50 protein-coding genes (2 of these 50 cut by a window edge) are annotated in these 57671 nt (G+C 61.3%); 21 read left to right on the forward strand and 29 right to left on the reverse strand.

Annotated features, from left to right (window positions below):
* From hhe to ABIE16_RS24910, 7 genes are all read right to left on the reverse strand, one after another.
* On the reverse strand, positions 1 to 3010 hold the 5' portion of the coding sequence (hhe, locus tag ABIE16_RS24880; protein ID WP_429522144.1) for a DUF4011 domain-containing anti-phage protein Hhe. It extends 2789 nt beyond the left edge of the window; only the first 3010 of its 5799 coding nucleotides appear in the window; it begins with the start codon at positions 3008 to 3010; its stop codon lies beyond the left edge, outside the window.
* 282 nt (positions 3011 to 3292) lie between these two features.
* Positions 3293 to 4105, reverse strand: coding sequence for a YfaP family protein (locus ABIE16_RS24885; protein ID WP_429522145.1), 813 nt, complete (start codon positions 4103 to 4105; stop codon positions 3293 to 3295).
* A gap of 3 nt (positions 4106 to 4108) precedes the next feature.
* Positions 4109 to 5728: a DUF2300 domain-containing protein gene (locus tag ABIE16_RS24890; RefSeq protein ID WP_429522146.1), complete on the reverse strand. Its 1620-nt coding sequence runs from the start codon at positions 5726 to 5728 to the stop codon at positions 4109 to 4111.
* A 1-nt stretch (position 5729) separates the two neighbouring features.
* A complete protein-coding gene (locus ABIE16_RS24895) occupies positions 5730 to 10289 on the reverse strand; it encodes an alpha-2-macroglobulin family protein (RefSeq protein WP_429522147.1) in 4560 nt (1519 codons plus the stop codon).
* Positions 10286 to 10924, reverse strand: coding sequence for a DUF1175 domain-containing protein (locus ABIE16_RS24900; protein ID WP_429522148.1), 639 nt, complete (start codon positions 10922 to 10924; stop codon positions 10286 to 10288). Before ABIE16_RS24900 ends, ABIE16_RS24895 begins: the two co-directional genes overlap by 4 nt.
* Positions 10921 to 12633 carry a DUF2138 domain-containing protein gene (locus ABIE16_RS24905; RefSeq protein ID WP_429522149.1) on the reverse strand — a complete coding sequence of 571 codons (1713 nt, stop codon included), beginning with the start codon at positions 12631 to 12633 and terminating at the stop codon, positions 10921 to 10923. Before ABIE16_RS24905 ends, ABIE16_RS24900 begins: the two co-directional genes overlap by 4 nt.
* A 39-nt stretch (positions 12634 to 12672) precedes the next feature.
* Positions 12673 to 13461, reverse strand: a complete 789-nt coding sequence (locus ABIE16_RS24910) for a YfaP family protein (RefSeq protein WP_102670752.1) — start codon at positions 13459 to 13461, stop codon at positions 12673 to 12675.
* A gap of 409 nt (positions 13462 to 13870) precedes the next feature.
* Between ABIE16_RS24910 and ABIE16_RS24915 the strand changes: the two genes are divergently transcribed.
* The 4 genes from ABIE16_RS24915 (at position 13871) to ABIE16_RS24930 (ending at position 19028) form a co-directional block, all read left to right on the forward strand.
* A complete protein-coding gene (locus ABIE16_RS24915; protein ID WP_007970180.1) occupies positions 13871 to 14113 on the forward strand; it encodes an exodeoxyribonuclease VII small subunit in 243 nt (80 codons plus the stop codon).
* A complete protein-coding gene (gene ispA / locus ABIE16_RS24920; RefSeq protein WP_057713134.1) occupies positions 14110 to 14997 on the forward strand; it encodes a (2E,6E)-farnesyl diphosphate synthase in 888 nt (295 codons plus the stop codon). The genes ABIE16_RS24915 and ispA overlap by 4 nt, the downstream gene beginning before the upstream one ends.
* A gap of 91 nt (positions 14998 to 15088) precedes the next feature.
* Positions 15089 to 16987: a 1-deoxy-D-xylulose-5-phosphate synthase gene (gene dxs, locus ABIE16_RS24925; protein ID WP_057713133.1), complete on the forward strand. Its 1899-nt coding sequence runs from the start codon at positions 15089 to 15091 to the stop codon at positions 16985 to 16987.
* Between the two features lie 157 nt (positions 16988 to 17144).
* Positions 17145 to 19028 carry a TonB-dependent receptor domain-containing protein gene (locus ABIE16_RS24930; protein WP_429522150.1) on the forward strand — a complete coding sequence of 628 codons (1884 nt, stop codon included), beginning with the start codon at positions 17145 to 17147 and terminating at the stop codon, positions 19026 to 19028.
* A 95-nt stretch (positions 19029 to 19123) separates the two neighbouring features.
* On the opposite strand, the gene ABIE16_RS24935 is transcribed toward ABIE16_RS24930, so the two are convergent.
* The 12 genes from ABIE16_RS24935 to nrdR all read right to left on the reverse strand — a co-directional run bounded on the left by ABIE16_RS24935 (position 19124) and on the right by nrdR (position 28167).
* On the reverse strand, positions 19124 to 19969 hold the full coding sequence (locus ABIE16_RS24935) for a cobalamin-binding protein (protein ID WP_429522151.1): 846 nt from the start codon (positions 19967 to 19969) through the stop codon (positions 19124 to 19126).
* Positions 19969 to 20388 (reverse strand): hypothetical protein, encoded by a 420-nt coding sequence (locus ABIE16_RS24940; protein ID WP_057713130.1) that lies wholly within the window; start codon positions 20386 to 20388, stop codon positions 19969 to 19971. The genes ABIE16_RS24935 and ABIE16_RS24940 overlap by 1 nt, the downstream gene beginning before the upstream one ends.
* Positions 20385 to 21002 (reverse strand): GTP cyclohydrolase II, encoded by a 618-nt coding sequence (gene ribA, locus ABIE16_RS24945; RefSeq protein ID WP_008053837.1) that lies wholly within the window; start codon positions 21000 to 21002, stop codon positions 20385 to 20387. Before ribA ends, ABIE16_RS24940 begins: the two co-directional genes overlap by 4 nt.
* Before the next feature lie 251 nt (positions 21003 to 21253).
* Positions 21254 to 21994 carry a substrate-binding periplasmic protein gene (locus tag ABIE16_RS24950; protein ID WP_429522152.1) on the reverse strand — a complete coding sequence of 247 codons (741 nt, stop codon included), beginning with the start codon at positions 21992 to 21994 and terminating at the stop codon, positions 21254 to 21256.
* A 53-nt stretch (positions 21995 to 22047) separates the two neighbouring features.
* Entirely contained in the window at positions 22048 to 22551 is a 504-nt protein-coding gene (locus ABIE16_RS24955; RefSeq protein ID WP_007970166.1) for a phosphatidylglycerophosphatase A family protein, read from the reverse strand.
* A complete protein-coding gene (gene thiL, locus ABIE16_RS24960) occupies positions 22548 to 23513 on the reverse strand; it encodes a thiamine-phosphate kinase (RefSeq protein ID WP_429522153.1) in 966 nt (321 codons plus the stop codon). The genes ABIE16_RS24955 and thiL overlap by 4 nt, the downstream gene beginning before the upstream one ends.
* Positions 23514 to 23689: 176 nt before the next feature.
* Positions 23690 to 24190, reverse strand: coding sequence for a transcription antitermination factor NusB (gene nusB, locus ABIE16_RS24965; RefSeq protein WP_057713127.1), 501 nt, complete (start codon positions 24188 to 24190; stop codon positions 23690 to 23692).
* Positions 24187 to 24663, reverse strand: coding sequence for a 6,7-dimethyl-8-ribityllumazine synthase (gene ribH / locus ABIE16_RS24970; RefSeq protein ID WP_003228649.1), 477 nt, complete (start codon positions 24661 to 24663; stop codon positions 24187 to 24189). Before ribH ends, nusB begins: the two co-directional genes overlap by 4 nt.
* 91 nt (positions 24664 to 24754) lie before the next feature.
* Entirely contained in the window at positions 24755 to 25846 is a 1092-nt protein-coding gene (gene ribBA, locus ABIE16_RS24975; RefSeq protein WP_090451662.1) for a bifunctional 3,4-dihydroxy-2-butanone-4-phosphate synthase/GTP cyclohydrolase II, read from the reverse strand.
* Positions 25847 to 25862: 16 nt separating this feature from the next.
* Complete coding sequence (locus ABIE16_RS24980; RefSeq protein ID WP_007906836.1) at positions 25863 to 26525, reverse strand: riboflavin synthase; 663 nt, start codon at positions 26523 to 26525, stop codon at positions 25863 to 25865.
* A 47-nt stretch (positions 26526 to 26572) separates the two neighbouring features.
* On the reverse strand, positions 26573 to 27706 hold the full coding sequence (gene ribD / locus ABIE16_RS24985; RefSeq protein WP_429522154.1) for a bifunctional diaminohydroxyphosphoribosylaminopyrimidine deaminase/5-amino-6-(5-phosphoribosylamino)uracil reductase RibD: 1134 nt from the start codon (positions 27704 to 27706) through the stop codon (positions 26573 to 26575).
* Positions 27703 to 28167 carry a transcriptional regulator NrdR gene (nrdR, locus tag ABIE16_RS24990; RefSeq protein WP_003228656.1) on the reverse strand — a complete coding sequence of 155 codons (465 nt, stop codon included), beginning with the start codon at positions 28165 to 28167 and terminating at the stop codon, positions 27703 to 27705. The genes ribD and nrdR overlap by 4 nt, the downstream gene beginning before the upstream one ends.
* Positions 28168 to 28294: 127 nt before the next feature.
* Here nrdR and ABIE16_RS24995 point away from each other — a divergent pair, with 127 nt between their 5' ends.
* The 3 genes from ABIE16_RS24995 to trxA all read left to right on the forward strand — a co-directional run bounded on the left by ABIE16_RS24995 (position 28295) and on the right by trxA (position 30465).
* On the forward strand, positions 28295 to 28759 hold the full coding sequence (locus ABIE16_RS24995; RefSeq protein ID WP_057713125.1) for a YbaY family lipoprotein: 465 nt from the start codon (positions 28295 to 28297) through the stop codon (positions 28757 to 28759).
* Positions 28756 to 29409: a class I SAM-dependent methyltransferase gene (locus tag ABIE16_RS25000; protein WP_429522155.1), complete on the forward strand. Its 654-nt coding sequence runs from the start codon at positions 28756 to 28758 to the stop codon at positions 29407 to 29409. Before ABIE16_RS24995 ends, ABIE16_RS25000 begins: the two co-directional genes overlap by 4 nt.
* Positions 29410 to 29592: 183 nt before the next feature.
* Positions 29593 to 30465 carry a thioredoxin gene (trxA, locus tag ABIE16_RS25005; protein WP_429522156.1) on the forward strand — a complete coding sequence of 291 codons (873 nt, stop codon included), beginning with the start codon at positions 29593 to 29595 and terminating at the stop codon, positions 30463 to 30465.
* 103 nt (positions 30466 to 30568) lie between these two features.
* Here trxA and ABIE16_RS25010 read toward each other — a convergent pair whose 3' ends face one another.
* Positions 30569 to 30910, reverse strand: a complete 342-nt coding sequence (locus tag ABIE16_RS25010) for a hypothetical protein (protein ID WP_218497933.1) — start codon at positions 30908 to 30910, stop codon at positions 30569 to 30571.
* A gap of 135 nt (positions 30911 to 31045) precedes the next feature.
* Between ABIE16_RS25010 and ABIE16_RS25015 the strand changes: the two genes are divergently transcribed.
* The 5 genes from ABIE16_RS25015 to ABIE16_RS25035 all read left to right on the forward strand — a co-directional run bounded on the left by ABIE16_RS25015 (position 31046) and on the right by ABIE16_RS25035 (position 35199).
* Positions 31046 to 31636, forward strand: coding sequence for a DUF2796 domain-containing protein (locus tag ABIE16_RS25015; RefSeq protein ID WP_218497932.1), 591 nt, complete (start codon positions 31046 to 31048; stop codon positions 31634 to 31636).
* A gap of 135 nt (positions 31637 to 31771) precedes the next feature.
* Positions 31772 to 32482, forward strand: a complete 711-nt coding sequence (locus ABIE16_RS25020; protein WP_057713120.1) for an ABC transporter ATP-binding protein — start codon at positions 31772 to 31774, stop codon at positions 32480 to 32482.
* Between the two features lies 1 nt (position 32483).
* The gene (locus ABIE16_RS25025) at positions 32484 to 33749 is read left to right on the forward strand and encodes an ABC transporter permease (protein ID WP_429522157.1); all 1266 of its coding nucleotides are present in this window, start codon (positions 32484 to 32486) and stop codon (positions 33747 to 33749) included.
* A gap of 11 nt (positions 33750 to 33760) precedes the next feature.
* A complete protein-coding gene (locus ABIE16_RS25030; RefSeq protein WP_429522158.1) occupies positions 33761 to 34279 on the forward strand; it encodes a DUF3299 domain-containing protein in 519 nt (172 codons plus the stop codon).
* Positions 34280 to 34500: 221 nt separating this feature from the next.
* A complete protein-coding gene (locus ABIE16_RS25035; RefSeq protein ID WP_090451676.1) occupies positions 34501 to 35199 on the forward strand; it encodes an OmpW/AlkL family protein in 699 nt (232 codons plus the stop codon).
* 184 nt (positions 35200 to 35383) lie between these two features.
* Here ABIE16_RS25035 and ABIE16_RS25040 read toward each other — a convergent pair whose 3' ends face one another.
* Together ABIE16_RS25040 and ABIE16_RS25045 are read right to left on the reverse strand one after the other, a co-directional pair.
* A complete protein-coding gene (locus tag ABIE16_RS25040; RefSeq protein WP_340314791.1) occupies positions 35384 to 36313 on the reverse strand; it encodes an NAD-dependent epimerase/dehydratase family protein in 930 nt (309 codons plus the stop codon).
* On the reverse strand, positions 36306 to 37190 hold the full coding sequence (locus tag ABIE16_RS25045; protein WP_008053852.1) for a sugar nucleotide-binding protein: 885 nt from the start codon (positions 37188 to 37190) through the stop codon (positions 36306 to 36308). Before ABIE16_RS25045 ends, ABIE16_RS25040 begins: the two co-directional genes overlap by 8 nt.
* A gap of 307 nt (positions 37191 to 37497) precedes the next feature.
* Between ABIE16_RS25045 and ABIE16_RS25050 the strand changes: the two genes are divergently transcribed.
* Positions 37498 to 41805: a DNA glycosylase AlkZ-like family protein gene (locus tag ABIE16_RS25050; RefSeq protein ID WP_429522159.1), complete on the forward strand. Its 4308-nt coding sequence runs from the start codon at positions 37498 to 37500 to the stop codon at positions 41803 to 41805.
* 152 nt (positions 41806 to 41957) lie between these two features.
* Here the strand turns inward: ABIE16_RS25050 and ABIE16_RS25055 are convergent, their stop codons facing one another.
* Positions 41958 to 44087, reverse strand: coding sequence for a mechanosensitive ion channel family protein (locus ABIE16_RS25055; RefSeq protein ID WP_429522160.1), 2130 nt, complete (start codon positions 44085 to 44087; stop codon positions 41958 to 41960).
* A gap of 231 nt (positions 44088 to 44318) precedes the next feature.
* Between ABIE16_RS25055 and ABIE16_RS25060 the strand changes: the two genes are divergently transcribed.
* The 5 genes from ABIE16_RS25060 to ABIE16_RS25080 all read left to right on the forward strand — a co-directional run bounded on the left by ABIE16_RS25060 (position 44319) and on the right by ABIE16_RS25080 (position 49392).
* Positions 44319 to 45530, forward strand: coding sequence for an MFS transporter (locus tag ABIE16_RS25060; protein ID WP_429522161.1), 1212 nt, complete (start codon positions 44319 to 44321; stop codon positions 45528 to 45530).
* A gap of 203 nt (positions 45531 to 45733) precedes the next feature.
* Positions 45734 to 46336: a DUF72 domain-containing protein gene (locus ABIE16_RS25065; protein WP_429522162.1), complete on the forward strand. Its 603-nt coding sequence runs from the start codon at positions 45734 to 45736 to the stop codon at positions 46334 to 46336.
* On the forward strand, positions 46333 to 47130 hold the full coding sequence (locus ABIE16_RS25070; RefSeq protein ID WP_057713111.1) for an endonuclease/exonuclease/phosphatase family protein: 798 nt from the start codon (positions 46333 to 46335) through the stop codon (positions 47128 to 47130). Before ABIE16_RS25065 ends, ABIE16_RS25070 begins: the two co-directional genes overlap by 4 nt.
* Positions 47127 to 48419, forward strand: coding sequence for a cardiolipin synthase ClsB (gene clsB / locus ABIE16_RS25075; RefSeq protein ID WP_407516257.1), 1293 nt, complete (start codon positions 47127 to 47129; stop codon positions 48417 to 48419). The genes ABIE16_RS25070 and clsB overlap by 4 nt, the downstream gene beginning before the upstream one ends.
* Complete coding sequence (locus ABIE16_RS25080; protein ID WP_429522163.1) at positions 48406 to 49392, forward strand: lysylphosphatidylglycerol synthase domain-containing protein; 987 nt, start codon at positions 48406 to 48408, stop codon at positions 49390 to 49392. Before clsB ends, ABIE16_RS25080 begins: the two co-directional genes overlap by 14 nt.
* A gap of 139 nt (positions 49393 to 49531) precedes the next feature.
* On the opposite strand, the gene ABIE16_RS25085 is transcribed toward ABIE16_RS25080, so the two are convergent.
* From ABIE16_RS25085 to ABIE16_RS25095, 3 genes are all read right to left on the reverse strand, one after another.
* Positions 49532 to 50290: an alpha/beta hydrolase family protein gene (locus tag ABIE16_RS25085; protein WP_429522164.1), complete on the reverse strand. Its 759-nt coding sequence runs from the start codon at positions 50288 to 50290 to the stop codon at positions 49532 to 49534.
* Entirely contained in the window at positions 50280 to 51389 is a 1110-nt protein-coding gene (locus tag ABIE16_RS25090; protein ID WP_057713107.1) for a DUF3182 family protein, read from the reverse strand. The genes ABIE16_RS25085 and ABIE16_RS25090 overlap by 11 nt, the downstream gene beginning before the upstream one ends.
* Before the next feature lie 300 nt (positions 51390 to 51689).
* Positions 51690 to 52682 carry a GlxA family transcriptional regulator gene (locus ABIE16_RS25095; RefSeq protein ID WP_057713106.1) on the reverse strand — a complete coding sequence of 331 codons (993 nt, stop codon included), beginning with the start codon at positions 52680 to 52682 and terminating at the stop codon, positions 51690 to 51692.
* A 101-nt stretch (positions 52683 to 52783) separates the two neighbouring features.
* Between ABIE16_RS25095 and ABIE16_RS25100 the strand changes: the two genes are divergently transcribed.
* Together ABIE16_RS25100 and ABIE16_RS25105 are read left to right on the forward strand one after the other, a co-directional pair.
* Positions 52784 to 53344, forward strand: a complete 561-nt coding sequence (locus ABIE16_RS25100; protein WP_429522165.1) for a cysteine hydrolase family protein — start codon at positions 52784 to 52786, stop codon at positions 53342 to 53344.
* Positions 53345 to 53565: 221 nt separating this feature from the next.
* On the forward strand, positions 53566 to 54066 hold the full coding sequence (locus tag ABIE16_RS25105; RefSeq protein WP_429522166.1) for a YkgB family protein: 501 nt from the start codon (positions 53566 to 53568) through the stop codon (positions 54064 to 54066).
* A 30-nt stretch (positions 54067 to 54096) separates the two neighbouring features.
* On the opposite strand, the gene ABIE16_RS25110 is transcribed toward ABIE16_RS25105, so the two are convergent.
* From ABIE16_RS25110 to ABIE16_RS25120, 3 genes are all read right to left on the reverse strand, one after another.
* Entirely contained in the window at positions 54097 to 54969 is an 873-nt protein-coding gene (locus ABIE16_RS25110; RefSeq protein ID WP_102672154.1) for an AraC family transcriptional regulator, read from the reverse strand.
* Positions 54970 to 55131: 162 nt separating this feature from the next.
* Complete coding sequence (locus ABIE16_RS25115) at positions 55132 to 55650, reverse strand: single-stranded DNA-binding protein (RefSeq protein WP_007984430.1); 519 nt, start codon at positions 55648 to 55650, stop codon at positions 55132 to 55134.
* Positions 55651 to 55659: 9 nt separating this feature from the next.
* Entirely contained in the window at positions 55660 to 57057 is a 1398-nt protein-coding gene (locus tag ABIE16_RS25120; RefSeq protein WP_057713102.1) for an MFS transporter, read from the reverse strand.
* 191 nt (positions 57058 to 57248) lie between these two features.
* Here ABIE16_RS25120 and uvrA point away from each other — a divergent pair, with 191 nt between their 5' ends.
* A protein-coding gene (gene uvrA, locus ABIE16_RS25125) for an excinuclease ABC subunit UvrA (RefSeq protein WP_057713101.1) crosses the window boundary here: on the forward strand, positions 57249 to 57671 show its 5' end (the start). The gene runs 2412 nt beyond the window's last position; 423 of the gene's 2835 nt are visible here — the first part of the coding sequence; its start codon is at positions 57249 to 57251; its stop codon lies beyond the right edge, outside the window.

The raw sequence follows: 57671 nt of genomic DNA on the forward strand, positions 1-57671 counted from the left end.
GCAGGAGCTTGTACCACCCCCGAATACGCTTGAGCGCATCGATGGGAGTATCAAGCCCTTTGAAGTGTTCACCCAGTTTCTCGGTGAGCACTTTGCTTTCATCTAGTTGCTTGTGCTTTTTCAGATACGCGATGACATCTGGCAAGTTCACCAGAAGCTGGTTCAGCTTGAGCCCTGGCCGCGCCATCGTCAGAACTTCAGCCTTCGCAGAGCGCCATTGCCCCTTGAACCAACGGAAAAGTGATTTGTCCGCCAGAACCCGGCTCAAATCTTCCAGTCGCGTATGACTGGGCAATCGATCGAGAGTGAAATGATTCGCTGCCTGCTCCTGCAACTGTTTGATGACCGGAATGTCGCTATCCAACTCTGCGACCAACTCGTCCAAGCTCTCATCTTCGAAGCGTTTGTGGCGAAGATGTGCCAAATCCTCGGGCATCGCCGCAAGCATTTTCAGAAAAAGCACCAGTTGCTCAATTCCGACAAAATCGCTTCGCAAACCCTGAACCGCAGACTCTTCCGATAACAGCCGAATCAGCATTTGGGCTCGTGGGGCCAACTCCAGCAACTCCTCGGCTTCTTCGATCACATCGAGCAACGCATTGAGGGACAGGGCCTCATCACCGTTATGCAAACGAATGGACGCGCAGGATTTTTTGATTGACGCTATCGCTTGTCCAGAGCCAATGACATCTGCGCGCAGCGACCGAGCCAGGACCACTTGCTCGTCCAATAAGGAGTCCATACCTTGCAGCCAGAGCTTCAATGCCTCACACGACTCGATATCCAGTCGGCCTAGCAGATCCCAATCCTCGTCACCTTTGGGAAATGCGAGTGCAGGAATTGAAGCGGCCAAACTTCGCAACTGATCTGGACTGTAGGTTTCCAGAGCGGATACCTGCAATTGCTCCGCTAATTGAGGTCGAAGGGAGGCGAGTCGTCCCAATGCCTGCTGAGCCAGGGCAAGACTCTCTAGAAGAGCAGAGCGCTCTGCGCCAGTCACACGAGTTTTGGTGCTACCAAACCATGGGTGCGTCTCAAGCATGCCAGCGTGACCAGCTTCTTCAGCTGTCTTGCGATAGATGTGTGCATAGAAGCCAGCCTGCTCTTGCAGATGCCCTTTATCGATTCGCACCTCTGACTGCGGATGGAGATCGGCCGGTTTAATCGACAATGCCTCACGCAATCGAGTTGCTTGCATCAGCACTTCGTGAATACTCATGCCCGACTCTTCGAACTGGGCATGCAAGAGGTGTACGTGCTTATTGAGTTGCTGCTTCAATCGCTCATAGTTGGCGATCAGATCCGTCAATTGCTTGGGCGAGCGATAGCCGCCACTTTTCTGAATCCGCTGACGAATGCTATCGATGACAGCGCTTTTTTGACTCTTATGGCTGTGCAACTCTAGACAAAAATCGCCCAAACCTGCTCTCGTCAGTCGGGTCTTGACCACCTCAAGCGCTGCACGCTTCTCGGCAACGAACAATACTTTTTTACCTTGGGCCAGCGCCGCTGCAATCATGTTGGTGATGGTCTGAGACTTACCCGTTCCTGGAGGGCCCTCAATCACAAGATCATCACCGCGAATGACATCTATCAAGGCACTGTGCTGTGAGCTGTCGGCATCGTCGATCAGAGGAAACTGCAGGTGCACCTGCTCGATATCGTCAATTGAATGCTCGACGCAAAAGGCGCCTTGTTTTCCTGACGAATCGGCGGGTAAGCCATCCATCCCTGTAAGCCGATTGACCAAGCCATGGTCCAGCAACGATTGGTCTTTCCAACGAGCAGGATCAAGGTCGAGATACATCATCAACTTGCCAAATTCGAACAAGCCAAGCGAAGCGAAGCGATGAACCTTCCAGTCAGGTTTGACCTTCAGCACCGTTTCGACAATACGTTCGAAATACTCCTCGGGTGTGCTGTCGTCGGTTATGCGCGGTAGCGCGATACCAAAATCGACACGAAGCTTTTCTCGCAATGACAGGTTGGTAAGAATGTCTTCGCCAGTAGGTTGAACGCGGTATTCGAATGTCGCGGTTTGAGGGTTGAGCTTGCCTTTCTCCAGATTCACTGGCACCAACATCAGGGGCGCGAGACGGGTGCTGTCTTTGCCCGCCACTGACTCATCCCACTCCAGAAACCCAAGCGCAAGATAAAGGATGTTCGCCCCCGTCTCTTCGAGAGCTGATCGCGATTGGGTATACAAAACCTGTAACCGCGACTCCATCTCTGCGGGGTAATAAAGTGTCTGAATCGCATCGTCAGAGTGCTTGGCAGCTTGCCCATTTTCAGGGGGGCGTGGCAGTTCATAGCTAGTCGTCATGCCAAGAATCTGTGCCCAGACTTCTGCTGTCGGTTGTTTCTTTAACTCGACAACCGCACCAGTTTTCTCATCCAGTCTTAAAAAGCCATGAGTCAGCAGCTGCCTTTCCGTTGGCTCTGGAACAGCAGCGAATCGCATGGCTTTTTCGTCTGCCAAAGAGACAAATAGATGGTCCGGTAACTCATCAATGATCCGCACGAAACGCTTGGAGCGTGCATGTGAAAAATTCAGCAGCCTATTGCGAGCGCTGAGATCAAGAAGCCTGCTCCTCAGTTTTTCCAGGCTATCCGGTATCTCGCTTGGCGGTGTATCAAGATCATCCCAATCGGTAGACGACTCAGGATCAACGGGCGTCGAGTATTTTTGGGCTTCTTTATCAAATCGATAAACCGATCCACCACGACCGGCCCCTTTGTTGAGCAACCCCTGGGAAATGAGTTCATCGCGAAGACTCCAGTACTCTTCCTCAGTGATAGAAAAATTCTGAAGCTCCGCACGCCGATCAATCCGGTCCCGGAGTGTTTTGTTACCAACGGCCGTCCCGTCTGCCGGGACCAACTCCAGTATCCATTGCTGAACGAGTTCATACCGTTGGATAGCCAATGATTCAGGGCCTGAGTTCACGTCAATCACCGCTAATTTTTTGAGGCATTTGCCAATTGAGGTTTCTGGGCACGATAAACCCATGCTCAGCTTCAGCTAGCCGCGACAAGAAGGGCTTTAAGGAAACGTTGCCGATACTTTGCAACGCCAGATGCCATCCTTGGGAAACAGCGGCCTACCTGGAATTTGATGGATGCAACAATATCCAGCACGCAGAGCCAGGTAAAGGCAAAGTGCCTTTACACCGCTTAAATCCATGGCCTCGTCGACAATCGGTCAATTAGCTGCCAGCCAAATTGAATTGTCGCAGCGCTACTGCGACAAATGAAAAACCAGTTGTGTCAGCACCGCTGTCACATTTACCCCTCACGGATAACTAAACCCTTTCACCAACGTCAACTCCCCCACCGCACGCATCGGCACCAGGAACGTCTCCATCTTCTCGCTCGGCGTGCCTTCCTCGGTAATCACCGTCACCTGGGCTGTGGTCAGCGCTTGCACCGCGTCCTCCTGCCCCTCTTCATCACTGCTGTAACCGCCGCCGAAGTAGTTCACATACACCAGATATTGCCCCTTGATCGGCGCAGGCATGGCGAAGATTTCCGGGCCGTAGCCGGTGGTGACGTCGACGTCGAGCGCTGCGCCGTTGGGGACGACGCGCTCGCCGTACCAGATGTGCGCGCCGTCGGGGGTGATCAGGTGCAGGTCGAGGTCGGTGTTGTCGCTGTCCCAGGCCAGCAATACGCGCAATTTGGCCGGGGTCGCGCCGCCGCTGCTGTTGAGAAATTGCGTGCGCTGACGTTGTTGGCCATCAGGGCTGCGAACCTCGACGCTGTTGCTGCCGTTGGGGAATGAGAACGGGCGATCGAAGCGCCCCGCCGGGTCGATTTTCAGCGGCATGCTGACCCCGTTGACGATCAGACGGCCGGGCTCTGTGGATTTGGCTGTAGCTTTGATCTGCCCGCTGATGCGAGCCGTGTTGGCCTGCCCTGTCGGGGTATTCACCGATGAGGCCGGGTAGTTGACAGTCTGCCGGAAGTTTTCCCCTTCGCCCTCATGCGCGCCGGTGCGCCAGCCGCCTGCGGGGGTGTCGAGTTTGACGCTGTCAGCCGCCATCACCGATGGCAACGCCACCAGCGAACAGAGCAACAGCAAGACCTGTGGATAACGGAGTTTCATGGTCTACTCCAGCAAGAGGTGGCGGGCGAGCCCTTCGATGTAGGTTTCATCCTGGCCATTGGGGTGTGCTTCGAAGGCCAGGTGCAGGTATTCGTGGGTCAGGTCGAGGCGGTCTTGCAGTGTCCGCGCGCCACGCACGTAGATACGCTGACGTTCGCGGTCGACATAGGGGCGGCCGAATGCCAGGCGGCATACGGCGAAGGTGCTGACTTCGTTGTAGCCGGTTTCGCTTTCAAGTTTTTGGCGCCAGCCGCGCCGTTGTTTCTGCAGCCATTCTTGTGCGGCGGGCAACGCTTCGCAGGACGCGACCGGGTTGTCCCAGCGACTGAGACTGGCGCGTGGGTAGGCGTGCAGCAGGATGGCGTCGTAGCGCTGGCCGGCACGGGCCTGTTCGACGGCTTGCTGCCAGGACAGTTTGTCCGGGCCGGGTTGATCGGAATGGTAGGTGATGGTGCTGCCGGCCAGCACCAGGTCGCTGGTCCAGGCGGCGATGTCGCGAGACTCGGGCGACGCCGGACGCGGCGCGACTCGCTGACGACTGCTGCTGTCGTCGATGCTCAGGCAGTCACCGCTGCGCGTGGCGTTTTGCAGCAGGTAAGTGCGGATGGCCACGGCCAGGGCTTTGGCGGCTTCGACCGGTTCGGTACTGGCTTCGCGCTGGAGCACACGGGCAACGTACTCTTCGCGATCCAGACGAGCCACGAGCTTGTCGCTCAGCAGAAACAGTTCACCGTCGCTGTGGATATCCAGCGCATTACCGTTGGCGAATTCGACGCGGTAGTCACCCTGCAATGCCCCGGAAGTCACTGCGGTGCCCCCGGACAGCACGCGCCGAAGTGGATAGCGAGAGAACAGGTCGACCTCTACGCACTGCCCTGCATCCACAGGCCATGCAACAGGAATCACCGTAGACAGTGCCTGCGCGTAATCACGCAGTACCCGTTGACTGGTACCGCGCCCGCCGGCCCAGACCGGTGTACCGTCCGCCGTCCAACCGGCAAACCCGCCCTGTCGCGATGTTGCACCCTGATCCGCCAGCCAGCTCCAGGTCTTCACCCGCAGACGGCTTCCGAGTTCGCCGACGACCTGGCCATCGGCGGCATTGAGCATCACATCGAGCAACACACGTCGGGCTTGATCCTGCGCCGGCAGCACGGCCAACATCTTCAACAGTTCCGCCACCGAAACCCGGGTAGCCGGTTGCAACGAAGGCAAATCCAGCAACCATTGCGGCGCCTGCCGCGTCTGCCAATAGGCTCGCCAGTCGGCATCGCCGATGCCCAACCGTGCGGGTTCGAAATACAGACCGCATGACTTCACCAACGCCTGATCACGCTCGATCCTGCCGCCCGCCGTGCAGCAATAAACCTCTTCCTTCGACTGGCCCCGGCATTCATAAGCCGGCTCACGTGCGCCGGTGTCCACCAGCCAGGCGTAGACGAACAACTTCCACACACTGCCCAATGGCGACTGCAACGTCTGCGGCAACGGCTCGCGGGTGATCACCTGCGTTCGACTCAGCGACAACAAATCGCCCTTGAAGGCCAGGCGCAAAGGTTCGTCCTGCGCCGTTGCCAGCACAGGGATCAAACACAACAACCAACCTGTCAGCCGCCTGTGCACGTCAGTGAACCGTGACCTGGCCAAGGGCTGCCTTTTGTTCCATCGCCTGATGCTGCGGCGCATAAACCTGAGTGAAACGCACCGGCGGCAAGTTGAACTGCCCCTTCTGCGAGAAACGCACCAAATGCCTCAGGCGCAATTCACCACTCAAGGCATCGACCGGAATGGCGTAAGCCATTTGCCCCGGTTCGAAACGCGCCTTCTCCAGGGACGTCGGCTCGGTGCCGGCCTTGCCCATGAGTTTGATGCCCCAGGTCGTGCGCTCGACATCGGCGCCCGGTGGCAGCGGCACTTCCAGCATCCCGTAACGCAACGGTCTGGCGGCTTGGCTGGTGACGATCACCTCATCGAGATAGAGGTTGTCGCTGGACAGTGGCGCGTTGCCGACCGCTTCAAGTTTGAAGGTGAAAGCCTCATCCCCCGGCACCAATCGCGACAGGCGACGGGTGATGGTCACGGCCATCGGATCGACCGCCGGCTGTTGGCTGCGGTAACTCAATGCAGCGCGCAGCGGACGCTCTTGCGCGCCGGTCAGCGTCAATACCGTCGGCACTGGCGCAGCCCCCTGCCACGTCCAATACATCTCCCCAGAAACCCCGTACTGTTTCTTCCAGCCTTCACCCGGCGCCAATGCAATGGTGGGCGATGCCTGCTCGATGCTGCGTTGCAGCCAGGTCAACGCCAACGCACGTTCCAGGGTCGATTGCTGAGGCAGCAAACGTTGCAGCAAGGCCTGGGCGTGAGCCTGATCGAAGGGTTGCAGCGACAGGTTCAGCGCTTCGGCAAACGGCTGGGAACTGACCGCCAGACGTTGCTGCGCGTCGGCCAGTTGCCGATTGAACACGTCCGGTAAAGCGACCTTCGCTTGCCTGGCCAACGATGCCGTCAGCACGCGTGCAGCCGCCAGCCCCAAGGCTGAATCCGGATCACTCATGACGAGGCTGTCTTCGCCGTTCTCCATCAGGTTCGCCGCGGTGCCCTCGCCCGCTTTCGCCAGGTCGTCCATCAAGCCACTGAGCAAGGTGTTGACCGGCAACTGCATCTGTTTGGCGAACGACAGGATCAGCGCCCGCTGCAACAACGGCGTGTTCTTCGCCTGTTTGGCGTAGACCTCCAGCACCCGCTGCCAATGCTCCGGCGGCAGGCTCAGTTCCAGCACCTGGCTGGCGTGCCAGTCGGCGTAATAGGCGTAGGCGGTGAGGAATGCATCCGGCTCGCCATCCATGCCCCACCAGGTGAAGCTCGCCGAAGGGCCGGCCATTTGTACCAGACGCAAGCGACTGTTTTGCATGATCAGACGCAGGCGATCACGGATCTGCGGATTCGCCGCCAGCGTCGGGTAGGCGATGCTCAATGGCAGCAGGCCGCTGGCGGTCTGCTCGACGCCACCGTAGGGGTAGCTCAACAGATCGTCGAGTGCAGAACGGAACAACGCTTGCGGACTGTCGTCCAGACGCAGGCGGATATCACTGGCGTCTGTCGGCAACGTCAGCGGCGTATCGCCCTCACCCACATCAAGGCTCTGGGTTTGAGTCACCTGCCAGCCTTCACCGGTTGCGCTCAGGCGCACCGCCAGGGCATCAGCGGTTTTGCCATCCTGCATCAGCTCGGCGCTCCACTCGCCATTGACCAGTTCAAAGGTCGGCAACGGGATGTAGTTGATGCCACTGTTCAGAGTTACAGGCACCCGCTGTTCGTTGCCGGCGTAACGGGTCACCAGTTCGGCCTTGACCGGTTTCTCGGTCTGACTGAAGGCGAACACACCGAGGTCCGGTTTGTCACCGGCGCGGAATCGGGTCGGCCCGCTCCACTTCAGGTACAGCGGTTTTTCCGAGCGTACGAACTGCTTCTTCTGCCCGACCTGACCGCCATCGGCGATGGCCCTGGCGGTGATGCGCCAGCGGGTCAGGGAGTCGGGCATCTTGAAGGTGAAGCGGGTTTTACCGTTGGTATCGGTCAGCAATTCAGGTTGCCACGCCGCCGTGTCGACGTCTTCGCGACGCGGCCGCTCCAGCACCTTCACACCGCGCTCACTGCGATTGGCCTTGCCCGGTGCACCGGGGCTGCCCGGCAAGGCGACGTCATAACTGATGAACGACAAACTGGCGCTGGTGCGCACGTTGTTGCGCCGTGGGTGATAGAAGAACTGGTCGATGCTCGGCGCGACTTCCGGTTGCAGGGCGTAGACCATTTCATCGACCACGCTGACCGTCAGGTGCGCGGGGATCGCTTTGCCGGCGAACCGGGTGGTCAGGTCCACCGAGACGGTTTCACCCGGCAGGTAGGTTTCTTTGTCGGTGGCGATTGCCACGTCGATCTGTGGCGTTACCACCTTGATGCCGGCGTTCTGGAAACTGTATTGGCCACCCTTGGTGTACAACACCGAGAAGGTCAGGTTCGGCGCGAAACCGTCTTTCACCGGGATGCGCGCGCGGTGTTGGGTATCGCTGAGTTTTTCCATCGTCAGCCAGTCGCCGCCCTTGGAAAGTAGCGCAGTGGCTTCGACCTTGTCGCGTTCCAGAGATAACAGCGCATCACTCACTGGCTCGGGGAAAGTGATCAGCGCCAGCGCTTCATCGCCGGCGATGTACTCGGGCTTGTCGAGGACGATTTCCACGGTGCCGGGTACAGCTTTGACACCTTCGCCGGTCACCGAATGGCCGGTGGCGCCGACCGCCCGGCCATGATCATCCTTGAGCGTCAGGTTGTAGGTGCCTGGGCGGTCAAAGGCCAGGGTGAAACCTTTGTCGGTTGCCGCGAGCTTGCCTTCGCCGGTGCTCTGGTCCTCCAAACGCACCCAGCCATAGCTGCCTGGCGTAACGGCATCGGCTTGCTCGCCTTCGCGGGCATAGCTGAAGGCAACCTTGTCACCCACAGCGCTGAAGCGTTGAGGCGCGCTCAAGCGGAAATTCGCCGCGCCACGGTCGATGAGGATTTCCTTGGTGGTCTTGACCCGATACGCCGCACCGTCGCTGGCAAACACCGTGAGCATGTAGCGACTGGGCTTGTCCGCTGCCTGCAAGTCGAGGGACGCGCTGCCCTTGGCGTCGGTAGTCAATTCGGTGCTGGTCAGCTCCACCGGAAATTGCCCGAGGTATTGCAGTTCGTTGTCGACCATCGACAGCTGTTGGGCGCGCAGGCTCAGGCTCAATTTCGCATTGGCCACCGGTTTTCCATCCGGGTACAGCAGCACCAGGCTGCCCTTGACCGGTTCGCCTGTGCGGTAATCCTGCTTGGCCAGGTTAAGCGAAATCTCGAAGTGCGGCTTGATGTATTCAGCCACGCGAAAGGCGCTGCTGTAAGCCTGACCCTTGTAGTTGAAACGCAGTTCATAGCCACCGGCCACAGCGTTATCGGGCAACTGGAATCGGCCCTGGGTGCCAGCCTTGGAATCGAGCTTCAGATCGAGGGATTGCAGCGCCGTGCCGGTCGCATCCAGCACGGTCACATTGACGTCGGCCGCGCTTGGCTGCACCGAGTCCCGCGCGTTCTTGAACTCCCGCCCGACGATTTTCAGCGACACCCAATCCCCCGGTCGATACAGCGGCCGGTCGGTGAAGGCATAGAGTTTGGTGTCGTAGATTTCGCTGTCGTAGTAGAAATTCTCGGAGACGAACACCCCGCCCTCTTCGTCCTCGCCGATCACAAACGAACGCTCAGGGCTGACGTGTTTCAAGCGCAGCAAGCCATCGGTATCGGTGGCGCCGCTGCTCATTACGCCCAGGCCATCGGTCCACAGCACATTGACCTTCGGCACCGAGCTGCCTTCGTGTTTGCGCGCGGCCCACACCAGCAATTCGTCACCGGCGATCTTGCTCACCGCCACGGTGTTGGAGACGAACACCATGGTGGTGGCGCGGTACTTGCCGATCAGCGCTTCCACCAGATAAAGACCCGGCTTGAGATTGCCCAACGGGATGTACACGTTGCCCGGCGCGACGCTGACGAACTCGCTGGAAGAACCGGCCAGGTTCACCCCGGCAGGTGGCTGGATCGGCTTGGCCTGCCACAACGGATAACGGAACTGGCTGACCACCGGCAAACCCGGTATCAGTGCAAATTGCGGCTGCGCATCGTAGGGCGTTGGCGCGGCCATCGCGTTGCCCATCTTCAGTTCCGGCACTTCCTCGGTGACTTGTTTACGCGACTCGTAGGAAAACGCCCGCTGCATCACCCGACGGGATTTGCGATACCAGTTGTCCCACAGGTACGCGAGGGTATTGGACAGCCCCTCCCCCTTGAACTGGCCATCGCTGACCACCCGATGAAGGTTCTTCTGGCGCTCGAGGAAGTCCAGCGGCTTGTCGATGCGATACACCCGAATATCGGCGCCGCCGTAGGGTTCCATGCGAAACCGGCGATAGTCGCGACCCGGCGCTTCAAGGCGCACCATCGCCTGTTCATCGCTGGCAAAGCTGCTGTCGGCCAGCAGGAAAAAACTCTCGCCGGCCACCGGCGCATAGCCACTGGCCGGGACCGAGTCTTCGGCGTTTACCGCCGAGAACGGCAGCACCAATACCAACATCAGAGACAGAAAGCGCAGCATGCGGGTACCGGTCATTGGGAAAGAAAATTCAGTCGATAGACGCCGATGAAGTTGGGGTTGGCTGCGTCGGGTATCCATCGGGTGTCCTTCCATGTCATGAGTTGCTGCAGGCTTGCCGAACGCATGCCGTTGTCGGTGGTGGTGGTGGTGCCGGTGTGATAGGCGATGTAACGGCCCATCCAGATCATCAGGTGCTGGTCGTCGCCCTGGTCGAAAAACATCAGGTCGCCAGGGCGCGCTTGAGACACATCGCGGCTGACCAGATGGCTGTTGAACTGGATCAATTTGATCGCATTGACGTATGGCCCGACCTTGCCGCCGCCCTGCTGCCATTGCTGGGCAAGACCACGCTGGGCGTCGCTCAATTGCAGTTCCGGCGGCAGGTAACGATTGGACAGGCCATTGCTGCGCAGCCATTTGTCGTCATGGACTTTCAGCGCTTCGTTAGCGGCGAAGCGCACCAGCCCGGCACAGTCTTGTTGATACCAGCGCGGGCTCGGGCCCTGGCTCAGTTGCTCCTGGGCAATGCGCACGAACCAGGCACGAAACACCTGGGATTGCTGTGGGTCGAGCGACGGTGCCTCGACAGCGCGGGCACCTGCGCTCAGCAACAACGCCAGCAGGCCGAGACTTCGGATCAATGCCGTCACAGGGCTTTCCACTCCAGCGGCAGCCACTGCCAGTGGCCGTCTGGCTCGCTGCCTTCGGGCAAGGTCAGGGCGTATTTGCCGTAGCCGCCGAGCTTGCGCAGTTTCGGGATCAGCCAGGTTTGCGCGGCGTTATAGAACACCGGTTCCATGTCCTGGGGCAGGCTGTCGAGGGTTTCCTGCTGCATCAGTTGGGCCATGGAGTCCGGGCCGAAATAGACCGGCATCAGCAGGTCTTTCGGTACCACGTCGGCCATCGGCGGGAAGCGTTTGTCGAGGGTACCGAGGGCCTTCTCCACCAGCTTGTCGTCGAGGGAGAAAAGCAACGTCGAGCCATGCCGCGCCAGGCTGACTTTCATGAACGTCTTGCCGGTGATCGCGTCGGGGTTTTCGGCCTCTTTGGCCGCATAGGGACCGAAACTGGAGCTGACCTGGCGTTGCCACTGGTGGCTCTGGCTTTCCTGTTTTTCCACCACCGGGAAGGCGCCGTCCTCGACCTTGCTCTCGTAGGCACCGACCATCGAGTCGAACAGGCTGCCCAGATCTCCATCGAGTTTGCCGCTGTCATCATCGTTGAGGCTGGCCACCAGCAAGGGTGTGTACAACCGCGAATCGGCATACCAGCACAGGCCTGCCGCGCCGGCCATGTGTTCGGTCAATGCCTGGGCCACCTTCTCCTGCGCACCGAGTTTCACCAGCAGCGGTGTCTGTTGTTCGGCTGCCAGCGGCAACGCCACGCAAGCGCTGGCGCCCATGGGCATGGCTTGCCAGATCGGTTTGAAATCGAAGTCTGGCTGATTCTCCAGTTCATCCATGGCCAGGAAGCTGTGCCAGCCCTTGTCGTCCATGTCAAAACGCAGGCCGGCGAAGTTAGGGATGAAACGCTGGTAACCCATGGCCAGCACGCTGGCATTCACCGACAGGCGTTGTTTCACTTGCGGCGCGCGCGGCGGCAGGCCGAAGGCTTCGGGAAACAGTTTGTCGCCATTGAGCAGCGCAGCAATGGCCGTGGTCGACACGCTACCCGATTCTTCCGTTGCGCCACTTTGCGGGTCGTAGAGTTTCGCCGGATTGGACAACACCACCAGTTTGTCGCCATGGGACGCGAACAGCAGCGCCTTGCTCGCGTTGTAGTTGAGTTGATAGAGCGCCACGTCGTCGGTACCGACCTTCACGTCAGCGACCTTGCTCAGCTGCGAGTCGTCCAGCGCCACTTTGGCCAGCGGCTCCAGCACCTTGGCCAGCCCGCCACGATCCATCACCAGCAGGAAATCCTTGAGCCGCCCATCCGCCCCACGCCACAACGCTACATCGGCAGGCTGATCGAACAACTGCTCGATCAAGGTGTCCTGCAGTTTCAGGTCGTGTTCGTAGATGATCCGCCGCAAGCTGCCGATCAAGCCCAAGCGATCGGCATGGGTTTCGTAATAGAAGACGAAATCTTCGGTCAGGGTTTCCTTGAGGAACGGCACCGCCAGCAAGTCCTTGGGCAACTGGCTCAGGGAGTGGGTTTCCAATAGGCCATCCGGGCGGCTCATGCCCAGTATGTCACTGGCCAACACGGGGGCCGGGGCCTTGGGCTTGTGCATGAACCACCCCAACCCACCGGCCACGACAACGACCAGGCATAACCCGATCAGCAGCGTCGGCCAATGCAGGGGAGGTTTGGCCGCGGGTGCGCCAGCGGCCGGAGTAACAGTGCTATCACTCATGTTCACAAAACCCGAATTTCATCCGTGGAGCGGGGATGCTTAGTAGTTGAATGTCTTGACCAGCAGCAGGTCGCCGATTGCGCGCAGGGGCACGATGAACGTCTCGCGTTTTTCATCGACGGTGTTTTCGTTGAGCACCAGGTTGATCTGCGAGGTAATCACCTCGTTCTGGTTGCTGGTCTCATCGAAGTTATAGCCGCCGCTGCCGAAGTTGCCCCAATAGTTCACGTAAACCAGATAGGTGCCACGCAGCGGTGCGGTCATGGTGAACATTTCCGGACCCGGGCCATCGACACCGTCGGGGTCGAGGCCGCCGCCATTGGTCAAGGCCGAATGCGCCCAGAAGGCATGCTGGCCATCGGGCGTGACAATATGCAGGTCGAGTTCGGCTTTCGGATCGTCCCAACCCAGCACCACGCGAATCCGCGCCGGGGTGCGCAGGTTGTTGGCTTCATAGAATTGAACACGCTTGAGAGACTGGCCTTCGGCGCTACGCACTTCGACGCTGTTGGAACCGGCGCCAAACGCATAGGGTCGGGCGAAACGCCCTTGTTCGTCGGTATAGAGGTTCAGCGGATTGCCGTTGACCGCCAACGTGTGCGGCCCGCGCTGAGTGCCGAGGGCCTTGAGCTGGCCTTCGATCATCGTGCGATTGCGCTGCACGCCCCGATCAATCGGCGGCGTGGGATAGGCGACTTGCGGGTTTTCCGTGCGGTCCAGCAACCCGTTGAAGCGCCAGCCGCCCACCGGTTCCGACACCTCGGCACTTGGCGCGGCCAGAACCGGCACACAGACCAACCCGATCAGCAGCAAAAGAAATGAGCGCATGTGACGCCTCCTGCCATGCATGACGAAACCTTGCGCCTGATCCTGAGCGCATTACAGATGTGGATACTGCGTTTCGTCTGAAAGACCCGTGATTGCCGAGTCGAATATGACGCGAAGGTTAGACGTGCAGGTGTTTTTTAACAATCGGGCGCATCTGGATTTGCGGGAGGAATCACAGCGCTGGGTGGACGGTGAGCCGAAAAGCATCTTCCACCCTGTAGGAGCGAGCTTGCTCGCGATGAACGCAAGGGCACCGCGTCAAATCAGACAGTACGCGTCATCGTTAACGACCATCGCGAGCAAGCTCGCTCCTACAGGAATGGGCAGCACCAAATCCCCCGCTCATTTGCCCATACCCCCCCTATCTGCTAGTGTCGCGCCGGTTTAACGTCAACCGGAAATCGCCGCCATGGCCCGCAAAAAAGCTGCACTGGATTTCGAACAATCCCTCGCCGACCTGCAAACGCTGGTGGAGCGCCTGGAGAATGGCGAATTGTCGCTGGAGGACTCGCTGGCCGCTTTCGAGCAAGGCATTGGCCTGACCCGCGATTGCCAGGCGGCGCTGGCCCAGGCCGAGCAAAAGGTTCAGGTGCTGCTCGAGCGTGATGGCGAGTTGGCCGAGGAACCCTTCGACGCGGATCAGCCAGAATGATTGCAGCGTACTCGGCCACCAGCCAGGCCCGCGTCAATGCAGCGCTGGAAACCCTGTTCACCGCACCGAGCCCCGAGCTGGCGCGGCTGTACGAAGCCATGCGCTACAGCGTGATGAATGGCGGCAAACGCGTGCGTCCACTGCTGGCCTACGCCGCGTGCGAAGCGTTGGGCGGCAAGGCCGAGCAAGCCAACGGCGCAGCCTGTGCGGTGGAGCTGATCCACGCCTATTCGCTGGTGCATGACGATTTGCCAGCAATGGACGATGACGATCTGCGCCGCGGCCAGCCAACCACCCACAAGAAATTCGATGAAGCCTGCGCGATCCTCGCCGGCGACGGCTTGCAGAGCCTGGCCTTCAGCGCCCTGCTCGATCCACGCCTGAGTGCGTCGGATGCCGAAATCCGCCTGCAAATGGTCAGTGCCCTGGCGTTGGCGGCAGGCCCGGCGGGCATGGTTGGCGGTCAGGCCATCGACCTCGGCTCGGTCGGTCTGAAGCTCGACCAGAAAGCCCTGGAGTACATGCACCGGCACAAGACCGGCGCGCTGATCGAGGCCAGCGTCAAACTCGGCGCCCTGGCCAGCGGCCGTGCCGAGAAAGACGAACTCAAATCCCTGCAGACTTATGCACAGGCCATCGGTCTGGCATTCCAGGTGCAAGACGACATTCTCGACGTCGAAAGCGATACCGAAACCCTCGGCAAACGGCAGGGTGCCGACATTGCCCGGGACAAACCGACCTACCCGTCCCTGCTCGGCCTCGACGCCGCCAAGGCCTATGCCCTGGAGCTGCGCGACCAGGCCCTGCACGCACTGCGACCGTTTGACGCAGCGGCCGAGCCGTTGCGTGATCTGGCCCGGTATATCGTCGATCGCCGCAGCTGACGGCGAATCCGCCAAAAAAGACCAACGCGTGGGCAGGGGACGATGCATCAGGTAAACTGCCGCATCTTTTATACCTATAACGATTCGCCTGATGCCCACGACGTTTCATGAGATTCCCCGCAAGCGCCCGACCACGCCCCTGCTCGACCGCGCGAACACGCCGGACGGCCTGCGCCGGTTAGGCGAAGCCGAGCTGGAAACCCTGGCCGATGAGTTGCGCCTGGAATTGCTCTACACGGTCGGCCAGACCGGTGGACATTTCGGTGCCGGCCTGGGCGTGATCGAGCTGACCATCGCGCTGCATTACGTCTTCGATACCCCGGACGACCGGCTGGTGTGGGACGTGGGTCATCAGGCTTATCCACACAAGATCCTCACCGGTCGTCGCGAGCGCATGGGCACCCTGCGCCAGAAGGACGGCGTCGCCGCCTTCCCGCGCCGCTCCGAGAGCGAGTACGACACCTTTGGCGTCGGCCACTCCAGCACCTCGATCAGTGCCGCGCTGGGCATGGCGATTGCCGCCCGCCTGCAAAACAGCGAGCGCAAGGCGATCGCGGTGATCGGCGACGGCGCGTTGACCGCGGGCATGGCGTTCGAGGCGCTGAACCATGCGCCGGAAGTGGACGCCAACATGCTGGTGATCCTCAATGACAACGACATGTCGATCTCGCGCAACGTCGGTGGCTTGTCGAACTACCTGGCGAAGATCCTTTCCAGCCGCACCTACGCGAGCATGCGCGAAGGCAGCAAGAAAGTGCTGTCGCGCCTGCCCGGTGCCTGGGAAATCGCTCGCCGGACCGAAGAATATGCCAAAGGCATGCTGGTTCCCGGCACGCTGTTCGAAGAACTGGGCTGGAACTACATCGGCCCCATCGATGGCCACGACCTGCCGACCCTGATCGCCACCCTGCGCAACATGCGCGATCTGAAAGGCCCGCAGTTCCTGCACGTCGTCACCAAGAAAGGCAAAGGCTTCGCTCCGGCGGAAGTCGACCCGATCGGTTACCACGCCATCACCAAACTCGAACCGCTGGACGCCCCGGCCGCCGCGCCGAAAAAGGCCAGCGGGCCCAAGTACTCCGGTGTGTTCGGCGAGTGGCTGTGCGATATGGCGGCGGCCGATCCGCGTCTGGTCGGGATTACCCCGGCGATGAAGGAAGGCTCGGACCTGGTCGCTTTCAGCGAACGCTTCCCGCTGCGCTACTTCGACGTCGCCATTGCCGAGCAGCACGCCGTCACTCTCGCGGCCGGCATGGCCTGCGAAGGCGCCAAACCCGTGGTGGCCATCTACTCGACCTTCCTGCAACGCGGCTACGACCAGTTGGTGCATGACGTCGCGGTGCAGAACCTCGACGTGCTGTTCGCCATCGACCGCGCAGGCCTGGTCGGCGAAGACGGCCCGACCCACGCCGGCAGCTTCGATTTGTCGTTCCTGCGCTGCATCCCCGGCATGCTGGTGATGACCCCGAGCGATGAAAACGAGCTGCGCAAGATGCTCACCACCGGCCACCTGTACGAAGGCCCGGCGGCGGTGCGTTACCCACGCGGCAACGGCCCGAACGCGACCATCGAGAAAGACCTCGAACCGATCGAGATCGGCAAGGGCGTAGTCCGCCGCCAGGGCAGCAAAGTCGCCCTGCTGGTGTTCGGTGTGCAACTGGCCGAAGCCCTGAAAGTCGCCGAGACGCTGGACGCGACCGTGGTCGACATGCGTTTCGTCAAGCCGCTGGATGAAGAACTGGTTCGCGAAATCGCTGGCAGCCACGAGCTACTGGTCACCGTCGAAGAAAACGCGATCATGGGCGGTGCCGGTGGCGCGGTCAGCGAATTCCTCGCCCGCGAAAACATCCTCAAGTCGATGCTGCACCTGGGCTTGCCGGACATTTACGTCGAACACGCCAAGCCTGCGCAAATGCTGGCTGAGTGTGGGCTGGATGAAGCCGGGATCGAGGCTTCGATCCGCGAGCGCCTGCAACTGCTGAACATCTAAACGCAAAACCCTGTGGGAGCGAGCTTGCTCGCGATGGCGGACTGTCAGTCGACTCAGATGCTGACTGATACACCGCTATCGCGAGCAAGCTCGCTCCCACAGTGGTTTTCAGCGCCTATCAAAACTGTATTCGCCTCAAAGCACCAACGGACTACCCATGAAACTCTCTCCCTTCGCCCTGACGCTGACCCTGCTGCCGGCCGGTCAATTGCTGGCCGACACCTTCGAACGCGACCAGGCCCTGAAGCTGCCCGACGTGTTGATCAGCGCCAACCGCCAGGTCGAAGCGCGCAATGACAGCAGCGCCGCCAGCACCGTGTTCACCCGCGACGACATCGATCGCCTGCAACCCGATAGCGTCACTGACCTGTTGCGTCGAGTACCGGGTGTGCAAGTCTCGCAGTCCGGCGGGCGCGGCAGCATTCCGGGGGTCTACATCCGCGGCACCCAGTCGGCCCAGAGCCTGGTGCTGGTGGATGGCCAACGCATCGGCAGTTCGACCTCCGGCGACAGCAACCTGCAACACATCAATATCGAACAGGTCGAGCGCGTGGAGGTGCTGCGCGGCTCCCGCTCGGTGATTTACGGCAGCGATGCGATTGGCGGGGTGATCCAGATCTTCACCCGCCGCGGCGGTCAACAAGGCCTGCAACCGCGCATGCACACCGGTTTTGGCAGTAATCAGACTTGGGAGCGCAGCCTTGGCCTGTCTGGTGGTGATGAGCGAACCCGCTTCAACCTTGGCGCCAGCCTCGATGAAACCGCCGGAATCAATCGCACCCACGAGTCGTATCCCAGTGATGGCGATCACGACGCCTACCGCAACAAATCCCTCAGCCTGAGCCTGAGTCACACCCTGACGGAAGACGTCGAAGTCGGCGCCAACGTGCTGGATAACCGTGGCAAGAGCGAGTTTGATAGTCCGTTCGGCCGTTACGATTACGTGACGGACAAGTCCTATCAACAGCAGCCCTACAACGACTTCAATGTGAGCAGCGCCAGCAGCTACATTGATGCACAGATCAATGAGGTATGGAAAACCCGCATCGAACTCGGTCACAGCGAAAACCGCGAGACAACCCTCGACAAGCTCAGCGATGAGCGCAGTGTTTTCAATACTTACCGCGACTCGGTCAACTGGCAGAACGATCTGACGCTCAACGAGCGCAACAGCCTGATGCTCGGTGGCGACTGGTACGAAGACCGGATCAACAGCACCACAGCGTTCGACGAAGACAGCCGCTGGAACCGCGCCGTGTTTATCCAGCATCGCTTTCAGGCCGACAGTTTCTCTACGGAGTTGGGTCTGCGTCACGACGATAACCAGCAGTTCGGCAGCCAGAACACCTGGAGCGGCACCTTCACCGTGCCGCTGAACCCGGACAACGAAGTACTGCTGACCTATAGCGAAGGCTTCCGCGCGCCGACGTTCAATGATCTGTATTACCCGGATTTCAGCAACCCGGATTTGAAACCCGAAACATCCAAGAGCTATGAGCTGCAATGGCGCAGCCAATTGACCGAGAGCAGTCGCCTGGAGACGTCGCTGTATCGCACCGACCTTGAAGACGCGATCATTTTCGGCAGCAACTCACGCCCCGAAAACGTCGCCTCGGCACGGATCAACGGCTTCGAAGCAGCGCTGAAGCAGGAACTGTTCGGCTGGCAGAGCAACCTTGGCGTGGCGATCATCGACCCACGCGACCGTGATACGGGCCACACCCTGGCCCGTCGTGCGCGGCGCACCTTGAGCCTGGACCTGGACCGACAGTTCGATCGCCTGGGCCTCGGCGCCAGCTGGCAAGCGGTCAGCAGCAGCTATGACGACTTGAACAATCAACAGCCGTTGGGTGGTTATGCCCTGTTGGGGTTGCGCAGCAGCTGGGAGCTCAATCGTGAAATCCAGCTGGAGCTGAAGGTCGATAACCTGCTGGACAAGGGTTACAGCCGGGCCCTGTACAGCTACCAAGGTAGCCAGTATGGGTATCGCGAGGAAGGTCGGGCGTGGATGTTCGGGGTGACGTGGACACCAGAGATCTAAAGCCAGACTCGATCATTTGTGGCGAGGGGGCTTGCCCCCGTTGGGCTGCGAAGCAGCCCCAAAATCCTACACCCCTATTTCTCAGGTACATCGCATTAATCTGATTGCGGGTGCTGCGCACCCGAACGGGGGCAAGCCCCCTCGCCACAGGGCGCAATCAAATGACAAAGCTTTGCCGTTGCCTCGATCATCTGCCCACTCGGCCGCTCAAGGCCCTTGTCCGTCACCAGGCGCAATTGTCCTTGTGATACCGCCGCCACCTGTGGCCAGGCTTTCCACGCATCAAGCTGCGCCTGATCGCTGGCCAGAATCACCTCGGGATTACGCTGCAACACCGCCTCCACACTGACTTGCGGTGCCGGCAGCTTCAGGTCGGCAAACACGTTTTGCGCACCGCAGGCCTCCAGCGCATCGCTGATGATCTGCTCGCCGCCAACCGTATACAGCGGCCGATCCCAGACCTGATAGAACACTCGTAACGGCTTGTCCCGGCGATAGCGCTGGCGCAATTCATCCAGCCGCTGGCGTAGATCGCTGGCCAATGAAATTCCGCGTTCAGGCCGATCGAGCCGAGCAGCAATGGCTTCGATCTGCACCGTGAGCTGGTCCAGGCTGCGGGGTTCGGCGACGTAGGTGGGAATATTCAGTCGCTTGAGCTGGTCACGCTGGGCCGGGCCGACACTACCGGGCCATAGCAGCAACAGATCGGGCTTCAGGCTGAGCAAGCGCTCCATGTCCAGCTGGCCATAGCGGCCAACGGAGGGCAGGTCCTTGAGTTCGGCAGGTCGCTCACCGGCGTCCAGCACACCGACCAGGAGGTCGGCGGAGCCCAGTTCAACGACGATCTCAGAGAGCGACGGTGCGAGGCTGACAACCCGTTCGACCGCGACGGCCGAGCCACTGGCGGCCAGCAGCAACACCGCCAGCCAGAGCGCGCGCATCAACCGAGTTGACGCGGAATACGGTAGAGGTAGAACAACACGGCGGTCGACAGTGCCAGCAGCATCAGCGGCACGGCTTCGAGACCGACGAACACCGCCAGGGCAGCGATCCAGGCCGGTAGCCCGGCAGCCAGGAATGCCGTGCGCCGCTTTGCCGCCAGACTGATCCAGGCAGCAGGTTCTTCAGGGGTATCGAGGGCTTTCTGGGTGGCGATCAGTGCGTGTTTGTAGGCGCCGAAAAACTTCAGGCTGACAAACATCGAAGCAACTCCGGCGATGAACAACGGCATCGCCAGCACCGGCAGAATGGCTTCGCTCTGGCCGAACACCGCGTTGATCACAAACAGGGGCAACAAGGCCAGTGCCAGGTATTGCCACCAGTTGACGGACAGTCGCCGCCGCACCTGACCGCGGGTCACGCCCGGTCTACCTCGCCCTGATGCTCATTGCCCATCATGTGATCGAGCTTGCTGGCCTTGGTCGCCAGGTAGAGTCGGTTATGCGGGTTGTGGCCGGTGTGCAGCGGCACGCGCTCGGCGACCACGATACCCATGTCGGTCAAGGCTTTGACCTTGCGCGGGTTGTTGGTCATCAGGCGCAGTGACTTCACGCCCAGGTGCTCCAGCATCGGCAGGCACATGGCGTAGTCACGCTGGTCGGCGGCAAAGCCCAGGCGTTCGTTGGCTTCAACGGTGTCGGCGCCACCGTCCTGCAGCTCATAGGCGCGGATCTTGTTCAGCAGACCAATGCCCCGGCCTTCCTGACGCAGGTAGAGCAATACGCCACGACCTTCGCGGGCGATGGCCTGCAAGGCGGCCTCCAGTTGCGAGCCGCAGTCGCAACGCTGGCTGAACAGGGCATCGCCCGTCAGGCATTCGGAGTGCAGCCGGCCGAGTACCGGGGCACCGTCGTCGAATTCACCCAGGCTCAGCACAACGTGCTCGCGGCCGGTGGCTTCATCGAGAAAGCCATGCATGGTGAATTGCGCAAAAGGCGTTGGCAGCTTGGAAGCGGCGACAAAAACGACAGGCACCGGTGTGCTCCTGATCTAAAAGTCTGAAGATTCGCAGAGCCGGCATTGTAACAGCAGGTTCCGGAGGACGCTTAGGCTGAATTATCGGCGATAACTATCAAAATGTTTGATATACGCCGCACCACAATCAATGTGGGAGCGGGCTTGCTCGCGAAGGCGTCGTGTCAGTCGACATCATTGCTGCATGACACACCGCTTTCGCGAGCAAGCCCGCTCCCACAATGGGTACATCGTCAGCCGTAAGAACCGTGTCACTTCGAATCAAACGGATAAGGCTGTTTCCAGCGTTCAAAAATCGGTTTCAACTCGCCGCTTTTCACCAGTTGCTCCATGCGCTGGTCGAACAGGGCCATTAACGCGCGCGCCTTCGGGGTTTTGGCAAAGCACAGGTACAGCGGCAACTCGGCGATATGGGTGCGCCGCAGTTGGGACGGATCCTTGGCGCGCTTGATGACGTCATCGACTTCGGTCAGGGCATCGATGTAAAAGTCGGCACGATTGTGGATCAGCATCAACTCGATGCCGGTACGCCGCTGCACTTCGTCGAAGTGGCGCACATTGGGCAAGTAATCCTGGTAATCGTAGCCGCGGACCCAGGCCAGTCGATAATTGCCCAGGGTTTCCAGAGTGGGTACCGGACTGCTGGTCAGGCCCAGGGCATAGATGTGATCGGTGTCGAAGTTCCAATGGGGATAGAGCACACCCTCAGAATCGTCACGATAGGAACCGACGCAGGCATCGACCTCGCCACGTTCGGCCAGGCCCAGCGAGCGTACGTAGGGCTCGGTGCGGATGTCGACCTTGACGCCCGCCGGCTCGAACACTTGCCGTAGCACGTCCCAACCCAGTCCATGACCGTCAGCGGCGGTGTAGCCTTCCCACTCTTCGCTGGCCAGATGAATCACCGACGGCGGCGTAGCACCCCCTCCTCCCGCCTGGACAAAAGAGCAAAACATCGCGAACGCCATCACCATCAATCCGCGTACAGTCATCCCCCGCTTCCCCCGATAAACAGCTCTCATGATCAACGCCTGGAAATCCCCGGTCAGGCGAAAAACCACACCAGCCCCTGCATCGCCAACCAGGCGAACACCCCGGCCAGGACATCATCGAGCATGATGCCGACGCCGCCATGTACGTGCCGGTCAATCCAGCGAATCGGCCATGGCTTGAGAATGTCGAAGAAGCGGAACATCAGGAAACCCGCCAGCAACCACTGCCAGCCTTCCGGCACCAGCCACAGGGTGATCCACATCCCGACCATTTCGTCCCAGACGATGCCTTCATGGTCGTGTACCCGCAAATCGTCGGCCACTTTGCCGCACAGCCAGAAGCCAAACAGCATGGTGATGCCCAGCATCAGCCAGTAACCCCAGTCGGGCAGCATCTGCCACAACGGAATAAAGGGCAGCGCAACCAACGACCCCCAAGTGCCGGGCGCCTTTGGCAAGGTGCCCGAGCCGAAGCCGAACGCCAGGAAATGCCATGGATTACGCCAGACCGACGGCGGTACGAATTCCGCCGGGACCTGTTTGGGATGATCTGTCACGGTGACTCCCGAAAATGTTGATAACCCCGGGTTTGCGGGGTGATGTCTTTGCCATCGGCGTCCAGCAGCTTCACGCCCTGCCCCGTCACCACTTGACCAATCACATGGATCGGCCAGCCATCGGCCAGCAATAGCGGCAACTCGACGGACGGTAAGGTGAAGGCCAGGACGTAGTCGTCGCCGCCGCTCAGGGCCGCAACCTGTGCGTCCGATTGGCCAAGAAAGTCGACCAGGCTCTGCGACAGTGGCAAACGATCCCGCTCGACTTTGATACCGACCTTCGACGCCAGCGCGATATGCCCGCAATCAGCAAGCAGGCCGTCGGAGATATCCATCGCCGAAGTGGCCTTGCCCCGTAGCGCCTGACCCAAACCGAGCTGCGGTTGCGGCGACCAGTAATGCGCCAGCAACGACTCGGCAATGCGCGCTTCGGCCGTGCGCTGGCCGAGCACCAAGGGCAAGGCACCGGCGGCATTGCCCAGGTTGCCGCCGACACACAGCAGGTCGCCCGGTTGCGCACCGCTGCGGGTCAGCGCCTGACCGGCCGGCACGCGGCCGAACACGGTCATGGTCAGGCTCAGCGGCCCGCGGGTCGTGTCACCGCCCACCAGCGCCACGCCGCAGCTTTGCGCCATCTGGTTCAAACCACGGGCATAGGCTTGCAGCCAATCGGCGGTCACCGTCGGCAAGGTCAGGGCAAGGGTAAAGGCAATCGGGGTGGCGCCCATGGCGGCCAGGTCGCTGACGGCCACGGCCAGCGAGCGCTGACCGAGCAGAAACGGATCGCAGGGATCGGCGAAATGCACGCCGGCCACCAACGTATCGGTAGAAATCGCCATCTGCTCCCCGGAGGGAACAGCCAGCAAGGCGCAGTCATCGCCAATCCCGAGGGCAACGCCTTCGCCGCCCTGCGCACAAGGCGCGGCGGCGAAGAAATTGCGGATCAGCTCAAACTCGCCCATCAGGTATCCTGTCTCACCAATACTGTTCATTTTTTAGCGGCGTCTGGTGTCGCCATACTGCGTTGCCGCTCCTCGCCATAGCACGCTATGACTCGTCGCGGCGCCTTGTCTGGCAACACCAGCCACTCGCTAAAAAACGAACGTATCGGCGAGACAGGACACTGTCCAAACGCCAATCAGCGCTTGAACGCCTTCACTTCAGCTTCACGCAGACGCGGGGCCAGCTTGTCGAGCACACCGTTGACGAACTTGTGGCCGTCGGTGGAACCGAAGACCTTGGCCAGTTCGATACCCTCGTTGATCACAACGCGGTACGGCACGTCGACGCGCTTGAGCAGTTCCCAGGTCGACAGGCGCAGAACAGCCAGTTCAACCGGGTCCAGCTCTTCGATGGTCAAGTCCAGGCATGGCGTGAGCGCGGTGTCGATTTCGGTCTTGAACTGCGGAACCCCGTGCAGGATTTCGCGGAAGTACGCGCCGTCGACATCGCTGAAATCGTTATCGACCCGGAACTGCGCTTCGATCTCGTTCAGCGACTGCTTGGCCATGTGCCATTGGTACAGGGCCTGGGTCGCGAGCTGACGGGCTTCGCGGCGCTTGGCGCTTTTCGATGGCTTGCCGGCATCCGCAGGCTTTGGATCGCGCGGGTTGAAACGATCGCTTTCGTCGCTAATCACTTGGCCTCCAACTGCGCCAGCAGGCTGACCATTTCCAGAGCGGACAGGGCAGCTTCAGCACCTTTGTTGCCGGCCTTGGTGCCGGAACGTTCGATGGCTTGCTCGATGGAATCAACGGTCAGGACGCCGAAAGCGACCGGAACGCCGAACTCCATGGACACCTGGGCCAGGCCCTTGGTGCACTCGCCAGCCACGTATTCGAAGTGCGGAGTGCCGCCACGAATGACCGCGCCCAGGGCGATGATTGCCGCGAATTCGCCTTTCTGGGCGACTTTCTGCGCAACCAGCGGAATTTCGAAGGCGCCAGGTGCGCGGATGATGGTGATGTCGCTTTCGCTCACGCCGTGGCGAACCAGGGCATCAACTGCACCGCTGACCAGGCTTTCAACGACGAAGCTGTTGAAACGGCCCACTACCAGAGCGTAGCGGCCTTTAGGGGCGATGAAGGTACCTTCGATGGTCTTCAGGGTCATTCGTTAGATCTCTTAAAGAGCCGGGACGCGTCTTCTACGCGCCCCTCAGTGATTTATTTGCCGCGAATTCAAGGCCGGGAACAACCGGTCATTATTCGGAGGGCACGTATTCTACAACTTCCAGATCGAAACCGGATATCGCATTAAATTTCATCGGTGCCGACATCAGGCGCATTTTGCGTACGCCAAGGTCGCGCAGGATCTGCGAACCGGCACCGACAGTGCTGTAGGTGGTCGGTTTTTTCACGGCTGCGTGATCGGCGGTTTCGCGGATATGCGCCAGCAACACGTCGCCATCGAGCGGGTGACCGAGCAACAGCACCACGCCGCTACCGGCCTCGGCAACCGCGGACATGGCGGCGCGCAGGCTCCAGCGGCCCGGTTGCTTGACCATCAGCAGGTCACGCAGCGGGTCCATGTTGTGCACGCGAACCAGGGTCGGCTCTTCGGCACACACGTTGCCCAGGGTCAGTGCCATGTGCACATCGCCTTCCACGGAATCACGATAGGTCACCAGGTTGAATTGGCCCAGTTCGCTGTCCAGTGGCTGCTCGGCAATCCGCTGAACGGTACGTTCGTGGATCATCCGGTAGTGAATCAGGTCGGCGATGGTGCCGATCTTGATGTCGTGTTCGGCGGCAAAGGCTTCCAGCTCGGCGCGACGGGACATGGTGCCGTCGTCGTTCATCACTTCGCAGATCACCCCGCTAGGCTCGTAACCGGCCATGCGCGCCAGGTCGCACGCCGCTTCGGTGTGGCCGGCACGGGCCAGGGTGCCGCCGGCCTGGGCCATCAGCGGGAAGATGTGGCCCGGGCTGACGATGTCTTCAGCCTTGGCATCACGGGCGGCGGCGGCCTGCACGGTGCGCGCACGGTCGGCGGCGGAGATGCCGGTGGTCACGCCGGTGGCCGCTTCGATCGATACGGTGAACTTGGTGCCGAAACCGGACCCGTTGCGCGGCGCCATCAACGGCAGCTTGAGCAGTTCGCAGCGCTCGCGGCTCATCGGCATGCAGATCAGGCCACGGGCGTGCTTGGCCATGAAGTTGATGTGCTCGGGCTTGCAGCACTCGGCGGCCATGATCAGGTCGCCTTCGTTCTCGCGGTCTTCGTCATCCATGAGGATGACCATCTTGCCTTGGCGGATGTCTTCAACCAGTTCTTCGATGCTATTGAGCGCCACAAGGCACCCCCTTGGGTCAGGATTTGAGGTAGCCGTTGGCGGCCAGAAAGCTTTCAGTGATGTTACTGGAGGTTGGCTCTGCGGCCTTGTCGCCCAGCAGCAGACGCTCCAGGTAACGGGCCAGCAAGTCCACTTCCAGGTTCACCCGGCGGCCTGGCTGGTACGACGCCATGATGGTTTCGCTCAGGGTGTGGGGAATGATGGTCAGCAGGAACTCGGCGCCATCGACTGCGTTCACGGTGAGGCTGGTGCCGTCGACGGTGATCGAGCCTTTATGGGCGATGTATTTGGCCAGGTCCTTTGGCGCGCGGATGCGGAATTCCACGGCGCGCGCATTTTCGGTACGGGCAACCACTTCGCCCACGCCGTCGACGTGACCGCTGACCAGATGCCCGCCGAGGCGAGTGGTCGGGGTCAGGGCTTTTTCCAGATTGACCGGGCTGCCGCTTTTCAGGTCGTTCATGGCGGTGCAGTCGAGGGTTTCGCGACTGACGTCCGCCGCAAAGCCATTGCCCGGCAATTCAACGGCAGTCAGGCACACGCCGTTGACCGCGATGCTGTCGCCCAGTTTGACATCGCTCAGGTCGAGCTTGCCGGTTTCGACGTGAACCCGCACATCACCGCCCTTTGGGGTCAATGCACGAATACTGCCGATGGATTCGATGATGCCGGTAAACATGAGGTTCTCCTCGAGAACAAAGCCAAAGCTTGCGCGATGGCCGGAAATTATACGCTTGCTACTGGCAAAGGAATGGCGATGACTCGCCAGTCATCGCCAACGGCACGAATTTCGATGATTTTGAGCTCGGGCGCATCCTTCATTTGCACGAGCGGCCAGTCCAGCAGCGGCCGCGCCGAGGAACCCAGGAACTTGCCGGCAATGAAAATCTGGAACTCGTCCACCAGACCGAGTTGGGCAAAGGCACCTGCCAGGCGCGGGCCGGCCTCGACCAGCACTTCGTTGACGCCACGGGTTGCGAGTTCAACCAATAGCTGACGCAGATCGACCTGACCGTCGTAGCCCGGCACGATCAGGCACTCCGGACCGTTGGCATATTGCTCTTCAACCGCCACACAGGTGGCGACCAGCGCCGGGCCTGCCTTGAAGAACGGTGCATCCAGCGGCACCCGCAGGCGGCCGTCGACCAACACCCGCAGCGGCGGACGGCTCATGGCCAAGGCTGTTTGCTCTGCATCCAGCCCCAACTCATCGGCACGCACGGTCAACCGTGCGTGGTCCGCCAGCACCGTATCGGCACCGGTCAGTACCACACTGGCTTGCGCGCGCAGACGCTGCACTGCCGAGCGCGCCGCCGGGCCGGTGATCCACTGGCTTTCGCCGCTTTCCATGGCGGTTCGCCCGTCGAGGCTCATGGCCAACTTGACCCGCACGAACGGCAAGCCGTGTTCCATGCGTTTCAGAAAGCCTTGATTAAGCTTGCGCGCCTCGCCTTCCAGCACGCCGCTTTCGGTGGCGATACCGGCCTGTGTCAGGCGTTGCAGACCGCGACCAGCGACTTCCGGGTTCGGGTCCTGCATTGCCGCGACCACGCGGGCCACACCGGCATTGACCAGTGCATCGGCACAGGGCGGCGTACGGCCGTGATGGCTGCAAGGTTCAAGCGTCACGTAAGCGGTGGCGCCACGAGCCTGCTCACCAGCCGCGCGCAGGGCGTGGACTTCAGCGTGGGGCTCGCCGGCGCGCTCATGCCAGCCTTCGCCGACAATCTGCCCGCCCTGCACGATCACGCAACCGACCCGCGGATTGGGGTGCGTCGTGTAATGCCCCTTGCGCGCCAGTTCCAGGGCACGGGCCATGAAATGGGCGTCGAGGATGGCTTGTTCGGCGCAAGTGGTCATTCTTTCACCGGTTCACGGGCCAGGCGATCGATCTCTTCGCGGAACTCGTTGAGGTCCTGGAAGCGGCGATACACCGAGGCGAAGCGGATGTAGGCGACTTCGTCGAGCTTCTGCAGCTCGGCCATCACCAGTTCGCCGACCACGAGGGATTTGACCTCGCGTTCGCCGGTGGCGCGCAGTTTGTGTTTGATGTGCACCAGCGACGACTCGAGGCGCTCGACACTCACCGGGCGCTTTTCCAGCGCGCGCTGCATGCCGGCGCGGAGTTTTTCTTCGTCGAACGGCTGGCGACTGCCGTCGGTTTTGATCAGGCGCGGCAACACCAGTTCAGCCGTCTCGAACGTCGTGAAACGCTCGCCGCAGGCCAGGCATTCACGCCGGCGGCGCACCTGTTCGCCCTCGGCGACCAGACGCGAGTCGATGACCTTGGTGTCGTTGGCACCGCAGAAGGGACAGTGCATGGTGGCAGGCAACAAAAAAAGGGAGGGCCATGGTAGCGCATCCCCGTGGCAAGACAAGCCATAGGGTTTGCGGTATACAGACGGGATGATCACTTGATCCATGGAATTCAGCGTTATGGAGCCACCAATGTCGTTACGTCCGCTCATTTTGCTCAGTGTTTTCAGCCTGCTGGTGGCCTGCAGCAGCGATGCACCCAAGCCCCAGCCGCCAACGCCTGGCCCGGTGCCGCAGCAAGCGCAGAAGAAAGCCCGGGAGGCCGCCGCACTCGGCCCTCTGCCCGCCCATCAGCGTGAACTGAGCGGCACCTTGCAAGGCGTTCCAGCTGGCGCTGAAGTCGAACTGGCATTGCTGGTGATCGACGATAAGGACCGCCCGCAACAATTGCTCGCCAGCTCCAGCCTGATCGGCAACAACCAGGTTCTGCCGTTTCACCTGCGCTTCAATCCGGAATCCTTCCCGGCCGGGGCCCGCGTTGAACTGCGAGGCCGCGCCAGTCAGTCCGGGCAGTTGATCCTGCACCTGCCGTCGCAACTGATTACCCAGCCGACCACCCAGGCCCTGGGCCAACTGCAATTCGTCAAAGCCCCATGAGTGCACCGTTCGACCTGCAAAAGGCGTTGGGTGAACTGCTCGGTGATGCGCAATTGGTCGCCTGTGAGTTACCAGGGACCGACCTGAAGTTGTGGCTGATCGACGGCGACAACATGGACCGCGCCTTCAGCCCGGAAGAGACCCGGCGCATCCTGCATGAGCCGCCGTACTGGAGTTTCTGCTGGGCCAGCGGCCTGGCCGTGGCCCGCTATCTGGCCGAAAACCCCCATTGGGTCGAAGGCAAGCGGGTACTGGATTTCGGTGCCGGCTCCGGGGTGGCGGGGATTGCGGCGGCGAAGGCCGGGGCAATCGAAGTACTGGCCTGCGACCTCGACCCGCTGGCGATTGCCGCGTGTCGGGCCAATGCCGAGCTCAATAACGTACAGCTCAATTACTCGACGGACTTTTTCGCCGAGGCCGATCGCTTCGATCTGATCCTGGTGGCGGATGTGCTGTACGACCGGGCCAACCTGCCGCTGCTCGACCAGTTCCTCAGTCGCGGCCGAGAGGCGCTGGTGGCGGACTCACGCGTCAGGGATTTCCGTCATCCGTTGTACCGGCGCATCGAAATGCTCGAAGCCATGACCCTGCCGGATCTGGCCGAGCCCCACGAGTTTCGGCATGTGAGCCTGTACCACGCGCAGCGCTAGCTAAAAGCATCGCGAGCAAGCTCGCTCCTGCACTGGACCCGCGTCGTCCACAAATCCCCTGTGGGAGCGAGCTTGCTCGCGATGACGTCCTGTCAGACGAAACATCTCTAACGGCCACCCCGCTTCCGGCGCGCCCCCACCAAGTCGTATAGTTGCCCCATTCACGCTTCCAAGAGATCCCCCATGAGTCAGGAAACGCCGTACATCTTCGACGCCACGACTGCCGATTTCGACCAGTCGGTGATCGAGAACTCTTTCCACAAACCAGTGCTGGTGGACTTCTGGGCCGAATGGTGCGCGCCCTGCAAAGTGCTGATGCCGATGCTGCAGAGCATTGCCGAGAGCTATCAGGGTGAGTTGCTGCTGGCCAAGGTCAACTGTGACATCGAACAAGACATCGTCGCCCGCTTTGGCATCCGCAGCCTGCCGACCGTGGTGCTGTTCAAGGACGGCCAGCCTGTCGATGGCTTTGCCGGTGCCCAGCCGGAATCCGCCGTGCGCACCCTGCTCGAACCCCATGTGCAGATGCCGCCACCGGCCGCCGCCGATCCGTTCGAACAGGCCCAGGCGCTGTTCGACGACAGCCGTTTCGCCGATGCCGAAGCGCAGCTCAAAGTGATCCTGGGTGAAGACAACACCAACGCCAAGGCACTGATCCTGTACGCCCGCTGCCTGACCGAGCGCGGTGAACTGGACGAAGCGCAAACCGTGCTGGATGCGGTCAAGAGCGATGAGCACAAGGCCGCGCTGGCCGGCGCCAAGGCACAGATCAAGTTTCTCGGTCTGGCCAGGGACTTGCCGGATGCCGCCGACCTGAAGGCCCGACTGGCGAAAGACCCGCTGGACGATGAGGCGGTCTATCAACTGGCGATCCAGCAACTGGCCCGTCAGCAGTACGACGCCGCGCTGGATGCATTGCTGAAGTTGTTCACCCGCAACCGCAGCTACAGCGAAGGCTTGCCGCACAAGACCTTGTTGCAGGTGTTCGAGTTGTTGGGCAACGATCATCCGTTGGTCAGCACGTACCGCCGCAAGTTGTTTGCTGCGCTGTACTAAATCGACCCTGTAGGAGCGAGCTTGCTCGCGAAAAACCTGAGAGCACCGAGGTGAATCAGGTTTCCCGCGTTATCGTTGACGCCCATCGCGAGCAAGCTCACTCCTACACCAACCAGCGATACAGCGGCGTATCCCCGCCGCTTTCCACCTTCACGTCCGAACTGTGGCGCAGGCGCACCAGCAGCCGTTTGCCCGCCGCTGCACTGCCGGTCAGGCCTTCGAGTTGATCGAGCAGGTCCGGGCCACTGAGCTGCCCCGCCTTGCGCAGCAATTCCCGGGCGATCTGCCACAGCGCATCATCCTGGTTCAACGGTTTCGCCGCTGGCACGCTGACCGGGGTTTTTTCCACCTGCAACTGCGCCCCTAGTCGCGCCCAGTCCGCGTCGTCCATCTCCAGGGTCAAATCCACCGGCCAGTCGCCGATGCTTCCGCGAATTCGCAACATAGGTCTGCTCCCGCACATTTCTTCCCGGCATGCTCCCATGGGACTTGTGCAACGCCAAGCAGACAGTCAAACTCTCCGCAATCACGTTATAAGATTACATAACATTTTCTTCATTTTACTTTTCGGAGACTCGTCATGCGTCGTCTGCTTCTCGCCCTGCCGTTTGCCATGTTGCCGCTGGCTGTCGCCCATGCCGCCGACGAACACGATCATGAGCATGGCAGCCTGGGTGCCCACGAACATGGCGTGGGACGCCTGAATGCGGTGCTGGACGGCAAGACCCTGGAGTTGGAACTGGAAAGCCCGGCGATGAACCTGGTGGGTTTCGAGCACGTCGCCACCAGCGACGCAGACAAAGCCAAAGTCGCCGCCGCCCGCGCGCAACTCGAACAACCGCTGGCCCTGTTCAACCTGCCGAAAGCCGCCGGTTGCGTGGTGGAGAACCAGGAACTGGAAAGCCCGCTGTTCGGCGACAAGCCCGATGCCGACGATGATCACGATGAAGACGCCAAGGACGAAGACGGCCACGAACATCACCATGATCACAGCGAAATCCACGCTCACTATCAGTTCACTTGCGCCACGCCAGCGGCACTGAAGTCACTGGACCTGGCGAATATTTTCACCCGCTTCTCGGCCACCCAAAAAATTCAGGTACAACTGATCGGCCCGAGCGGGCAGCAAGGGGTTGAAGTGACGGCCAAGGCTGCTGCCCTTAAATTCTGACCCACTGTAGGAGCGAGCTTGCTCGCGATGGACGCCAACGATAACGCGGGCAACCTGATTCACCTCGGTGCTCTCAGGTTTTTCGCGAGCAGGCTCGCTCCTACAAGGGTTCACCACCAACCAGACCGGTTTCACATGACCCAAGCACTCATCGAACTGTCCGACCTGGGCTTCAGCTGGCCCGGTCACCCGCCGCTGCTGGACATCCCGGCGTTTCGCCTGGAGCGCGGCGAAACCCTGTTCCTCAAAGGCCCCAGCGGCAGCGGCAAGACCACCCTGCTCGGTCTGCTCGGCGGCGTGCAAAAGCCTGATCGCGGCAGCATCCGCCTGCTCGGCCAGGAGCTGACGCAACTCTCGGCCGGCGCCCGCGACCACTTCCGTGTCGATCACACCGGCTACATCTTTCAGCAGTTCAACCTGCTGCCGTTTCTGTCGGTGCGTGAAAACGTCGAACTGCCCTGCCACTTCTCGAAACTGCGCGCCGAACGAGCGAAACAACGTCACGGCAGCGTCGACAAAGCCGCCGCCACACTGCTCGCCCATCTGGGGTTGAAGGATGAAAACATCCTCGGTCGCCGCGCCGATTCGTTGTCCATCGGCCAGCAGCAACGGGTCGCCGCCGCCCGCGCACTGATCGGTCAACCGGAACTGGTGATCGCCGACGAACCGACCTCAGCCCTCGATTACGACGCCCGCGAGAACTTCATTCGCCTGCTGTTCGCCGAGTGCCGCGAGGCCGGCTCGAGCCTGTTGTTCGTCAGCCACGACCAAAGCCTGGCGCCGCTGTTCGACCACAACCTCTCGCTGGCCGAACTCAATCGCGCCGCTACCCCGTCCGAGGTCTGAGATGTATCTGTTTCGTCTAGCCATGGCCAGCCTGGCTAACCGTCGTTTCACCGCGATCCTCACGGCGTTCGCCATCGCCCTGTCGGTGTGCCTGTTGCTGGCAGTGGAGCGCGTGCGCACCGAAGCCAAGGCCAGTTTCGCCAGCACAATAAGCGGCACCGACCTGATCGTCGGCGCCCGCTCGGGCTCGGTGAACCTGTTGCTGTACTCGGTGTTCCGCATCGGCAACGCCACCAACAACATCCGCTGGGACAGCTTCGAACACTTCGCCAGCAACCCGAAAGTGAAGTGGGCGATCCCGATGTCCCTCGGCGACTCCCATCGCGGCTACCGGGTGATGGGCACCACCGAAGCCTACTTCGAGCATTACCAGTACGGTCGCCAGCAACACCTACAACTGAGCGATGGCCGCGCCTTCGAAACCGACCCGTTCGAAGTGGTGCTCGGTGCCGAAGTGGCCGATGCACTGCACTACAAACTCGGTGACAAACTGGTGCTGGCCCACGGCGTGGCGGCGATCAGCCTGGTCAAGCACGACGACAAACCGTTCACGGTGGTCGGCATTCTCAAGCGCACCGGCACACCGGTGGACCGCACGCTGCACATCAGCCTCGGTGGCATGGAAGCGATTCACATCGACTGGCATAACGGCGTGCCGGCCCGGGGCGAGGGCCGCATCACGGCTGATCAGGCGCGCAATATGGACCTCACGCCACAAGCGATCACCGCGTTCATGCTCGGCCTCAACAACAAGATTTCGACCTTTGCCCTGCAACGGGAAATCAACGAATTCCGTGGCGAGCCGATGCTGGCGATCCTGCCAGGCGTGGCGTTGCAAGAGCTGTGGAGTCTGATGGGCACTGCGGAAAAAGCCTTGTTCGTGGTCTCGCTGTTTGTGGTGCTGACCGGGTTGATCGGCATGCTCACAGCGATTCTCACCAGCCTCAACGAGCGCCGTCGGGAAATGGCGATCCTGCGCTCGGTGGGCGCACGCCCCTGGCACATCGCGACGCTGTTGGTACTCGAAGCCTTTGCCCTGGCGCTGTCGGGCGTGATCGCCGGCGTGACGTTGCTGTATGTGTGCATCGCGGCGGCCCAAGGTTACGTGCAAGCCAACTACGGCCTGTTCCTGCCGCTGTCCTGGCCGAGCGAGTATGAATGGACGCTGCTCGGTGGCATCCTGATCGCCGCGTTGCTGATGGGCAGCGTGCCGGCCTGGCGCGCCTATCGCCAATCCCTGGCCGATGGCTTGTCGATCCGTTTATGAGGACGTTGAAAATGCCCCGCGCTGTACTTGCGCTGTTGATACTGGTCGCCCTGCCCCTGTGGGCGGCCCAGCCAAAAGACCTGGCCTGGTCGGAGATGATCCCGCCCGACGCGCCGAAAGAAGTGCCGAACATGACACCGTTGCATGATCTGTCGCAGATGAGCAGCACGCTCTCTGCAGAGTCGGCGCCAGCAGCCAAGCAGGACATGCCCAACGCACCGGTGGTCAAGACCCTCGACGGCCAGAACATTCGCCTGCCGGGTTACATCGTGCCGCTGGAAGTGAGCGAGGAAGGCCGTACCACGGAGTTTCTGCTGGTGCCGTATTTCGGCGCCTGCATCCATGTGCCGCCACCGCCATCGAACCAGATCGTGCACGTCAAGAGCGAAGTCGGCGTGAAGCTGGATGAGTTGTATCAGCCTTACTGGATCGAAGGCGCGTTGCAGGTCAAGGCGTCCACCAGCGAGTTGGCGGATGCCGGGTATCAGATGGAGGCGGACAAGATTTATCTGTATGAACTGCCGGAGTGAATCAGGTCGTTTTGTGTCGACTGTCAGTCCGCCATCGCGAGCAAGCTCGCTCCCACAGGGGATCACATGCCTCCTGTGGGAGCGAGCTTGCTCGCGATGAGGCCATCAGAAACATCACAAATTCCAGTCCTTGCCACTTTCATTGAGCTGCATCAAAAGACCGAATAGTTAGCCGGCTTACCATTGGACATCGAACATTTTTAACGTCCTCTGGAGCCCCCATGAACAAGTCCATGCTCAGCGCTTCGCTGGTTGCCCTTGCGCTCGCAGCCCCGCTCGCCAATGCCTTCGAAGCCGGTGACATCCTCCTTCGCGCCGGTGCAATCACCGTCAACCCGGAAGCCGACAGCTCCAGCGTCAAGGTCGATCAAGGCCCGCTGGCGGGCGCCGACCTGGGCGGCAAGGCGACCATGAGCAGCGACACGCAACTGGGCTTGAACTTCGCCTACATGCTCACCAACCACCTGGGTATCGAACTGCTGGCGGCCACACCGTTCGAGCATGACGTGAAACTCAAGGGCACGGCCCTGAGCGCGGCCAACGGCAAACTCGGCACCCTCAAGCACCTGCCACCGACCTTGAGCCTGGTGTACTACCCGCTGGACCCGAAGTCGGCCTTCCAGCCGTACGTCGGCGGCGGCATCAACTACACCTATATCTACGACGAACACGTTGGCAGCCAGGCCCAGTCCGCCGGTTTCAGCAACTTCAAGGCGGAAAACTCCTGGGGTCTGGCGTGGCAGGTCGGTGCTGACTACATGCTGACCGATAACATCATGATCAACGCCCAGGTGCGCTACATCGACATCGATACCCGCGCCACCGTCGAGAACAACTCGATCGCACCAGGCACCCGGGCACGGGTTGACGTCGATGTAGACCCGTTCATCTACATGGTGGGTCTGGGTTACAAATTCTAAAGAACGTTCACGTGGTGGTGAATGAGGCTTGGTGGTGAGCAGACTTAAAAATGACGGCGACTGCTGCGCAGTCGAACGGGGGCCAGCCCCCTCGCCACAGGAATTACACAAGCTGAAAGTAAATTCCGGCCGTGAAAAAGGCGCCTGTAAAAAGGCGCCTTTTTCATGTCCGCATGGAAGAGATCTATCGCCCCAGCAACCGCGCCAGCCCCACACGCATCGGTGTCTGCTCCGAGGTCGTGAAGCGTTCCAACAGGCGCCGGTTGTTCGCCCGGGAATGACGAATGTCACCGGAGCGTGCCGGGCCGTAGCTCACCGGTGGCAAATTGCCGACCACGGCTTCGAGCGCTTCGAGCATTTGCTTGAGGGTCGTCGCCTGGTTCCAGCCAACGTTGACCGCACCGACTTCGACCTGGGGCATTTCGATGGCCTGCACCAGCAAGTCGACCAGGTCTTCGACGTAGACAAAATCCCGGGTCTGCTCGCCATCGCCGAACACCGTGATCGGCAAGCCTTTCAGTGCACGCTCGCTGAAAATGCTGATCACCCCGGAGTATGGCGAGGACGGATCCTGGCGCGGGCCGTAGATGTTGAAGAAGCGGAAAATCACCGGTTCCAGCCCATGCTGGCGATGGTAGAAGTCGAAGTATTGCTCGCTGGCCAGCTTGTCCACCGCATAAGGCGTCAACGGCGCCTTGGGCGTGTCTTCGTCGATCGACTCACCTTCGCCATTGTTGCCATATACCGCCGCACTGGAGGCAAACAGCACGCGTTTGACCCCGGTCTGGCGCATGGCTTCGCAGACGTTCAGCGTGCCGATGAAGTTGCTCTGGTGTGTGCGCACCGGATCGTCCACAGAGGCCTGCACCGAAGCCACGGCGGCCAGGTGCGCCACGGCGCTGCATCCAGCCATCGCCTGGGCAACCAAAGCCGCATCGGCCACGTCACCGACGATCAGTTCGACCTTGGGATTGTCCAGCGGCAGATTGCTGTGCTTGCCGGTGGACAGGTCATCGAGAATCCGCACCGCATGGCCCTTGGCAAGCAGGGCGTCAGTCAGGTGTGAACCAATGAAACCGGCACCACCGGTGATCAAAACGGGGCCGTCAGCCATGGCGATAGAACCTGTCCAGTAGACCGGGAAGCGCCGCACGCCAGGCGCGTGGTTTGATTCCAAAGGTGTGCAGAATTTTTTTGCAGGCCAGTACCGCGTGTTGCGGTTCTTCGGCGGCATCCGGACGCGCGGCGTGGGCCTGGGCGGTCGGGGCTTCGATGGCCAGCGGATGCAGGCTTCGGGCTTCGGTCAGAATCGCCTGCCCCAGCGCCAGCGGCGTGGTCGCCTCATGCCCGGCGTAGTGGTAGGTGCCCCACAGCGGCGCGGCGCAATCGAGTTGCTTGAGCACTGAAATGATCACGCGGGCGGCATCGTCGACCGGCGTCGGATTGCCCCGTCGGTCGTCGGCCATCAGCAGCTCTTCGGGTTGTTCGGCACGGGCGAGGAAGCGGCCAAGGGCACCGTCCGGGCTGTCGTCCAGCAGCCAGCCGAAACGCAGCAGCACGTGTTGCGGGCAGGTGGCGCGCACGCTTTGCTCGATCCGCCACAACGCCTGACCCCGCAGGCCCAGGGGCACCGGTTCGTCTTTTTCGCTGTAGGCGGTGGCACGGGAGCCGTCGAACACGCGATAGCTGGAGGGTTGCAGCAGGACGATGTTGTGGTGCTGGCACAGTTCCGCCAGACGCTCGATCGCGCGCTCCTGGCCGGCCAGGCGCGATTCGCTCACCGCCTCGGCCTGAAACCAGTCGAAGTAGTAGGCAAGGTTGATCAATGCATCGGGACGGGTGTCGTCGAGCAGTTGTGTCAGGCTCGCGGCATCCCAGCCGTCTTCGGGCGGGCGGGGGGCGAGGAAACCGATGTCTTCCTCCGCACCGAGGCGAATCAGCGCCTGCCCAAGGGCATTTCCGCCGCCCAGTAACATAAGGCGCATTCGCATAGAGTCAGCAGGCCCAGTCTGATTGAAACGATGGCTTTATCGACATCGCGCCCAGGCGATGTCGTTGATAATTGCCGGAATCGTTGCATTTTGCGGGTTTAGTGCGCAACCGTCACCCGTAAAGTGTAGATCCGGGGGATTTGTGGTGCTGTCACTGGCCTCATCGCGAGCAAGCTCGCTCCCACAATGGTTTTGTGTAAGCCGCCCCTCTGTGGGAGCGAGCTTGCTCGCGATGGGGTCCTGTCAGTCAACAGAGATCCCCAAGCGGTACTTGCATCTTGGCCCACCCACCCGCATAACTTGCTGCATGAACCTGCCCATTCCCGCAGACAGTGCCCTGAGCGGCTTCCACCCTGCCGTCAGCGCCTGGTTCAGCCACACGTTCCCGGCGGTCACCGCCGCCCAGGCCCGGGCGTGGCCGTTGATCCGCCAGCGCCGCTCGACCCTGGTCGCCGCGCCCACCGGTTCCGGCAAGACCCTCACCGCCTTTCTCGCCGTCATCGATGACCTGGTGCACCGCGGCCTGGAAAGCCCCGAAGGCTTGCCCGACGCAACCCTGGTGGTCTACGTCTCGCCCCTCAAGGCACTGTCCAACGACATCCAGATCAACCTGCAAAACCCGCTGGCCGGCATTACCGAGCAATTGCGCGTGATGGGCCTGCCCGAACTGCAGATCAGCACCGCCGTGCGCACCGGCGACACACCGCAAAAAGATCGTTCGGCAATGCGCAAGACCGCACCGCACATTCTGGTGACCACGCCGGAATCCCTGTATGTGCTGCTCGGCTCCGACTCTGGCCGGCAGATGCTCGGCACCGCACAAACAGTGATTGTCGACGAGATCCACGCCATGGCTGCCAGCAAACGTGGCAGCCACCTGGCACTGAGCCTTGAACGCCTGCAAGCCCTCTGCCCGGAACCACTACTGCGCATCGGTCTGTCGGCCACGCAAAAGCCCATCGAAGCCGTCTCGCGCTTCCTTGTCGGTCGCGACCGCCCGTGCGAGATCGTCGACATCGGCCACGCCCGCCCCCGCGACCTGGACATCGAAGTACCGCCCGTGCCGCTATCGGCCGTGATGGCCAACGATGTCTGGGAGTTGGTCTACGACCGCCTCGCCGCCCTCGCCCGGGAACACCGGACCACGCTGATCTTCGTCAACACTCGACGTCTGGCCGAACGCCTGAGCCGGCACCTGAGCGAGCGCCTGGGCAAGGATGCCGTGGCCGCCCACCACGGCAGCCTGGCCAAGGAATTTCGCCTGGATGCCGAGCAGCGACTCAAGCGCGGTGACCTGCAAGTGCTGATCGCCACGGCGTCGCTGGAACTGGGGATCGACATCGGTGACGTCGACCTGGTGTGCCAGATCGCCTCGCCGCGTTCGATTGCCGGGTTTCTGCAGCGGGTCGGCCGTTCCGGACACCAGGTCGGCGGCACGCCCAAGGGCCGTTTGTTCGCCACCACCCGGGACGACCTGATCGAATGCGCCGCGCTGCTCGACTGCGTGCGCCGGGGCGAACTCGATACCTTGCTGATCCCGCAAGCGCCGCTGGACGTGCTGGCGCAGCAGATCATCGCCGAGGTCAGTTGCCAGGAGTGGCCGGAACAAGCGCTACTGGAGATGCTGCGCCGCGCCTCGCCCTACGCCGGACTCGACGACAAACACTACCAGGCGCTGCTGCACATGCTCGCCGAGGGTTACAACGGGCGACAGGGTATCCGTAGCGCCTACCTGCATCGCGACGCTGTGAGCCGCACCCTGCGCGGCCGCCGGGGCGCGAAACTGACGGCGGTGACCAGTGGCGGGACCATTCCGGACAACGCCGACTACAGCGTGCTGCTGGAGCCTCAAGGGCTGAACATCGGCACCATCAACGAAGACTTCGCCGTGGAAAGCATTGCCGGGGATATCTTCCAGTTAGGCAACACGTCCTATCGGATCCTGCGGGTGGAAACCGGCAAAGTCCGGGTCGAGGATGCCCAGGGCCAGCCGCCGACCATTCCGTTCTGGCTCGGTGAAGCACCGGGGCGCAGTGCCGAATTGTCCTCGGCGGTGGCGCGCTTGCAGGCACAACTCGATGACCTGCTGGGGGCTGCGCCAGGTAACTTGCAACCAGCGCTCGACTGGCTGACCGAGACCCTGGGTTTGAACATCGCCAGCGCCGAACAACTGGTGGATTACCTGGCCCGTGCGCGACAAACGCTGGGTGCCCTGCCATCCCAAGACACGCTGCTGATGGAGCGCTTTTTCGACGAGTCCGGCGGCACGCAACTGGTCATTCACACGCCGTTCGGCAGCCGCATCAACCGCGCCTGGGGCCTGGCCCTGCGCAAGCGTTTCTGTCGCACCTTCAATTTCGAATTGCAGGCCGCCGCCAGCGAAGACGCCATCGTGCTGTCGCTGTCCACCAGCCACAGTTTTGAACTGGACGACGTCTGGCGCTACTTGCACAGCAACAGTGCCGAACACATCCTGATTCAAGCCGTGCTCGACGCGCCGCTGTTCGGCGTGCGCTGGCGCTGGAATGCCGGCGTGGCCCTGGCGCTGCCGCGCTACAGCGGCGGGCGTAAAGTCCCGCCGCAAATCCAGCGGATGAAAAGCGAAGACCTGATCGCCAGCGTGTTTCCCGATCAGATCGCCTGCGTGGAAAACCTCGCCGGCGAACGGGAAATTCCCGACCATCCGCTGGTAGAGCAAACCCTCGACGACTGCCTGCACGATGCCATGGACAGCCAAGGCTGGCTGGCCTTGTTGCGGCGCATGGAACGCGGCGACATTCGCCTGATCAGCCGCGACTTGCCGGCGCCCTCGCCGCTGGCGGCGGAGATTCTCAGCGCCCGGCCCTATACCTTTCTCGACGATGCACCGCTGGAGGAACGTAGAACCCAGGCAGTGCTCAATCGGCGCTGGAGCGACCCGCAATCCACCGACGACCTCGGCGCCCTGGACGCCGAGGCGATTGCCGCCGTGCGCGACGAAGCCTGGCCCGCGCCCTGCGGGGTCGACGAAATGCACGAGGCCTTGATGAGCCTGGCGTGCATCACCGATACCGAGGCCGGCACCAATCCGCAGTGGTTCGACTGGCTCAACACCCTGGCCGACAGCGGCCGCGCGAGCCGTTTGCAGATCAACGCCGGGCAATCGCTGTGGCTGGCGCTGGAGCGTCTGACCTGCCTGCGGGCGATTTATCCCCAGGCCGAATTGACGCCATCGCTGCAAGCGCTGCCGGACTTCGACGAGGTCTGGGAAGCCGACGACGCCATCCTCGAACTGATCCGCGCACGGCTCAGCGCCTTCGGGCCACTGGCGCTCGATCGCATTGCCGAACCACTCGGCTTGCCCGCTGCGCAGGTCAACCAGGCCCTGGCGCAACTGGAACGCGAAGGCTACGTGCTGCGCGGTCGCTTTACCCCGGGTGCCACCCGGGAAGAATGGTGCGAGCGGCATTTGCTGGCGCGGATTCACCGCTATACGGTCAAGCGCCTGCGCCGGGAAATCGAACCGGTGGCGTTGCAGGATTTCATGCGATTCCTGTTCGACTGGCAGCATGTGTCGAGCGCAAGCCAGGGTCAGGGCGCCGCGGTACTGCCAGCCATCGTCGCGCAATTGGAAGGCTACCCTGCTGCCGCTTCAGCCTGGGACAGCGACATCCTGCCGGCGCGGATCAAGGACTACTCGCCGACCTGGCTCGATGAGCTGTGCCGCAGCGGCAGACTGGTGTGGACGCGCCTGACTGCGCACAACAAAAGCGCCAGCACCGCGCTGCGCAGCACGCCGATTTTGTTGCTGCCGCGCAACCGGGTCGGCCTCTGGAGCGGCTTGACCGAACAGACGCCGGTCAGCGAACTGTCGCCGAAAACACAAAAGGTCCACGCCGCCCTCAGCCAGCACGGCGCGCTGTTTTTCGATGAGCTGATCCATGAGGCCCATCTGCTGCGTTCGGAACTGGAAATCGCCCTGCAGGAACTGGTGGGCGCGGGGCTGGTGAACGCCGACAGCTTCGCCGGGTTGCGTGCACTGATCACCCCGGCCAGCAAGCGCCAGCCACGCAACAGTCGACGCGGGCGCGGGGCATTTATCGGTGGCATGGACGACGCCGGGCGTTGGGCCCTGTTGCGACGCACGCCTGTCGCGCCGGTGGTGCAAAACCAGCGGACGCCTGCCGATACCCTTGAGCACATCGCCATGACCTTGCTGCGCCGTTACGGCGTGGTGTTCTGGCGTTTGCTGGAACGTGAGGCGGACTGGTTGCCGAGCTGGCGCGAACTGCTGCGTACTTTCCATCGCCTGGAGGCTCGCGGCGAGATTCGTGGCGGGCGTTTTGTCAGTGGCCTGGCGGGCGAGCAATTCGCCCTGCCCGAGGCGATCCCCTTGTTGCGGGAGGTGCGGCGTCGGCCCCATGACGGCAGCCTGGTCGCGGTGTGCGGGGTCGATCCGCTGAACCTCGCCGGCACGCTATTGCCCGGCGCGAAAGTCCCGGCACTGGCGAGCAATCGGCTGGTGTATCGCGACGGGTTGGCGGTTGCTGCCGAGATTGCCGGCAAGCAGCAGTTCTGGTTGGAGCTGGATGAACGGGCGATGGCTGAAGTGCGTAGTAAGCTTATCCGGCATTAATGTCGTCTGGACCGGCCCCATCGCGAGCAAGCTCGCTCCCACAGTGATCTCTGTTGTGCCGAAAATTTGTAATCACAGAAGATCCCCTGTGGGAGCGAGCTTGCTCGCGATGGGGCCAGACCAGCCACTGAAAGCCTCAAGTACAAAACTGACTATTGAGACCGCGGCCGCTCCGGCATCAACACTGCCGAATGCTCCGGTGCGGTATCTCCCTCCTTCAGTGGCTCGACAGCATGCCTGGGCACCAATGCCTGCTGTGGATAAGTTTGCGCGAAGTTCACCCACGGGCAGTTATCCACAAGCTTTTTCAAACGCTGGTTGAAAGCCCGGCTCACCGCGTATTGACCACCGGACACCGTACGGAATTGCGCGGTCAGCACTACACCGTTGAGGTCCATCTTGTCGACGCCAAACACATCCAGCGGCCCTTGCAGGTTGTAGCGCAGGAACGGGTCGTTGCTGATGGAGTGCCCGGCCTCGCGGATCAGTTCGATGGCCTTGTCGACATCGGTGTCGTAGGTGAATTGCACCGAGAAAAACGCATAGGCGAATTGCCGCGATTGGTTGGTCACGGCCTTGATCTGCCCGAACGGCACCGAGTGCACGAAGCCCTTGCCATCGCGCAGGCGCAAGGTACGGATGGTCAGGCCTTCGACGGTGCCGGCATGCCCGGAATCGAGCACCACCCAGTCACCGATGGACAGGGTGTCTTCGATGATGATGAACAGCCCGGTAATCACGTCCTGCACCAGTTGCTGGGAGCCGAAACCGATCGCCAGGCCGATGACCCCGGCACCTGCCAGGAATGGCGCGACGTTGATCCCCAGGTTGGCCATGGTGGTGATCGCGCAAATCACCACCAGGATGATTTTGATCGCGTTGCGCAGCAGCGGCAGGATGGTTTTCACCCGCGTACTCGGCTGGCGCGCCGAGCGCTTGTTGGTTGGCGGTTTCAGGGCTTCCTGAATCGCCGTGTCGAGCACCACCCAGACCATCCAGGTCACCAGCAGGATCAGACCGATGTGGCCCAGGGAATCACTGATCGCCCGGCCCACGGCATTGGTCACCGCGAATTCGAACAGCGACACGCCCCAGATCCGCCCGAGGATATCGATGAACACGATGGCCATGGCGATGCGCAACAAGGCATGTGACAAATTGAGAAAGCGCTCCTTGTAGGCGCTGCCGCGGCGCAGGTCCGCTTCGCTGCGCGTCTTGAACAGATGATGCAGCGTGGTGCTGAGAAACACCGTGGCGATCAGCAGCACCGTGGTGAACAAGGCGCTGCGCAGCACTCTCTGGTTGTCCACCCCGGCGCCGATCAGGTTGATGATCGAAACCAGGACCATCAATAGAATCGGCCAATACCAGAGCCCGGAAAATATCCGCAGGGTTTCACGCAACGCCGGCTGGCTGAGGCGCTGGGCCAGCGGCAGGATACGGATCACATGGGCGACCGGGCGACGCATGCGGATCACCAGCAAGCCGAAGGAAATCGACGCTGCCAATCCAGTGAACACGGCGATGCTGCTGGTGAGATTACTGCCCAGTTGATGGGCGATCTGCGGGCTGGTCAGGGCATCGCTCAGGGCCACCAGAAAACCGATGCCGAACAGCGGTCGTGGGCTGTGTTGTCGAATAATCTGCACCGCCCGCCGCTTGTGTCCGGCATTGAACATCACCACCAGCGACAGCACCAATGACGCGGCAAAGATCCCGGCACTGGTGGCATAGGCAAAACACAACGCCAGCGCCCGTCCCGCCGATATCGGCAAAAGCTGGCTGGCATAAATCGTCAACGGCAGACTGATCACCGCCGGAAGGGTGTAGGGCAACACGTAACCGAGCAACGCCTGGCCCCGTTCGCGACTGAGCAGCAGACGGTGCTCGCACAGGCGCCTGGCGACCATCCGCCCAAGCAGCCAAAGACAGGCAAACACGGCCGCCCACACGCAGGTCAGCAGCAGGAAATCGCCGGCGACGCGCCAGGGCGAACGGGCCGATGGCTTATTGACCAACTGATCCACTTCATCGGCCGCGAGGTCGGCACGCAGGCGCCAGACGTCAAAGAGGTTTTCGTTGAGATCGAGTTTGGTCTGGACCTCGTCGATGCTTGAACTGATGGCTCCCAGTAATCCGCCTTGCACCAGCGGTTCGGGATGGGCCGGCGGAGTCGCGGCGGTCGCGGTGGTCGGCAGCCCCGGTATCGCGGCGGCTTCCAGTTGCTCGCTACCCACAAACAGCAACGCTCCCAGCAGTATCGCGGTCTTGAGCCTGATCAAAACACCCGCTCCTTTGGCTGTGTCGGTAAGGAACTGATCGAGAAATGTCGGGCAAGTTCGGATATTGCCCGCAGATAGCAGGACGGCGATGCCTTCCTGTGCCACAGACTAACACTCGCGCTCGCGATCTTTGCGCCCAAGGCAAATATCAAATGCTCGTCCCTGTATTTTTCCGCACGACCCGAACCACGACACTGCGCTCCATCGAATGAATCCACCGGAGTTGCAGCCATGCCCATTGCCTTGCTCGCGCTGACCCTCAGCGCCTTTGCCATCGGGACGACCGAGTTCGTCATCGTTGGCCTGTTACCCACCATCGGCGCCGACCTCGGCGTCAGTCTGCCATCCGCCGGCCTGCTGGTCAGCCTGTATGCCCTTGGCGTTGCCGTCGGCGCCCCGGTGCTGACCGCCCTCACCGGCAAGGTTCCGCGCAAATTGCTGCTGTTGTCGCTGATGGTGCTGTTCACCCTCGGTAACCTGCTGGCGTGGCAAGCACCGAGTTACGAGTCGTTGATCCTCGCACGGATCGTCACCGGCCTGGCCCACGGGGTGTTTTTCTCGATCGGCTCGACCATCGCCACCAGTCTAGTGCCGAAGGAAAAAGCCGCCAGCGCGATTGCCATCATGTTCACCGGCCTGACCGTAGCGCTGGTCACCGGCGTGCCGCTGGGGACATTCATCGGCCAGCATTTCGGCTGGCGTGAAACCTTCCTCGCCGTTTCGGCCCTGGGCGTGATCGCCTTCATCGGCAGCTTGATCTACGTGCCGAAAAACATCGCCCACAGCAAACCCGCATCGCTGTTGCAGCAATTGCAGGTGCTCAAGCAACCACGCCTGCTGCTGGTGTATGCGATGACGGCCGTCGGCTACGGCGGCTCGTTCATTGCCTTTACCTTCCTCGCGCCGATTCTTCAGGACCTCTCCGGCTTCAGCGCCAGCACCGTCAGCCTGGTGTTGCTGGTCTACGGCATCTCCGTGGCCATCGGCAACATCTGGGGCGGCAAACTGGCGGACAAGCGCGGCCCGATCAGCGCCCTGAAAATCATCTTTGCCCTGCTCGCCGCCGTGTTGTTCGTGCTGACTTTCACCGCCGGTAATCCTTGGCTCGCGCTGGCCACCGTGCTGGTCTGGGGCGCCGTGGCATTCGGCAACGTGCCGGGGTTGCAGGTGTATGTGGTGCGTCAGGCTGAGCATCACGCCCCGCAGGCGGTGGACGTGGCGTCCGGCCTGAACATCGCAGCGTTCAACCTCGGCATTGCCGGTGGCGCGTGGGGCGGTGGCCTGATCGTCGCCCACATGGGGTTGATTCACACCGCATGGATCGGTGGCCTGGTGGTGTTGGTGGCGCTGGCATTGACCGCGTGGAGTGGACGTCTTGATCGCCTCGGCCCAGTGTTCGCCGAACCGGCTGAGGACTCTGCCCGCGTTATTACTGCCCACTGATAACCCCTGTGGGAGCGAGCTTGCTCGCGATGACGGCGGTCCATTCAATATGGATGTGACTGATAAACCGCCATCGCGAGCAAGCTCGCTCCCACACTTGTTCGGTGTTGTTCTGTAGAAAATTTACCGTCCGTAGCCCCATCGAAACTTTTGCCGCCGCAGCGCAGTCACCCAAAGACATGGGTAAGTAGTCCGGAGGCGACATGGCGGCGATTCATATCGGTATTTCAGGCTGGCGCTACACGCCCTGGCGGGGAGACTTCTACCCCATTGGCCTGACCCACAAGCGCGAACTGCAATTCGCCTTGCGGGCGGTCAACAGCATCGAAATCAATGGATCGTTCTACGCACTGCAGCGCCCCGAACGCTATGCCGTGGAAATCCGCCATGACAGCTTTGTCGATCCGCTGTTCGTCCGCTTGCTCAAGCGCTACAACACGGCCCTGGTCATCGCCGACACCGCAGGTAAATGGCCGTATCGCGAAGACATCACCAGCGATTTCGTCTACCTGCGTCTGCATGGCGCCGAAGCACTCTATGCCAGCGGTTACACCCCGCAGGCACTAAAACGCTGGGGCGAACGAATCGAAGCCTGGCATCACGGCCAGCAACCGGACAATCCACAATTGATCGCGCCCCGGCAGAAGCCAAAGGCGTGCAAATCCCGGGAGGTGTTCTGCTATTTCGATAACGACGTCAAAGTCCGCGCCCCCTTTGATGCACGCCACTTGCTGCAACGCCTGCACCTCGAAAAAAACCTCGCCACCGTCCCCGGTGAGCCTGCGGCCGAGGGCGTGTTGCCATGAGCATTCCAGAGCCGGTCGGCGTCACGGACGAGCAGACCCCCATCAACACGACAGTGCAACGCTTCACCGTGCTGACGGTCAACACCCATAAAGGTTTCACCGCACTCAACCGGCGCTTCATCCTGCCGGAACTGCGTGAAGCGGTGCGCAGCGTGTCTGCCGATGTGGTGTTTTTGCAGGAAGTCCACGGCACCCACGAACAGCATCCCAGGCGCTACACCAACTGGCCGGCGATGCCGCAATACGAATTCCTTGCCGACAGCCTGTGGCCGCAGTTCGCCTATGGCCGCAATGCGGTGTATCCGGCGGGCGATCACGGCAATGCGCTGTTGTCGAAGTTCCAGATCATCCGCCACGACAACCTCGACGTGTCCATCAGCGGCCACGAGAACCGCGGGCTCTTGCATTGTGTGTTGCGCTTGCCCGGCGACGGCCAGGAGGTGCATGCGATTTGCGTGCATCTGGGGCTGCGCGAAACCCATCGCACCGCGCAACTGAAGCTGCTCGCCCAGCGCCTGGACGCCCTGCCCGGCGACGCCCCGGTGATTGTCGCCGGGGACTTCAACGATTGGCGCCAGCGCGCCGATGCATTGCTCACACCCAGCGGTTTGCGCGAAGTCTTCGCCGAGCACCATGGCAAACCGGCGCGCAGTTTCCCCGCGCGCTTGCCGGCATTGCGCCTGGACCGCATCTACGTACGCAACCTCAAGGCCAGCCATCCGCAAGTGCTGACCTCCCGGCCCTGGTCGCACCTTTCCGACCACGCCCCGCTGTCGGTGGAGATCGAGCTATGAGCAGCCAGTTGATGGAAAAAAACACGCTGGAACACATCCCCGCTCCGCCCACCCGCGAGCCGACAGCGGTCGATGTCGAATACGGCTGGCAAGGCAGCAATCGGGTCGAGTTGCTGGAAAATGGCGAGGCGTATTTTCCCCGGGTGTTTGAAGCCCTGCGCCGGGCGCAAAATGAAATCCTGTTGGAGACCTTCATTCTGTTCGAGGACAAGGTCGGCAATGAGCTGCAACAGATTTTGATCGAAGCCGCCCAGCGTGGTGTGCGCACCACCGTCAGCCTCGACGGCTTCGGCTGCGGCGAACTGAGTACCGGGTTCCTAAACGCCCTGACCGCGGCCGGCGTGCACCTGCAAATGTTCGATCCGGCACCGAAACGCCTGGGCATCCGCACCAACTGGTTCCGGCGCCTGCACCGCAAGATCGTGGTGGTCGATGGCACCGTCGCGTTCGTCGGCGGGATCAATTTTTCCGCCGATCATCTGGCCGACTTCGGCCCCGAGGCCAAACAGGATTATTCCGTGGAAGTTCAGGGTCCGGCCGTTGCCGACATCCATCACTTTGCCCTGCTGCAATGCGGTCGCCCGGCGCGCGCCAAATACTGGTGGCACCGCCGTCGGCAGCGGCGTTCGGAACTGGCCTTCAGCGATCACGATGGCCAGGTGCGGCTGGTGTACCGCGACAACGGGGAACACCAGACCGACATCGAGGAGGTTTACCGCCAGGTATTGCGCCAGGCGCAGCGCCGGGTGGTGATCGCCAACGCCTACTTCTTTCCAGGGTTCCGCTTGTTGCGCGAGATCCGCAACGCGGCCCGCCGAGGGGTGGATGTGCGGCTGATCCTGCAGGGCCAGCCAGACATGCGGGTGGCCAGGCTTGCGGCGCGCATGACCTACGATTACCTGCTCAAGTCCGGGGTGAAGATCTACGAATATTGCGACCGTCCACTGCATGGCAAGGTCGCACTGGTGGATGAAGACTGGAGCACCGTAGGCTCCAGCAACCTCGACCCGTTGAGCCTGTCGATGAACCTGGAAGCCAACGTACTGATCCGCGACCGTGGCTTCAATCGAGTTCTATTCGATCGCCTGGAAGACCTCAGCGACAACCATTGCAAGGTCATGTCTCACGACATCGCGCCACGCGGGCGTGTCTGGCACATGACCGTCGGCTTTCTGGTGTTTCACTGCCTGCGGCATTTCCCGGCGTGGGCCGGTTGGTTGCCGGCGCATAAACCTCGCCTGAAACACATTCCTCCTCCGACCGGGGCCGCTGACCATGAACCGCACTGAGCCCCACACGGCAACTCACGCCAAAAGCTCTGGCAAGTCGCACTGGAACCGCTGGAAACGACCGCTGACGATGCTGTTTTTCCTGATGCTGATCGTGCTGTTCACGATGCTCGCCCAGCGCATCGAATGGAACGAAGTGTTCGATACCCTGGCCGATTTCAAGGTGCGCACACTGATCATTGCCTCGGGGCTGACCCTGGTGAGTTTTCTGGTGTACGCCTGCTTCGACCTGATCGGCCGCACCTACATCCGCCAGAACCTGACCTGGAAGCAGATTCTGCCCGTGGGGATCATCAGCTACGCCTTCAACCTGAACCTGAGCGCCTGGGTCGGTGGCATCGCCATGCGATACCGGTTGTATTCGCGGCTCGGGGTCAGCAAGAGCAACATCGCGAAAATCCTCGGTCTGAGCCTGGCGACCAACTGGTTCGGTTACATGGTCATTGCCGGCGCCATGTTCAGCAGCGGGCTGGTACGCATGCCGCCGGGCTGGAAGCTCAGCAGTAGCGCACTGCAAGGCGTGGGGGTTTTGTTATTGCTGCTGAGCGCCGGATACCTGGTGGCGTGCCGGTTTGCCAAACGTCGGGAGTGGGTGATTCGTGGTGTGGAGATTGACCTGCCGTCGCCGCGCATGGCCGTGCTGCAACTGGCCCTCGGTGCCCTGAACTGGTCGCTGATGGCAGCGGTGATCTTCACCTTGCTACCGAACAAACTGGACTATCCACTGGTGCTGGGCGTGCTGTTGATCAGCGCCATCGCCGGGGTCATCACTCACATCCCGGCCGGGCTCGGCGTGCTGGAAGCCGTGTTTGTGGCGCTGCTGCAACACGAGGCTTCGCGGGGCAGCCTGGTGGCTGGACTGCTGGCCTATCGGGCGATTTATTTCATCCTGCCGTTGTTGATTGCCCTGGTGATGTACCTGCTGGTGGAAGCCAAGGCCAAGTCATTGCGGATTGCGAAGAAACCCAAGTGATTTTGTACCGGTTGTGAGGACGCCTTCGCGGGCAAGCCCGCTCCCACAGTGTCTGTTGGTGGATGCAGATTCCATGTACACCCTCGATCCTTGTGGGAGCGGGCTTGCCCGCGAAGGGGCCCGCAAGAACACCCCAATATCAAGATGATTGAATAATGCTCAAACGCTCCCCCACCACCATCTCGGTAATCCAGCCGACAAGGATCGAGGTGTAGGCCTGCTGCGAAACCGGGTCGTTCAGCGCATGGTCGGCGCCATCGATAATGCGATGGGTCAGCGAGTGAGTCTGCTGGCACGCCGCGCGGTAACTCATGATCGTTGAATGGGGCACGTAGTCGTCGGTCTCGGACTGCACCAACAGGACATCCCCGGTGAATTGCGAGCAGGCGTGCAAGGCACGATTGCTGTCGGCACGCACCAGGGTGCTTCGGTAATCACGCAGATCCAGCTTGTCCAGGTCGCGTTTCGGCGCGTGCCATTGCTCGTCGCGATACAGCGCCGGCACCCGCAGCGCCAGCCAGCGCACGGGCCTCAGCGAGGTCAGAATCGAGGCCAGATACCCCCCGTAACTGGTGCCGACCACGGCAATCGCCGAGGTATCGAGGGCCGGGTGCGCGAGCAAGCGGTCATAGGCCGCCAGCAGGTCGCGCAAATTGTCTTCCCGGGTCACCCGGGACAATGGAATGCCGGTGCCACCGGTGTGCCCGCGCAGGTCAAAGGTCAGGCACACGCACCCCAACCCGGCGATACCTTTGGCGCGTTCCAGATCCCGCTCCTGGCTGCCGCCCCAACCGTGCACAAAGAGCACGCCGGGGACTTTCGATTTGGGACTCAGGAAGGTCCCGCTCATCTGTTCGTCGTCGATGTCGATCTGAATGGATTCGCTTCTAGCCGTCATAGGGTTTAACCGTCACGTACTTGAGGAGAAAGTCACTGGCCTGCGCCGGCCCGCGGTACACCTCGATGGCGTCCGCCGGCAGCGGCTGGTCGATGTAGGTTTCCACCGAAGACACACGAATCGCGCAGATCCCCGGATCGTTGACGAAATTCTGCAAGGCCGCGACCTCGGCGCTGCTGGCACCGCCCATGCGCCAGGACTGTTCGAGCACACCGCTGCGTGGCCGGCCATCGCTGCCGACGCCCTGGGCGATGTCGTAGTTGCGCCGTGAGGCATAGAAACCTGGGTAGGCTTCATCCGCCGCGCTGTCGAACACCTGTGCCTGGCGGATCGCCAGTTGCACGTCTTCCGGCAGATCCAGCTTCAACAATTCGTCATAGCCGCCGGGCACCACCAGCAGGTTGGACCCGCCATAAACCTGTTCACCCTGAGCGTCCTCGGTCAAGTATTGATCACCGCAGTAACTGAGTACCTTTGCGCCGATAAAACTCTGGCCGACGCTGTGGGTGATCACCTGGTCCAGGTCCTGCTCGAGCACCACGCCTTCGGTGAACATCGCCTCGGCCTCGGGCTGGGCAAGCAGCTCATCGAACTCGTCGAGGCTTTTGATCACTTCCTGACCACGTCCGGCACAGGCATGAATCGGTTTCAGGCGGATCGGCCCGGTGTACAGCAAATGCTCCGCCGCCGGGCGCGCATCCTTCAGGGAGAACACGCTGAGACCGTCGAGCACCACGCTGCGCACCCGCTCGGAAAACAACGGAGCCCAGCCTCGCGGCGCATGGGCATGGTGGTTGAGCAATCCGTGACTGATGGCTTTGGTGCAGATGAAGTCGTGGTCGACATAACCGCCCCACAAATCCTCAGGCCCCTTGACCCCCAGTTGCCGGGCAGCCGCAGCGCCCACAAGGGTCTGGGTCGGCAACAGGTAGAGGTCTCGCCCTGCATGCAGTTGCGGGTCGTAGCTGCCGCCGTACTTGAGCCCCAGTATCTGCGCCAGCCAGCGGGCCAATGCGCGGTTGGTTTCAACTTCGTGCACTGGCGCGTCGGCGAGCACTGAATGGGCGACCACCAGTTTCCTGCAGTTTGCCGGGGTCATGCATCCCCCTTCAATCGACGTTTGATGAATGTAGCTGAAGGGGTGCAGAGATCAGGCCAAGGCCCGTTGAGGGAAAAGGGGTTTTAAATCAGCTCGTTGCGCAGGAAGTGATGGCATGTGGCCTGTTTTATTCTGCACGACGCCCTTTGATACTCCGGCATTTTGCACGATTCCAGCCCACACGCCCGACCCTGTGGGAGCGAGCTTGCTCGCGATGAGGGAATGACATTCAACATTTATGTAGCAGACACACAGCTATCGCGAGCAAGCTCGCTCCCACAGGGAATCGAGGTGATGCGACTAGCGTGCGACCGATCCAGAGTTCACCCCAAACCGTGTCCGATAATCACTCGGCGCCAACCCGGTGATTTTCCTGAACGTTGCGCGAAACGCCCCGGGGTCCTGATAACCCACGGTCCAGGCGATGTGGTCGATGGTGCCGTTGGTGAACTCAAGCATTTCCCGGGCCTTGCCAACTCGCAGGTGCTGGCAGTATTCGGTGGGTTTGAGCCCGGTGGCCGCGCGAAAGCGTCGCAGGAAGGTGCGTTCTTCCAGCCCTGCCTTTTCGGCCATCGCCGCCAGCGACACATCGGTCGCTCCAGTGCTTTGCAGCCAGTGTTGCACCTTGAGGATCGTCGCATCGCCATGACTGAGGATCGGCGCAAAGTTGCTGCCGCACTCACTGGCGCTATCGCTGTGTTCCACCACCAGAAAACGCGCGGTGTTGGTGGCGATGCTAGGCCCCAGCAGCCGGTTGACCAGGCGCAGACCCAGTTCCGACCAGGCCATCAGCCCGGCGGTGGTAATCAGGTCACCGTCATCGACGATCGGCGTATCGGCCTTGAGCCGGATCGCCGGATAACGTTCGGCGAAAGCTTTGGCGGAGGTCCAGTGAGTGGTGGCGCTGCGACCGTCGAGCAGACCGCTTTCGGCCAACAGGATAGAGCCCACGCAAACCCCGCCCAGTGTCGCGCCGCTGGCATGTTGCTCACGCAACCAGCGAATCAACCCTTTTGGCGCCTGGCCCTCGGAAAAACCGCCGATCGACGGCGGAATCAACACGGCCACCAGGGCGCGCTCCGGGCCAGGATGGCTGTCGAAGACCCGAACCGGCGCCTGATCACCCTCGACCTGCCAATGGCTGACCCGCAACAGCGGCAACTGCGCAGACTGATGTTCGGCGGCGATCCGGTTGGCCACCCCGAACAAATCCGTCAAACCATGCACCGCCGCCATCTGCGCGCCGGGATAGATCAGCACACCGAGTTCGGCGATTGCCCTTTCTGCGTCCATTGTCAGTTTTCCCCCTTCTATTGTCGGTGCGGCCAATCCTCGGATCGCCTGCCAGAGCCAATACTTCATTCCACACCAACACACACTTCGAGGAAACAGTCATGGCCAAGCAAGCGCTCATCCTAGTCGATATCCAGAACGACTACTTCCCCCAAGGCAAGTGGCCGCTGGTCGGTGCCGACGCCGCCGCCGACAACGCCGTCCGCCTGATCGAGGCCTTCCGCGACGCAGGGGATTCAGTGGTGCACATTCGCCACGAATTCACCTCTGAAGATGCGCCGTTTTTCACCCCGAACTCCGAGGGCGCGAAGTTGCACCCGAAAGTGCTCAACCGTGCCGACGAACCGGTGGTGCTCAAACACTTCGTCAACTCGTTCCGCGAAACCGAACTGCAATCGATCCTCGACGAACAAGGCATCAAGGAACTGGTGGTCGTGGGCAGCATGAGCCACATGTGCGTCGACGGCATCACCCGGGCGGCGGCGGATTTTGGTTATACGGTCACCGTGATCCACGACGCCTGCGCCACCCGTGACCTGGAGTTCAATGGCGTGACGGTTCCGGCGGCGCAAGTTCATGCGGCGTTCATGGCGGCCCTGGCGTTTGCCTATGCCAGCGTGGTCTCGACCAACGAGTACCTGACAAGAAGCCGGAAGCTGTAAACCTTATTCAGGACAAGACAGCAAAAATGAAAAAGCCCATGGCCTCACCTGCCATGGGCTTTTAATTGCCGGTGAGTCTGGACGATCTGCATCAAACGCAATACCGCCAGAATCCTGAAAAGTCATGCCGAAGCCAACAATCACTCCACTCCCAACGCATACGCGGGGGATGTTGCTTTCACCCATGCCACTTTCTGGATAACTCACTGGAAGCCTGAACAATGAACAGCATGAATATCAGCACTGACAGCCTGTCGAAAAAAACATCCCTTGGACTCACCACCATGGCACTAGGGACCTACGGCATTTACTTCGCCCTCGCCGTTATCTACTTCTGGTTCGGGGGAATGAAATTCACCCACTATGAAGCAGAGGGGCTAGTGCCGCTGGTGAGCAACAGTCCCCTCCTGGGATGGGTCTATAACATTTTCAGTGTCGATCTGTTTTCCAGTTTGCTTGGCGTTCTGGAGATCTCCATCGGTGTACTGATTGCGGGTCGCCTGCTGTCGCCAAAGCTTTCCTTGATCGGGGGCGCCTTGTCGGCCGGGCTGTTTTTCACCACCTTGAGCTTTATGCTCTCGACCCCCGGCGTGATTGAGCCCGGCCTTGGTTTCCCGGCCATTTCGGTCGCGCCAGGCCAGTTCCTGCTCAAGGACATCGGCTTGCTTGCCGCCTCCCTGTTCGTGGCGGGCCATTCGCTGACCCGACTGGAAACCCCTTGAGCTGACAACTTCACCCGCCGATGGCCTGAATCAGCTCGATGCATTCAGGTCATCGCCATCACCCGCCAGTACGCGGCCCTCAAGGGCCAGGGATTTCATCCAGTCCCGAGGACTGCAGCCGGTCTTGCGGCGAAACGCACGGGCAAGGGCCGACGGACTTTCATAGCCCACCTCATCGGCGATCAGCGTAATCGGCCGCCCCTCCCGCAGGCGCTTCTGCGCCAGACTGATCCGCCAGCTCAGAAGATAATCCAACGGTGTTTGCCCCAGGACCGCGCGGAAATGCACGGCATAAGCGGCGCGGGACATGTTCGATTCATTTGCCAACTCGGCCACTGACCAGGCCCGCTGAGGTTGGTTGTGCATCTGTATCAGCGAGCGCGACAGCCGCACATCAGCCAACCCGGCCATCATGCCGGTGCTCAACTGATGGTGGTCGAGCAAATGCCGGAACAGCAGGATGATCAACAGTTCGAACAAACGATCAAGCACGGCCTCCCTGCCGCAATGCCCGGCGCCAGCTTCACCGAACAGCCATCTCAGGGTGTCGGCAAGCAACGGCAGCTCATCCAGGGGCAACACCAGAAGATCGGGGAGCGAAGCAGATATCGGATTGCTGGCGCCGCCATCGAACAGCATCGACGCACATAACAGCTGAGCACCTTCAGTCTCACTGGCGATGAGCTGATGTCGACTGGGGCGTGGCAGGAAAATCAGGCTGGGGCGAGTGATCAACAACTCACTCCTCCCTGGGCCTTTCAAAGTGACAGAGCCGGCCTGCAGCAGGTGAATATGACCACGCTGGTCGGCGCCATCGTAGGACGCCACGCCGCAAAGCATGCCGCTGTAAAACAGGTTCGCGCGCACGCCGAACTGTGACAACAACGTAGACAGGCGATCCATAGGGCAACTCTGCACAGGGTCTGGACCCATAGCAGAGTATCACTGCGCGCTGACGGCTGGACGATCCTCGATCCCGGCGAGGAATGCCCTGGTAAAAATGCAAAAAGCCCGGCATCCATAGGGAGGCCGAGCTTTTTCAGGTTCTATTCTTTGGTGAAAGAATCAGAACGGGATATCGTCATCAAAGCTGTCGAAATCCGGAGCCGGCTGAGGAGCGGCCTGCTGTGGAGCCGGGCGCGACTGTTGCGGCGCCGACTGCTGTGGACGTGGAGCCTGCTGGCGTGGCGCGGACTGCTGGTAGTTGTTACCACCGCCCTGGCCCTGCTGGTCGCCCTGTGGACGGCCGCCCAGCAGTTGCATGGTGCCTTGCATGTCGACCACGATTTCGGTGGTGTAACGCTTGATACCGTCTTTTTCCCACTCGCGGGTCTGCAGCTTGCCTTCGATGTAGACCTGAGAACCTTTACGCAGGTATTCGCCAGCGATTTCTGCAACCTTGCCGAACATCGACACACGGTGCCATTCGGTCTTTTCAACTTTCTGACCGGTTTGCTTGTCGGTCCACTGTTCGCTGGTCGCCAGACTCAGGTTGGTCACGGCGTTACCGTTAGGCAAGTAGCGAACTTCGGGATCCTGGCCGCAAGTGCCGACCAATATGACTTTGTTAACCCCACGGGCCATAACGTTCTCCTAGGCTACGCACGCTGCCCCGGCCGGGTTGTTCACCAGGCGCTCAAGGGTGGTGCGATCCAATAGTTCGGTGTCCAGTTTGATGTAAATCGCCGCCTCTTCTGCGACGATGACTGCATCTGTTACCCCTACGACCGCCTTCAGGCGCTCGACCAGACCCGCTTCGCGGATCGCCTCGGGCGACAACGGCAAGCGCAGGCTCGTGACGTAGGGAGGTTCGCGCATGGTAACAGCAAAGGCCAGCCAGAGGGCAGCCAGACCGGCGCATCCGAGGAACACAACCGACAGACCGCCATGCTGGAACAGCCAACCGCCAAGAATGCCGCCCAATGCCGACCCGAGGAACTGGCTGGTGGAATAAACCCCCATCGCCGTGCCCTTGCCGCCGGCCGGTGAAACCTTGCTGATCAGCGATGGCAACGAAGCTTCCAGCAGATTGAACGCGGTGAAGAACACCACCGTACCGATCACCAGAGCCCGCAAGCTGTCGCCGAACTGCCAGAAGAATAGCTCAGTGAACATCAGCGTCACGACGGCACCGAGTAAAACTCGTTTCATTTTGCGTTTCTTCTCGCCGTAGATAATGAACGGGATCATGGCGAAGAAAGAAATCAGCAACGCGGTCAGGTACACCCACCAGTGCTGCTCTTTGGGCAGCCCGGCTTTCTCGACCAGCGCCAGCGGCAAGGCGACGAAGCTGGACATCAACATCGCGTGCAACACAAAAATACCCAGGTCCAGCCGTAGCAGGTCCGGGTGCTTGAGCGTCGGCATCAATGCCTGGCGCGCAACACCGGACTCGCGATGCTGCAATGTCCCGGTAGAGCGCGGCACCATGAACATGACGATCACAATGCCGAGCAGCGCCATGCCGCCCGTGGCGAGGAACAACCCGGACAGACCAAAAGCACGGGTCAGCAACGGGCCGACCACCATGGCGACGGCGAACGACAGACCGATGGTCATGCCGATCATGGCCATGGCTTTGGTCCGATGCTGCTCCCGGGTCAGGTCTGACAACAAGGCCATGACCGCGGCTGAAATCGCCCCGGCACCTTGCAGGATTCGCCCGGCGACCACGCCCCAGATCGAATCGGCATTGGCCGCCAGCACACTGCCGAGCGCGAAGATAATCAACCCGATGTAAATCACCGGGCGACGGCCGATGCGATCGGAAATGAAACCGAATGGAATCTGGAAAATCGCCTGGGTCAGGCCGTAAGCGCCAATCGCCAGCCCGATAAGGGCCGGGGTCGCTCCTGCCAGGTCCATCCCATAGGTCGCCAAAACCGGCAACACCATGAACATGCCAAGCATACGGAAGGCGAACACCAGGGCCAGACCGCTTGCCGCGCGGGTCTCGCTGCCGCTCATGCGCTCGCTGTGGGGATCGTGCATGGAAAAACCTCATGTGAACCGGCGGCGATTCTACCAGTCCCATCGATTGGCAGGGTATATCGCGACGCTTTGCCGCGTGTAGATGACAGAGCTTTCATGCAAGGCAGCAATAGCAGCATTCGATAGTGTGCATCCATCCAGTATTTGGCCGTATACTCCTACGTTTTCGACGCCCGCCGAGCGAGGCCACCTTGGACAAGATCCTGATTCGTGGGGCTCGAACCCACAACCTGAAGAACATCGACCTGACCCTGCCACGGGACAAGCTGATCGTCATCACCGGCCTGTCCGGCTCCGGCAAGTCGTCCCTGGCTTTCGATACCCTGTACGCCGAAGGTCAGCGCCGCTACGTCGAATCGCTATCGGCCTACGCCCGGCAGTTCCTGTCGATGATGGAAAAGCCCGACGTCGACACCATCGAAGGCCTGTCGCCGGCGATCTCCATCGAACAGAAGTCGACCTCGCACAACCCGCGCTCGACGGTCGGCACTATCACCGAAATCTACGACTACCTGCGCCTGCTTTATGCACGTGTGGGTATTCCCCGTTGCCCGGATCACGACATCCCGCTTGAAGCGCAGACCGTCAGCCAGATGGTCGACCTGGTCCTCGCC

Source organism: Pseudomonas sp. 2725, assembly GCF_050434585.1.
Lineage (GTDB): Bacteria > Pseudomonadota > Gammaproteobacteria > Pseudomonadales > Pseudomonadaceae > Aquipseudomonas > Aquipseudomonas jessenii.

What these genes read in the sequence shown, in the direction of transcription:
- ABIE16_RS24930 (WP_429522150.1), top strand. Translation starts at nt 17,145, where the DNA reads ATGAAACTCTCTCCCTTCGCCCTGACGCTGACCCTGCTGCCGGCCGGT.
- ABIE16_RS25060 (WP_429522161.1), top strand. Translation starts at nt 44,319, where the DNA reads ATGCCCATTGCCTTGCTCGCGCTGACCCTCAGCGCCTTTGCCATCGGG.
- ABIE16_RS24885 (WP_429522145.1), bottom strand. Translation starts at nt 4,105, where the DNA reads ATGAAACTCCGTTATCCACAGGTCTTGCTGTTGCTCTGTTCGCTGGTG.
- ABIE16_RS24915 (WP_007970180.1), top strand. Translation starts at nt 13,871, where the DNA reads ATGGCCCGCAAAAAAGCTGCACTGGATTTCGAACAATCCCTCGCCGAC.
- ABIE16_RS24910 (WP_102670752.1), bottom strand. Translation starts at nt 13,461, where the DNA reads ATGCGCTCATTTCTTTTGCTGCTGATCGGGTTGGTCTGTGTGCCGGTT.
- ABIE16_RS25115 (WP_007984430.1), bottom strand. Translation starts at nt 55,650, where the DNA reads ATGGCCCGTGGGGTTAACAAAGTCATATTGGTCGGCACTTGCGGCCAG.
- trxA (WP_429522156.1), top strand. Translation starts at nt 29,593, where the DNA reads ATGAGTCAGGAAACGCCGTACATCTTCGACGCCACGACTGCCGATTTC.
- ABIE16_RS25095 (WP_057713106.1), bottom strand. Translation starts at nt 52,682, where the DNA reads ATGGACGCAGAAAGGGCAATCGCCGAACTCGGTGTGCTGATCTATCCC.
- ABIE16_RS25035 (WP_090451676.1), top strand. Translation starts at nt 34,501, where the DNA reads ATGAACAAGTCCATGCTCAGCGCTTCGCTGGTTGCCCTTGCGCTCGCA.
- ABIE16_RS24980 (WP_007906836.1), bottom strand. Translation starts at nt 26,525, where the DNA reads ATGTTTACCGGCATCATCGAATCCATCGGCAGTATTCGTGCATTGACC.
- ABIE16_RS25110 (WP_102672154.1), bottom strand. Translation starts at nt 54,969, where the DNA reads ATGGATCGCCTGTCTACGTTGTTGTCACAGTTCGGCGTGCGCGCGAAC.
- ABIE16_RS25030 (WP_429522158.1), top strand. Translation starts at nt 33,761, where the DNA reads ATGCCCCGCGCTGTACTTGCGCTGTTGATACTGGTCGCCCTGCCCCTG.
- ABIE16_RS25050 (WP_429522159.1), top strand. Translation starts at nt 37,498, where the DNA reads ATGAACCTGCCCATTCCCGCAGACAGTGCCCTGAGCGGCTTCCACCCT.
- ribH (WP_003228649.1), bottom strand. Translation starts at nt 24,663, where the DNA reads ATGACCCTGAAGACCATCGAAGGTACCTTCATCGCCCCTAAAGGCCGC.
- ispA (WP_057713134.1), top strand. Translation starts at nt 14,110, where the DNA reads ATGATTGCAGCGTACTCGGCCACCAGCCAGGCCCGCGTCAATGCAGCG.
- ABIE16_RS25045 (WP_008053852.1), bottom strand. Translation starts at nt 37,190, where the DNA reads ATGCGAATGCGCCTTATGTTACTGGGCGGCGGAAATGCCCTTGGGCAG.
- ABIE16_RS25120 (WP_057713102.1), bottom strand. Translation starts at nt 57,057, where the DNA reads ATGCACGATCCCCACAGCGAGCGCATGAGCGGCAGCGAGACCCGCGCG.
- ABIE16_RS25065 (WP_429522162.1), top strand. Translation starts at nt 45,734, where the DNA reads ATGGCGGCGATTCATATCGGTATTTCAGGCTGGCGCTACACGCCCTGG.
- ABIE16_RS25010 (WP_218497933.1), bottom strand. Translation starts at nt 30,910, where the DNA reads ATGTTGCGAATTCGCGGAAGCATCGGCGACTGGCCGGTGGATTTGACC.
- ABIE16_RS25100 (WP_429522165.1), top strand. Translation starts at nt 52,784, where the DNA reads ATGGCCAAGCAAGCGCTCATCCTAGTCGATATCCAGAACGACTACTTC.
- clsB (WP_407516257.1), top strand. Translation starts at nt 47,127, where the DNA reads ATGAGCAGCCAGTTGATGGAAAAAAACACGCTGGAACACATCCCCGCT.
- ABIE16_RS25040 (WP_340314791.1), bottom strand. Translation starts at nt 36,313, where the DNA reads ATGGCTGACGGCCCCGTTTTGATCACCGGTGGTGCCGGTTTCATTGGT.
- nrdR (WP_003228656.1), bottom strand. Translation starts at nt 28,167, where the DNA reads ATGCACTGTCCCTTCTGCGGTGCCAACGACACCAAGGTCATCGACTCG.
- ABIE16_RS25025 (WP_429522157.1), top strand. Translation starts at nt 32,484, where the DNA reads ATGTATCTGTTTCGTCTAGCCATGGCCAGCCTGGCTAACCGTCGTTTC.
- ABIE16_RS24905 (WP_429522149.1), bottom strand. Translation starts at nt 12,633, where the DNA reads ATGAGTGATAGCACTGTTACTCCGGCCGCTGGCGCACCCGCGGCCAAA.
- dxs (WP_057713133.1), top strand. Translation starts at nt 15,089, where the DNA reads ATGCCCACGACGTTTCATGAGATTCCCCGCAAGCGCCCGACCACGCCC.
- ABIE16_RS25020 (WP_057713120.1), top strand. Translation starts at nt 31,772, where the DNA reads ATGACCCAAGCACTCATCGAACTGTCCGACCTGGGCTTCAGCTGGCCC.
- ribD (WP_429522154.1), bottom strand. Translation starts at nt 27,706, where the DNA reads ATGACCACTTGCGCCGAACAAGCCATCCTCGACGCCCATTTCATGGCC.
- ABIE16_RS24950 (WP_429522152.1), bottom strand. Translation starts at nt 21,994, where the DNA reads ATGACTGTACGCGGATTGATGGTGATGGCGTTCGCGATGTTTTGCTCT.
- ABIE16_RS24895 (WP_429522147.1), bottom strand. Translation starts at nt 10,289, where the DNA reads ATGACCGGTACCCGCATGCTGCGCTTTCTGTCTCTGATGTTGGTATTG.
- ABIE16_RS25080 (WP_429522163.1), top strand. Translation starts at nt 48,406, where the DNA reads ATGAACCGCACTGAGCCCCACACGGCAACTCACGCCAAAAGCTCTGGC.
- ABIE16_RS25070 (WP_057713111.1), top strand. Translation starts at nt 46,333, where the DNA reads ATGAGCATTCCAGAGCCGGTCGGCGTCACGGACGAGCAGACCCCCATC.
- ABIE16_RS25090 (WP_057713107.1), bottom strand. Translation starts at nt 51,389, where the DNA reads ATGACCCCGGCAAACTGCAGGAAACTGGTGGTCGCCCATTCAGTGCTC.
- ABIE16_RS25085 (WP_429522164.1), bottom strand. Translation starts at nt 50,290, where the DNA reads ATGACGGCTAGAAGCGAATCCATTCAGATCGACATCGACGACGAACAG.
- ABIE16_RS24935 (WP_429522151.1), bottom strand. Translation starts at nt 19,969, where the DNA reads ATGCGCGCGCTCTGGCTGGCGGTGTTGCTGCTGGCCGCCAGTGGCTCG.
- ABIE16_RS25105 (WP_429522166.1), top strand. Translation starts at nt 53,566, where the DNA reads ATGAACAGCATGAATATCAGCACTGACAGCCTGTCGAAAAAAACATCC.
- ABIE16_RS25015 (WP_218497932.1), top strand. Translation starts at nt 31,046, where the DNA reads ATGCGTCGTCTGCTTCTCGCCCTGCCGTTTGCCATGTTGCCGCTGGCT.
- ABIE16_RS24995 (WP_057713125.1), top strand. Translation starts at nt 28,295, where the DNA reads ATGTCGTTACGTCCGCTCATTTTGCTCAGTGTTTTCAGCCTGCTGGTG.
- thiL (WP_429522153.1), bottom strand. Translation starts at nt 23,513, where the DNA reads ATGGGCGAGTTTGAGCTGATCCGCAATTTCTTCGCCGCCGCGCCTTGT.
- ABIE16_RS25000 (WP_429522155.1), top strand. Translation starts at nt 28,756, where the DNA reads ATGAGTGCACCGTTCGACCTGCAAAAGGCGTTGGGTGAACTGCTCGGT.